The sequence below is a fragment of the Flavobacterium procerum genome (assembly GCF_042431625.1).
GTDB classification, from domain to species: Bacteria; Bacteroidota; Bacteroidia; order Flavobacteriales; family Flavobacteriaceae; genus Flavobacterium; species Flavobacterium procerum.
Genome location: NZ_JBHLYW010000029.1, coordinates 115,343 through 173,013, shown reverse-complemented (window position 1 = coordinate 173,013; position 57,671 = coordinate 115,343). Strand labels below are relative to the sequence as shown.

At 34.9% G+C, this 57,671-nt stretch carries 43 protein-coding genes (1 of these 43 cut by a window edge); 23 read left to right on the top strand and 20 right to left on the bottom strand.

Annotated features, from left to right (window positions below; all coding sequences use genetic code 11):
• Window positions 1–83 precede the first annotated feature (83 nt).
• The 5 genes from ACFFLS_RS23425 to ACFFLS_RS23405 all read left to right on the top strand — a co-directional run bounded on the left by ACFFLS_RS23425 (window position 84) and on the right by ACFFLS_RS23405 (window position 5,767).
• Complete coding sequence (locus tag ACFFLS_RS23425; protein ID WP_379682988.1) at window positions 84–1,160, top strand: hypothetical protein; 1,077 nt, start codon at window positions 84–86, stop codon at window positions 1,158–1,160.
• Between the two features lie 42 nt (window positions 1,161–1,202).
• Window positions 1,203–2,720 (top strand): OmpP1/FadL family transporter, encoded by a 1,518-nt coding sequence (locus tag ACFFLS_RS23420; protein WP_379682989.1) that lies wholly within the window; start codon window positions 1,203–1,205, stop codon window positions 2,718–2,720.
• Window positions 2,721–2,930: 210 nt separating this feature from the next.
• On the top strand, window positions 2,931–4,244 hold the full coding sequence (gene rimO, locus ACFFLS_RS23415) for a 30S ribosomal protein S12 methylthiotransferase RimO (protein WP_379682990.1): 1,314 nt from the start codon (window positions 2,931–2,933) through the stop codon (window positions 4,242–4,244).
• 41 nt (window positions 4,245–4,285) lie between these two features.
• Window positions 4,286–4,831, top strand: coding sequence for a hypothetical protein (locus ACFFLS_RS23410; RefSeq protein WP_379682991.1), 546 nt, complete (start codon window positions 4,286–4,288; stop codon window positions 4,829–4,831).
• A gap of 30 nt (window positions 4,832–4,861) precedes the next feature.
• Window positions 4,862–5,767: an N-acetylmuramoyl-L-alanine amidase gene (locus tag ACFFLS_RS23405; protein WP_379682992.1), complete on the top strand. Its 906-nt coding sequence runs from the start codon at window positions 4,862–4,864 to the stop codon at window positions 5,765–5,767.
• Window positions 5,768–6,186: 419 nt separating this feature from the next.
• Here the strand turns inward: ACFFLS_RS23405 and ACFFLS_RS23400 are convergent, their stop codons facing one another.
• The 8 genes from ACFFLS_RS23400 to ACFFLS_RS23365 form a co-directional block, all read right to left on the bottom strand.
• Complete coding sequence (locus tag ACFFLS_RS23400; RefSeq protein ID WP_379682993.1) at window positions 6,187–7,257, bottom strand: outer membrane beta-barrel protein; 1,071 nt, start codon at window positions 7,255–7,257, stop codon at window positions 6,187–6,189.
• A gap of 590 nt (window positions 7,258–7,847) precedes the next feature.
• The gene (locus ACFFLS_RS23395; protein WP_379682994.1) at window positions 7,848–8,807 is read right to left on the bottom strand and encodes a glycoside hydrolase family 5 protein; all 960 of its coding nucleotides are present in this window, start codon (window positions 8,805–8,807) and stop codon (window positions 7,848–7,850) included.
• An 11-nt stretch (window positions 8,808–8,818) separates the two neighbouring features.
• Complete coding sequence (locus ACFFLS_RS23390; RefSeq protein WP_379682995.1) at window positions 8,819–10,051, bottom strand: glycoside hydrolase family 27 protein; 1,233 nt, start codon at window positions 10,049–10,051, stop codon at window positions 8,819–8,821.
• Between the two features lie 115 nt (window positions 10,052–10,166).
• On the bottom strand, window positions 10,167–11,150 hold the full coding sequence (locus ACFFLS_RS23385) for a T9SS type A sorting domain-containing protein (RefSeq protein ID WP_379682996.1): 984 nt from the start codon (window positions 11,148–11,150) through the stop codon (window positions 10,167–10,169).
• A 179-nt stretch (window positions 11,151–11,329) separates the two neighbouring features.
• Window positions 11,330–12,415, bottom strand: a complete 1,086-nt coding sequence (locus ACFFLS_RS23380) for a hypothetical protein (protein WP_379682997.1) — start codon at window positions 12,413–12,415, stop codon at window positions 11,330–11,332.
• An 18-nt stretch (window positions 12,416–12,433) separates the two neighbouring features.
• Window positions 12,434–14,032, bottom strand: coding sequence for a RagB/SusD family nutrient uptake outer membrane protein (locus ACFFLS_RS23375; RefSeq protein WP_379682998.1), 1,599 nt, complete (start codon window positions 14,030–14,032; stop codon window positions 12,434–12,436).
• 11 nt (window positions 14,033–14,043) lie between these two features.
• Entirely contained in the window at window positions 14,044–17,241 is a 3,198-nt protein-coding gene (locus tag ACFFLS_RS23370) for a SusC/RagA family TonB-linked outer membrane protein (RefSeq protein ID WP_379682999.1), read from the bottom strand.
• Between the two features lie 310 nt (window positions 17,242–17,551).
• Entirely contained in the window at window positions 17,552–18,430 is an 879-nt protein-coding gene (locus ACFFLS_RS23365) for a helix-turn-helix domain-containing protein (RefSeq protein WP_379683000.1), read from the bottom strand.
• A 292-nt stretch (window positions 18,431–18,722) separates the two neighbouring features.
• Between ACFFLS_RS23365 and ACFFLS_RS23360 the strand changes: the two genes are divergently transcribed.
• From ACFFLS_RS23360 to ACFFLS_RS23325, 8 genes are all read left to right on the top strand, one after another.
• On the top strand, window positions 18,723–19,850 hold the full coding sequence (locus tag ACFFLS_RS23360; RefSeq protein ID WP_379683001.1) for a glycoside hydrolase family 26 protein: 1,128 nt from the start codon (window positions 18,723–18,725) through the stop codon (window positions 19,848–19,850).
• A 36-nt stretch (window positions 19,851–19,886) separates the two neighbouring features.
• A complete protein-coding gene (locus ACFFLS_RS23355; RefSeq protein WP_379683002.1) occupies window positions 19,887–21,278 on the top strand; it encodes an MFS transporter in 1,392 nt (463 codons plus the stop codon).
• A gap of 23 nt (window positions 21,279–21,301) precedes the next feature.
• Entirely contained in the window at window positions 21,302–22,492 is a 1,191-nt protein-coding gene (locus ACFFLS_RS23350) for a glycoside hydrolase family 130 protein (protein WP_379683003.1), read from the top strand.
• A gap of 2 nt (window positions 22,493–22,494) precedes the next feature.
• Window positions 22,495–23,685 (top strand): AGE family epimerase/isomerase, encoded by a 1,191-nt coding sequence (locus ACFFLS_RS23345; protein ID WP_379683004.1) that lies wholly within the window; start codon window positions 22,495–22,497, stop codon window positions 23,683–23,685.
• Window positions 23,686–23,713: 28 nt separating this feature from the next.
• The gene (locus ACFFLS_RS23340; RefSeq protein WP_379683005.1) at window positions 23,714–24,262 is read left to right on the top strand and encodes a carbohydrate binding domain-containing protein; all 549 of its coding nucleotides are present in this window, start codon (window positions 23,714–23,716) and stop codon (window positions 24,260–24,262) included.
• Between the two features lie 5 nt (window positions 24,263–24,267).
• Window positions 24,268–25,509: a glycoside hydrolase family 26 protein gene (locus ACFFLS_RS23335; RefSeq protein ID WP_379683006.1), complete on the top strand. Its 1,242-nt coding sequence runs from the start codon at window positions 24,268–24,270 to the stop codon at window positions 25,507–25,509.
• Between the two features lie 177 nt (window positions 25,510–25,686).
• Window positions 25,687–26,973: a glycoside hydrolase 5 family protein gene (locus ACFFLS_RS23330; RefSeq protein WP_379683007.1), complete on the top strand. Its 1,287-nt coding sequence runs from the start codon at window positions 25,687–25,689 to the stop codon at window positions 26,971–26,973.
• A 130-nt stretch (window positions 26,974–27,103) separates the two neighbouring features.
• Entirely contained in the window at window positions 27,104–29,083 is a 1,980-nt protein-coding gene (locus ACFFLS_RS23325) for a retaining alpha-galactosidase (protein WP_379683008.1), read from the top strand.
• Between the two features lie 141 nt (window positions 29,084–29,224).
• Here ACFFLS_RS23325 and ACFFLS_RS23320 read toward each other — a convergent pair whose 3' ends face one another.
• Window positions 29,225–30,181, bottom strand: coding sequence for an aldo/keto reductase (locus tag ACFFLS_RS23320; protein ID WP_379683009.1), 957 nt, complete (start codon window positions 30,179–30,181; stop codon window positions 29,225–29,227).
• Between the two features lie 195 nt (window positions 30,182–30,376).
• Here ACFFLS_RS23320 and ACFFLS_RS23315 point away from each other — a divergent pair, with 195 nt between their 5' ends.
• Both ACFFLS_RS23315 and ACFFLS_RS23310 read left to right on the top strand, forming a co-directional pair.
• Window positions 30,377–30,607 carry a DUF433 domain-containing protein gene (locus tag ACFFLS_RS23315; RefSeq protein ID WP_379683010.1) on the top strand — a complete coding sequence of 77 codons (231 nt, stop codon included), beginning with the start codon at window positions 30,377–30,379 and terminating at the stop codon, window positions 30,605–30,607.
• Window positions 30,607–30,942, top strand: coding sequence for a DUF5615 family PIN-like protein (locus tag ACFFLS_RS23310; RefSeq protein ID WP_379683011.1), 336 nt, complete (start codon window positions 30,607–30,609; stop codon window positions 30,940–30,942). Before ACFFLS_RS23315 ends, ACFFLS_RS23310 begins: the two co-directional genes overlap by 1 nt.
• A gap of 99 nt (window positions 30,943–31,041) precedes the next feature.
• On the opposite strand, the gene bglX is transcribed toward ACFFLS_RS23310, so the two are convergent.
• The 3 genes from bglX to ACFFLS_RS23295 form a co-directional block, all read right to left on the bottom strand.
• Window positions 31,042–33,339, bottom strand: a complete 2,298-nt coding sequence (gene bglX / locus ACFFLS_RS23305; RefSeq protein WP_379683012.1) for a beta-glucosidase BglX — start codon at window positions 33,337–33,339, stop codon at window positions 31,042–31,044.
• A gap of 314 nt (window positions 33,340–33,653) precedes the next feature.
• The gene (locus tag ACFFLS_RS23300; RefSeq protein WP_379683013.1) at window positions 33,654–35,033 is read right to left on the bottom strand and encodes a sialate O-acetylesterase; all 1,380 of its coding nucleotides are present in this window, start codon (window positions 35,031–35,033) and stop codon (window positions 33,654–33,656) included.
• On the bottom strand, window positions 35,023–36,123 hold the full coding sequence (locus ACFFLS_RS23295) for an SGNH/GDSL hydrolase family protein (protein WP_379683014.1): 1,101 nt from the start codon (window positions 36,121–36,123) through the stop codon (window positions 35,023–35,025). The genes ACFFLS_RS23300 and ACFFLS_RS23295 overlap by 11 nt, the downstream gene beginning before the upstream one ends.
• Before the next feature lie 209 nt (window positions 36,124–36,332).
• Between ACFFLS_RS23295 and ACFFLS_RS23290 the strand changes: the two genes are divergently transcribed.
• Entirely contained in the window at window positions 36,333–36,833 is a 501-nt protein-coding gene (locus ACFFLS_RS23290) for a C40 family peptidase (protein WP_379683015.1), read from the top strand.
• Between the two features lie 566 nt (window positions 36,834–37,399).
• Here ACFFLS_RS23290 and ACFFLS_RS23285 read toward each other — a convergent pair.
• On the bottom strand, window positions 37,400–38,980 hold the full coding sequence (locus ACFFLS_RS23285; RefSeq protein WP_379683016.1) for a L,D-transpeptidase family protein: 1,581 nt from the start codon (window positions 38,978–38,980) through the stop codon (window positions 37,400–37,402).
• Between the two features lie 155 nt (window positions 38,981–39,135).
• Complete coding sequence (locus ACFFLS_RS23280; protein ID WP_379683017.1) at window positions 39,136–39,552, bottom strand: DUF1573 domain-containing protein; 417 nt, start codon at window positions 39,550–39,552, stop codon at window positions 39,136–39,138.
• Window positions 39,553–39,715: 163 nt separating this feature from the next.
• On the opposite strand from ACFFLS_RS23280, the gene ACFFLS_RS23275 reads away from it, so the two are divergent.
• Window positions 39,716–40,981 (top strand): sensor histidine kinase, encoded by a 1,266-nt coding sequence (locus ACFFLS_RS23275; protein WP_379683018.1) that lies wholly within the window; start codon window positions 39,716–39,718, stop codon window positions 40,979–40,981.
• The gene (locus ACFFLS_RS23270; protein ID WP_379683019.1) at window positions 40,978–41,664 is read left to right on the top strand and encodes a response regulator transcription factor; all 687 of its coding nucleotides are present in this window, start codon (window positions 40,978–40,980) and stop codon (window positions 41,662–41,664) included. Before ACFFLS_RS23275 ends, ACFFLS_RS23270 begins: the two co-directional genes overlap by 4 nt.
• Before the next feature lie 161 nt (window positions 41,665–41,825).
• Here the strand turns inward: ACFFLS_RS23270 and ACFFLS_RS23265 are convergent, their stop codons facing one another.
• Window positions 41,826–42,131: a GIY-YIG nuclease family protein gene (locus ACFFLS_RS23265; RefSeq protein WP_379683020.1), complete on the bottom strand. Its 306-nt coding sequence runs from the start codon at window positions 42,129–42,131 to the stop codon at window positions 41,826–41,828.
• 94 nt (window positions 42,132–42,225) lie between these two features.
• On the opposite strand from ACFFLS_RS23265, the gene ACFFLS_RS23260 reads away from it, so the two are divergent.
• A complete protein-coding gene (locus ACFFLS_RS23260; protein WP_379683021.1) occupies window positions 42,226–42,990 on the top strand; it encodes an MBL fold metallo-hydrolase in 765 nt (254 codons plus the stop codon).
• Here ACFFLS_RS23260 and ACFFLS_RS23255 read toward each other — a convergent pair whose 3' ends face one another.
• Window positions 42,991–45,195 carry a B12-binding domain-containing radical SAM protein gene (locus ACFFLS_RS23255; RefSeq protein ID WP_379683022.1) on the bottom strand — a complete coding sequence of 735 codons (2,205 nt, stop codon included), beginning with the start codon at window positions 45,193–45,195 and terminating at the stop codon, window positions 42,991–42,993.
• A gap of 135 nt (window positions 45,196–45,330) precedes the next feature.
• On the opposite strand from ACFFLS_RS23255, the gene ACFFLS_RS23250 reads away from it, so the two are divergent.
• The gene (locus ACFFLS_RS23250; protein ID WP_379683023.1) at window positions 45,331–50,922 is read left to right on the top strand and encodes a T9SS type B sorting domain-containing protein; all 5,592 of its coding nucleotides are present in this window, start codon (window positions 45,331–45,333) and stop codon (window positions 50,920–50,922) included.
• 151 nt (window positions 50,923–51,073) lie between these two features.
• Here ACFFLS_RS23250 and ACFFLS_RS23245 read toward each other — a convergent pair whose 3' ends face one another.
• The 3 genes from ACFFLS_RS23245 to ACFFLS_RS23235 all read right to left on the bottom strand — a co-directional run bounded on the left by ACFFLS_RS23245 (window position 51,074) and on the right by ACFFLS_RS23235 (window position 53,381).
• The gene (locus ACFFLS_RS23245) at window positions 51,074–51,727 is read right to left on the bottom strand and encodes an SdpI family protein (protein WP_379683024.1); all 654 of its coding nucleotides are present in this window, start codon (window positions 51,725–51,727) and stop codon (window positions 51,074–51,076) included.
• 4 nt (window positions 51,728–51,731) lie between these two features.
• Entirely contained in the window at window positions 51,732–51,986 is a 255-nt protein-coding gene (locus tag ACFFLS_RS23240) for an autorepressor SdpR family transcription factor (protein WP_379683025.1), read from the bottom strand.
• A 117-nt stretch (window positions 51,987–52,103) separates the two neighbouring features.
• Window positions 52,104–53,381, bottom strand: coding sequence for an MFS transporter (locus ACFFLS_RS23235; protein ID WP_379683026.1), 1,278 nt, complete (start codon window positions 53,379–53,381; stop codon window positions 52,104–52,106).
• A gap of 338 nt (window positions 53,382–53,719) precedes the next feature.
• On the opposite strand from ACFFLS_RS23235, the gene bshC reads away from it, so the two are divergent.
• The 3 genes from bshC to ACFFLS_RS23220 all read left to right on the top strand — a co-directional run bounded on the left by bshC (window position 53,720) and on the right by ACFFLS_RS23220 (window position 57,405).
• Window positions 53,720–55,309 carry a bacillithiol biosynthesis cysteine-adding enzyme BshC gene (gene bshC, locus ACFFLS_RS23230; RefSeq protein WP_379683027.1) on the top strand — a complete coding sequence of 530 codons (1,590 nt, stop codon included), beginning with the start codon at window positions 53,720–53,722 and terminating at the stop codon, window positions 55,307–55,309.
• A 193-nt stretch (window positions 55,310–55,502) separates the two neighbouring features.
• Entirely contained in the window at window positions 55,503–56,774 is a 1,272-nt protein-coding gene (locus tag ACFFLS_RS23225; protein ID WP_379683028.1) for an acyltransferase family protein, read from the top strand.
• A gap of 211 nt (window positions 56,775–56,985) precedes the next feature.
• Window positions 56,986–57,405: a nucleoside-diphosphate kinase gene (locus tag ACFFLS_RS23220; RefSeq protein WP_223704072.1), complete on the top strand. Its 420-nt coding sequence runs from the start codon at window positions 56,986–56,988 to the stop codon at window positions 57,403–57,405.
• Between the two features lie 139 nt (window positions 57,406–57,544).
• Here ACFFLS_RS23220 and ACFFLS_RS23215 read toward each other — a convergent pair whose 3' ends face one another.
• Window positions 57,545–57,671, bottom strand: the 3' end of a protein-coding gene (locus ACFFLS_RS23215) for a DciA family protein (protein ID WP_135220851.1). It continues 170 nt past the right edge of the window; 127 of the gene's 297 nt are visible here — the last part of the coding sequence; its start codon lies beyond the right edge, outside the window; the stop codon is at window positions 57,545–57,547.

The following is a 57,671-nucleotide window of genomic DNA, read 5'->3' as shown; positions in this document are numbered from 1 at the left end:
ATTTTGTTTTAAATATTTTTAACTAAATAGTTTGACAAAACTAACTATTTTTGTAATGTGCAACAATAAAAAACACCACAGATATGAAAACTTCTATTTTTCTTCGCCAAAACTCAAATCATTTTTACTTATTAGGATTACTGAGTTTTCTGTTAGCGTCGTGTGGTTCTTACCAAAATACATCTTATCATGATAATGATGGCGTATATGGTAATTCAACAAACACTTATGTACAGAATAATAACTCTAACAGCAATCAATACAAAGATTACTTTAGATCATTACAAGACGACAATCAACCTACCGAAATTTTTACCGATGTAGACAGTTATGGTAATTATCAGGAAGGAGACAGTACACAAACCGCAGATGTTGCATATCCAGCTTGGGGAAGCAGCAATTCTGAGGTCTCTGTAAACGTTTATTCTAATCCAGGATGGTCAATGGGATTCGGATTTGGATACCCTTACTACGGATGGGGATATGGTTACGGCGGCTACTGGGGAGGTTACGGAGGCTGGGGATACCCATACAACAACTGGGGCTGGGGATATCCAGGCTACTGGGGAGCAGGATGGGGATATCCTGGCTACTACTGGGGAGGTGGTTATGCATACAACTATGGCAACTACAATTACGCTTACGGCAGAAGAGGAGGCTCTTCTTCTTACTATGGAAACAGAAATTACACTTCAAACAGACCATATAACTCAAACAGAGCTTATACTACAAACAGAGGATATTCTAGCGATAGGAACTACGTAACCAACCGAGGAAATTTTTCTTCTAGAGGAAACAATACTACTACAACTAGAAATTACAACACAAATAGATCGACAAACTTCAACGACTATAGAAGAAGCTCTGGCGTAAATAACAGAAGTTATAACACTAGTCCAAATTTCACAAACAGAAGAGGTTCATCACCACAAGGCCAAAACAATACGTATGATTACTCTAACAGAAGATCATCAAATAGTACTGCGCCAACGACAAGAAGCTACAACAATAGCAATAGCAATTCGTCTAGATCATACTCATCTCCTAGCCCTTCACGCTCTATGAACAGCAGCGGTGGCGGTGGCGGAAGCAGATCTTACAACGGCGGTGGCGGCGGTGGCGGAATGAGATCTGGAGGAGGTGGCGGTGGCCGAAGATAATACTCATTCACCAAACTAAATTCTATTTTAAAATTCATTCAAATGAAAAAAATATTTTTCCTACTAATAGCAGGACTGAGCGCCAGCGTTTCATATTCGCAAGAAATCTCAGATGCTGTACGTTTTTCACAGAATAACTTAACTGGAACAGCCAGATTTAGAGCAATGAGTGGCGCTTTTGGCGCAGTCGGCGGTGATTTATCAGCAATCAGCGTGAACCCTGCGGGATCTGCAATATTCAACAACAATCAGGTCGGAATCAGCTTTAGCAACCTTAACACTAAAAACAACTCAGAGTATTTCAACACCCAGACTTCAGACAAAGACAACTCTTTTATTCTGAATCAAGCTGGAGCAGTTTTTGTTTTCAATGATAGAAATCCAAACAGCAAATGGAAAAAGATTTCAATTGGAGCGACTTACGAAAACACAAATAACTTCAATAATGACAGTTTTTCAGCCGGAACCAATTTAGGAAATTCGGTAGCGAGTTATTTTTTAGCTTACGCGAATGGAGATGCTTTTAATAGCCCAGTTGCTTTGGGAGACATAACAGGAATTGATTATGAAAATCAATTTTACAATGAGCAACAAGCCTATTTCGGGTATTATGGATTTGTTATCAATCCTGTAACAAACAACAATAATAATACGCAATATACTTCTAATGTACCTGCAGGACCAAAATATCAAGAGAACGAAGTTCGCGAAAGAGGCTATAACAGTAAAGTAAGTTTTAACATCGCTACGTCTTATATGGATCGTATTTATTTCGGAGCAAACTTAAACGTTCATGTCACTGACTACAGAAGAACAAGTAGCTTCTACGAAAGCAACAATAGCCCACTAGAACCTACTGCGACAATCTCCAATTTAAGATTTAATAACGACCTATACACATATGGAAACGGATTTTCATTTCAATTAGGAACAATTGCTAAAGTGACAAACAATTTCAGACTTGGAGTTTCTTACGAATCTAACACATGGTACGAGCTGTATGACGAGATTTCTCAAAGCTTATACACAACCACCCAAGCAGCAAACGGACCAGAAAACTACGCAGATGTTAACCCTAATTTGGTAAACGTTTACGAGTCTTACACATTACAAACGCCTGCAAAATGGACATTTAGTGCTGCGTATGTATTTGGCAAATCCGGTTTATTAAGCATAGATTACGGAATAAAAGATTACAGCAATACAAAATACAAACCAACTGACGATTCTTATTTCAGAAATTTAAATTCACGCATTAGCAATACGCTAACCAGTGTAGGCGAATTGAGAATCGGGGGTGAATACAAAATAAAACAGCTAAGCCTTAGAGGAGGATACCGTTTTGAAGGAAGTCCGTACAAAGACGGTTCAACCATTGGAGACCTTACTAGTTATTCAGGAGGTCTAGGTTATAATTTTGGAGGAACAAAACTAGATTTAGCCTATTCTTACTTCGAAAGAAAGTCTAATCAAGATTTTTTCAGCAAAGGCCAAACTGGTGCTCCTAACATGCTGACGAAGATGAACAACGTGACCCTAACCCTATTATTTGAATTGTAATTAAAAATTAATAGATGAATGAAAAATTCCGTCAGACTTATATCTGACGGTTTTTTTTATTACAATAAACCACTTTTTCTATTTCTTACGATAAATCTGAAAAAACAATACACTAAGGCAAAAGTTACTTCATAAAAAACATCTAAAAGCAACCGAAACTAGTGTGATTGAATAAAAAAAGTGTAATTTTGCACTCCAATTTATAAAAGTATGAGAACCAAGTCTTTAAAAAAGAATAAAATCAATGTAATCACTCTTGGGTGTTCAAAAAATGTTTATGACAGCGAAGTGCTTATGGGACAGCTTCGCGCAAATGGAAAAGAAGTTGAACACGAAGCTCCTGCAGAAAAAGAAGGAAACATTATCGTTATAAATACCTGTGGATTTATAGACAATGCTAAAGCAGAATCTGTAAACATGATTTTGGAGTATGCTGACAAAAAAGAAAGAGGAGTTGTAGACAAAGTTTTCGTTACTGGATGCTTATCTGAGCGTTACCGTCCAGATTTAGAAAAAGAAATTCCAAACGTTGACCAATATTTCGGGACAACCGAATTGCCGCAGTTGCTAAAAGCGCTTGGAGCCGATTATAAACATGAACTTTTAGGAGAACGTTTAACCACAACTCCAAAAAATTATGCCTATTTAAAAATTGCCGAAGGATGTGACCGTCCATGTAGTTTTTGCGCTATTCCGCTAATGCGAGGATCTCACGTTTCGCAGCCAATTGAAAAATTAGTTAAAGAAGCACAAGGCCTAGCTAAAAACGGAGTAAAAGAATTGATTTTAATTGCACAAGACCTAACTTATTACGGTCTTGATCTTTACAAAAAAAGAAATCTTGCTGAGTTACTAGAAGAACTTGCTAAGGTTGAAGGAATTGAATGGATTCGTCTGCACTACGCTTACCCAACCGGTTTCCCAATGGATGTCTTACAATTAATGAAAAGAGAGCCAAAAATCTGTAATTATATTGACATTCCGTTACAGCATATTTCCGATTCAATCTTAAAATCTATGCGACGCGGAACAACTCAGGCTAAGACTACACAACTTTTAAAAGATTTCCGCGCTGCTGTTCCGGGCATGGCAATTAGAACAACCTTAATTGTTGGATATCCAGGCGAAACACAGGAAGATTTTGAAATTCTGAAAGATTTTGTTCAGGAAATGAAGTTTGACAGAATGGGATGCTTCGCTTACTCGCACGAAGAAAACACACATGCTTATCTTTTGGAAGATAATGTTCCAGACGACGTAAAACAAGCTAGAGCAAACGAAATCATGGAATTGCAGTCTCAAATTTCATGGGATTTGAACCAAGAAAAAGTAGGCAAAACTTTTAGATGCATTATTGACAGAAAAGAAGGTGCGCATTTTGTAGGCAGAACCGAATTTGACAGCCCAGATGTTGACAATGAAGTTCTGATTGACGCTTCTAAACATTACGTAAAAACAGGCGAATTTGTTAATATAAAAATAATTGAAGCGACAGAATTTGATTTATACGGAGAACCTGCTTAAATTTACACGTAACAATTGTTAACTACTGATAAACTACTTTTATGAAACCAATTCAAACCTTATTTCTATTAGCTTTAAGCTTATTCTGTTTCAATTCTGTTTCTGCACAATATGGAAACGGATACTACAATAATGGCTATGGAGGCGGTTATGGAAGAGGTGGCGGAATGGGTATGGACAGAAGCATGATGTCTGGTCCTCAGAGCTCACCAAGCAAGCCCAAAGAAATTCCGGCAGAGGAAACTGCGGCACAAATAGTAGAACAAATGAAACCAGAAGTCAACCTTGATGAACTTCAAGCAATTGCCATCACGAATGTTTTGGCTGACAGCATGAAAGAACAAGGAATTTTATTAAAAAATGAAAGCAGCAGCCAGGATGAAAAAATCGAACAGATTAAAGCTTTAAGAGAAAGCACGAATAAAAAAATCAATTCATTCTTAAATCCTGACCAGATAGCAAAATACACTGCTTTTATGGAGAATTTCAAAGAAATCAAGAAGCCAAAAAACAAAAAGAAAAAAGACAAAGACTCTAAAGCAACTAAAGAAGTAAAAGAAAATCTAGATACGAAAGATCAATTATAGCCGTTTAAAATAGTATAAAATAAAGAATTTATGGCAAAGAAACACTTTTGTTATCTGATTTTAGCAGTTATAATAAGCGCTTGTTCTACAAATCCGTATAAGTCAACTGAAAAGGCTTATGACCAACAGCTTAAAACGCTTGAAAATCAAATCACAAACAAAGAGGCACAGGCAATTCCTGCCGTAAGTCCAGTAGTGATTGACACTTCATATGCACTTCAATTAGGAATTGTAAAAGATACATTGTCTAAAACTGGGTCAACTTCTCTGGTAAACGGAATATCAACAGAATGGATTGGAACTGTAAATTTCAATCTTAGAAAACCAAGCTTTGTAATCATACATCACACTGCACAGGATTCGCTGCAGCAAACTATCAACACTTTTACTAAAACCAGAACACAGGTTAGTTCTCATTATGTAATTTCTGAGAACGGAAAAGTTGTACAGATGCTAAATGATTATTTAAGAGCTTGGCATGCAGGAAATTCAACTTGGGGAAAAAACACAGACCTAAACTCCAGTTCAATCGGAATTGAATTAGACAACAATGGCTTTAAACCTTTCACAGAAGCACAAATCAGCAGTTTGGTTGCTTTGTTGAGTAAGTTGAAAAAAGACTACAATATACCGACCCAAAACTTTTTAGGACATGCAGATATTGCACCTGGAAGGAAACAAGACCCAAGTGCTTTATTTCCTTGGAAAACTTTGGCAGAAAAAGGCTTCGGAATTTGGCCGGATGAAGTTCTGGAACCCGCTCCTTTTGATTTTAAAATTGAGACAGCTTTACGAATTATAGGTTACAACACCAAAAATCTAACTGCAGCAATTCAAGCTTTTAAGTTACATTATATTCAAACTGATGTAACTTCAGTTTTAGACAGAAAAACAATCGATACTATTTATTCGATTTATAAAAAACAGGTTCAATAAAACCTCATCATTTAAAAATCATAAAGCGCTTCTGGAATACAGAAGCGTTTTTTTTTGCTTCTAAAAAAAAACGATTTTAACCTTTCTAACCAAACGAGCTTGCATTTGAAAAATAATACTTATACACATTTCAATCAAACGTTCCTACGGAACATCTAATCGCAATCATCTATAATTTTTTCTACCGACGAAACATTCCTACGGAATGAAGTAGCTTATAAAATAACAGATTCTGACAGCTTTTTTTTAAACTGTACGATTTATAATGTTTTTAACTTGAAATTTGAGCTCAAACTTCAAACCTGAAGCTCGAAACTCGAAAACTGAAACTTCAAAAATCCATAAAAATAAAAAAGCTGCCAAAACATAAATATGTTTCGACAGCTCCAAAAAAAAAAAAAAAATATCAATCTTTATCTCTAGAAAGAGTATGTTGTTGCAAGTAAACCGAAGAACGAACCTCCTGTCGGTGCTGCATCTTTGTCTAAGAAAATATCATTAGATGCTGCATCATATCTCAACTCAGGAATGATTGTCAGCTTTCCAACTTTATAATTTAACGAAACTGTATTTGCGAACACGCTTGACCCTGTTAATGTCCCTAAACTAGGGGCTGCATCTTTGGCATCAAAATATTCAATTCTGTACGCCAGTAACAATGATGGGCTGAATGAATAATTAGCATATCCTACTACAGAAAACCATTCACCGTCTAAAGTACTGTCAAAATCATTCTTAGTTTTAGCATACGTAGCATTTAAACCAAGCCCAAAACTATCTGTGATAGATTTAGAAGCTGTCAAATCAAACTGAGTTTTATTCTCGTCAGAGGCAGGATTGCTGCTTCCTGATGTAAAATTCAAATAAGCGCTTCCTGTATCTCCAATATATCCAACTTGTCCGATATATGTTTTTTGACTTGAACCAGCATCCATAGCCGATTTAAAATCGGTTGGGTTTGTAATCCCCAACATAGCCGTAAATTTTCCTGATGTGTACTGAGCTTTCACTCCCGTATTAAAAAACGGCCCGTAAGAAAAGGCATAAGACATACTGTAGTTTTTATTGTCTACAGCATCTAAAACCTCGTATCCAATATGCGTACCGAAACTACCTGCCACAACTTTAAATTCATCAGTCAAATTGTATGTAAAATATAATTGTTTAATTAAAAATTTTGCGTTAATATCTTTATCTGTTGTTTCATTATATGAAAATTCTCCTGCTCTTTTTCCGAAACCTAAGTCTACAAAAACGGAAGCTTTCCCGAAAGTATGACCTGCTTCTATAGAAGCCATCCCTAATTCGAATGAATCTTGTGAGTTGGTAAAGCTCGTCAATCCATTCATTTGTTTAGAAAAATCATATTTATAGTACATGTCTGCAGATCCCCCCCAAGTTGTTGCTGGTGGTGAGGCAGCTTCTTCATCTTGGGCAATAGCGAAAGAACTTGTTAACATAGCGGCTAAAACGTGAAATACTTTTTTCATGGTTTAAATTGGTTTTTAGTTATTAATTGATTCTGGTTAGTTAATCTTTTATATATCTATTTAATAGCATAGTCATTCTAAAACCTCAAAGTCACCCCTTTATCTCCTTCATTTTCATTAGCGAATTTATTAACTTTTGTATCAGTAGAATAATCCAAAACCACTTTTTTGTCGTTTTAGATGAAGAATTACGGATTACAAAAATTAACATCTCAATAATCGTTATTTGATATTATTCAATAATTATTTTTGAAAATTCAACAACTAAAAAAACACCAATAACACCAAATTTTACATAGCAAATTCAAAATAAGTAGTAAAAAACAGCGTTTTTTAAACACAAAAAGATTTAAAAAACCAAACATACCCTATTTATTTAGGGGGTAGATTAAAAAACAATAAAAACAAATCATTTAAACACTGATTTTAAAACCCACATAAAACAACGATACGGGCTGAATAAAATTCCTACAAAAAAAAACCACACAAGCAAGCTTCTACGCATCGACTTACACCTGTTCCTAAACACTCAAAAACAACAAAGCCTGTTCAATTTTGAACAGGCTTTGAATAGCTAAAAAGAAATATTCTTATTCTTTATTATATTTCCTTAAATACTCCCGAATCTTAATTCCTGATTCTTTTAAATCTTTATCTTTCCATTTACCTTCAGAATTTGCAGATTTATTTAAAATAGAGCAAGTTTCGTCTTTATCAGAAACAGACCATGTAATCCAACTTAATTTATGATTTTCCATCCAATCTATATATTCTTGCCAAGATTGGTAGTTTAAAGGACCGTCTCCAGTAGCCTCCATACCGGCAGATTCAGAAATAAAAATCGGAAGACCACTTTTTATTGCTTCGTCAGTACGGTCTCTTAATTCTTTGCCGTGTGTAGCCGCATAAAAATGCATTGTGTACATTATATTGTTATACCCAAGTATTGGATCTGAGGCAGGAAGATTTATATCTTGATCCCAATGCGGACATCCAACCAAAATAATATTATCTGGATCGTTTTGTCTGATTATACGAATTATCTCTTCAGCATAGCTTTTTACTTCATTCCAAGTTTCATAATCAGGCTCGTTAAACACTTCATATATTATATTGGGATATGTCGCATATTTCTTTGAAATTTCAGCAAAGAACTCTTTTGCTTCTTTTAAATTAACATTATGACTATGCCAATCGATAATAACATAAATATCAGATTGAATAGCGCCATTTACCACAGCTTCAATCTTTTCTTTAGAAAATTGTGGATTTTTTAGGTATGAAAACTCTCCAAGTTCAATTCCCATTGCAGCTCTGACTACATTACAATTAAAATCTTTTTTGAGCCAGTGTACTGTTTTTTCACTGTAAAATCTCGGCCACATACTGTGCCATCCAAAACTCATTCCGCGTAAAACAACCGGATTTTTATTCTGATCTATTAATTGCGTTCCTTGCACACTCAATTTTCCGTGTCTTTGTACAAACTGAGCATTTGAGACGAACGACATCCAAAAAAGCAATATAAAGATTGTGCTATTATACTTCATTATTCTTGTATTTACGGAATTAGCTTTAAAGTCACAACATCATGCGAATCGATTGCAGCAGTAAAAACTTTTTTTGTGTTTCCCGTTTCTTTATTCTTCCATAAATCTTTAATTTTAAAAACGGTTGTGTTAAAAACTGCTTCATAACCAAAATCAGCATCTTTAAAAACATTCTTTTTCCAATCAAAAGTAATTTTCTTAAGACTGTCTGTTCTGTTTAAAAACGAAACTGCCCAGGCGCCTTCTGAAAGAGGTTTTACCCAGACCTCCACCCCATCGACAACAGCATATTTAAATCCCTGAACACCTAGCTTATCCTGATTTACTGCCAACATTTCTTTGTTGGTCAGAATCGCTAAAGTTTCCTTAGACATTTTACGATAATCATTTCCGGTAAATAACGGAGAAGCCATCATGCACCACATGGCAAAATGCGATTTGTCTTCGGTGTCATTCATTTCGTTTCCAACCTCCATCATATCAAAATCATTCCAATGATCTGGACCGGAATATTTACGAATATCTTTTCTCATATCAACAATTTTCATAAATCCCCACGAAGACCAGTTTTCGGGATGTTTGAATTCGCAGTCAAAACAAGGATAAATATCGCCAGAAATTCTCCAAAGATTCCCAACCGGTTTTCCCCATTCCCAAGGCTGATTATCACCCCATTCACAGAGGCTGAAAACAATTGGTTTTCCGGCAGTTTTAAGAGCATTACTCATTGTTGTATAGGCTTCCTTCGCAGTAATTCCTTCCGTATTACACCAATCGTATTTTAAGAAATCAATTCCTAATTTGGCATAAAAACGAGCATCCTGATATTCGTAGCCACGAGTTCCTGGATATCCAGCACAGGTTTTTGTCCCTGCACAGTTATACAATCCAAACTTTAAACCTTTACTGTGCACATAGTCAATCAAAGATTTCATTCCGTTAGGAAATTTCACAGGGTCTGGAACCAAGTCACCATTTGCGTCACGATTGTGTGTCATCCATCCATCATCCAAAACTATATAATTGTAACCCGCAGTAGCTAAACCAGACGAAACCATAATATGGGCGGTTTCTTTGACCAATTTCTCATCGATATTGGTTGCGAAAGTATTCCACGAGTTCCATCCCATTGGAGGAGTCATTGCCAGACCTTCAAATTTTCCTGCCTGCTGTGTATGCATATTTCCTTGTCCAAAAGAAATTATCGAAAAACATACCGCTAACAACAAAGTGATTTTCTTCATTTTTTATTTTTTTTAAATAATGTATAAATAATAAGCAGCATACTTAAAATGTATGCTGCTATGGCATATAAAGGATTTCAATAGAAATACAGATTAAACTCTCTGTAAAAGCTTATTAATTCACAATTAGATTTTTAGACCGCGTATTTCCGTCTGCATACATCACTTGGACAACGTAGACTCCAGAAACTAAAGACGCACCAACCGCACTTCTTAACGCATACGAAGTTGAAGTGCTCGACGTAGAAAGAGGAAATGTCGTGCTTAATGTACCGCTTGTATTGTAAATACGGCATACAGATGGATTTCCGAAAGAAGTTATCACAGGCGCAACAATAGTCAAGTATCCATTAGAATAAGGATTTGGTGCAACTGAAAAATCATAATTTGTCGATACCGAATTATTAGCGCAGTTTGTCAAATTTAACGAAACTGCATTTCCGTAAGAAGTTGTAGTTACCGAATTAGACGCACAACCCGACGATCCTGTTGTGCTCGTTATATTGTATATAAAATAATTTTGTCCGTTTAATGGTAGTTTTAACTCAAACACTCTATTCGTAATTGGCGTAACAATCACGCTCGGATCTGCTACTGTAGGCGAAATCGAAAAACTAGTGTTAGGACTCGGATTAGGATTTGTAGTTACGGTAAGATTTATAATATGATATTGTGTCGTACAATAATCTGTAGTTTTTGTAACCGAATAACTTGGTGTTACTGGTGGTGTTACTGTTTGAAAATTGAAATTCGGCGTCACGGCAACCAGAACACCATCTAAAAAAAAGCTCGCATAAATATAATGGGGAGATGATATAATATTTCCTGACTTCATTACTACTTTCGTTAATGCTGTTGGAGAAGGATTTCCTGCAAAAGTTATCCCAGAATTAGGAGATGCTGTCCAAACTATATTATTATAAGTGCCTGCTGCCGGAGGATTGACAATGGTATACGTAGGATTGCTTGCAATGCAATAAGGATTATTACCAGTAATATATTGTGCATGTCCGATTGAGATTAACAATAGAAAAAAAGCGATAGTTGAATAAAATTTTCTTCTAAAATTAGCAACGTTTAAAAAGTAATTGTTCTTCATAATTATAATTTTTTAGGGTTAAATAGTATCCGTAAATTTAAGCATCGGCATTACACAGTTTTGATACTATTTTATTAAAAATCAATACTATATCTTCAGTTTTAGAAAGAATTTTCTTTAATAAAAAACTCCATTCCGAATCAAATCGAAATGGAGTCTTAATTACAACTTAAACTATATTATTCCGCTTTAAGCACAAATCCTATATTGTCAATAGAGAATGTATTTTCTACACCATCTCCTTTATCATTTGTGGTTCTGTTTTGAAATGAGATATTTTGAACACGATCCGTATTGGTCAGAACCGACCATGGAAGATAAAACACTTTCCACTCTGTAGTTACATCCAAAATCGGCGGGTTATTTTCCCAATTACCATTAAATATAAAACCTATTTTACCTGGAACTTTTGCTTTAATCGCCAAACGCAATCCTGAAAAAGGAGTAAGCTGATCATACCAAGACCAATCACTTTGCAGATTGCCCCATGCATCCATCTTTTTCTCAATATGCGTTAATCCTTGTTCTGCTGTGCCGTTAGTCACAAAATTAAAATTGTTCCAAGAAGGGAAAGTTAATCCATAATAAGAAACATCATCAAATATTGCCGTTCCGATTGCGTAACCCGAATTGGTTTCTCCAGATAAATTCGCTACGCTTAAATATCTCAAATCTGCATTTTCTGGAACTTTGATTACAATTTTCTCTAAAGTTGAAGAAACTACAGTAACTGGAACAGCAGGCAGCGTTTTAGTTTTAGCCAATGTCACTACAGGATTCAAAAAGTATTTACCTGTAATAGTTATTTCCTGTCCAGCTGTTGCATTAACTGGATAAAATTGCGAAACTGTAGGCACAGGCGGCGCGATGACAAAATCAAATTCAGCTGTACCATTTTCTGTTACTACTTTAAGTTTATTTGACGCATTTGCATAAGGCGTATTCTCGTCAATCAATATTACGATATCAGTGTCAGTTACAAATGAAGGCTGAAAATAACTTTCGTAATCATTAAAATAGACCTTTGTTGTTGTCAGTAATCCTTTTCCATGAATAATATAATAGTTTTTAGGATACCCGATAGTCACAGGTTCAAACGGTTTAAGGCTTCCATCGGTTTCGTAACCTGATGGCTTTACAGACTCAATAGCAGGTGCACCCGAACTCGACGAAGTACTATCATCACTCGAACACGAACTGATGAGTATCAAAGACAATACCCACATTATGCAAACTGCTAACGAAACAATTCTTATCTTTTTCATATTATAATTTTTTAAAAATTATTTAAAAGTATATGGTACTACTTCCTTCAATTTTGGGTTCTTAATTAAATCATCTGCAGGATAAGGCAGCAAAAGGTTGGTTGCAGAAATTGTGATATGTTTTTCAACTTCTCTGTTTCCTCTGTTTTGCGCTTCCAATATTGCTTTCGCTTTCGCGAAAGGAAGGCGACCTAAATCAAAATAATAATCTCCCTCGCAAGCCAATTCTGCACGTCTTTCTTTAAAAATATCATCAAAAGAGATAGAAGCTTTTTCAGGAACACCCGCTCTTCTTCTTACAGCATTAAAAGATGCCAAGGCTGCAGGATTTGTAGTGCTTCCTGACTGAGAACCTAAAACTGCTTCTGCATGAATCAGCAGCAATTCTGCATAACGCATCATATAGCTGTTCATACTGCTTTCTCCGTTAAACTGAGGATTAAAAGGTCCTGTAATTGGCAGATTTTCTTTTCCGATTACATATTTTTTCAATCCTGCGCCTGATTTTTGCGCTTCGTATTTGATATCAAAAGTATAACCCAAAATAAGTTTAGCATTGACCTCAAGTGTTTCAGCGTAAGTTAGATTAGGATAATAATCTCCCGGCAACATAAAGGTTTCTATTCTACGCTTATCATTTTGTTCATAGACATTATGAATCAAATCCTGAGAAGGTGCAATCTGACCAGAATAAGTTGTTTCTACCAATCTGTTTTCTGGAGCAAATAAGGTATTCGAAAAATTACCATCAAAATAAGTCCCCGCACCATTCCATTGCCATGAAAAGATAGATTCTTCGTTATTATTATTTTTTTGCAACCATAAATCAGCGAAAGATTTAGTTGGCAACGCATCTCCTCCCAACAACTTAAACTCACCGCTATTAATAACTTCCTGAGCCAATGCTCTCGCTAAATCATATTTCTTCTGATACAAATAAACTTTAGCCAGAAGCGCTTTTGCAGACCCGCTCGAAACGTGTGCGTTTGCTGCATAATCTGAACCTCTATTTTTAGTTCTCAAATTTTCGATGGCAAATTTCAAATCGTTTTCAATAAACTTATAGACATCTTCAGTCGGGTTGCTTGGTATTACAAAGTTTAAAGAATAATCGCTGTTATCTTCTATGATTGGCACATTTCCCCAAAGTCTTACCAAAAAGAAATAAGAAAAAGCTCTGATAAAATGGGCCTCTCCTAAAGCATTATTCAATGCTACTTTACTCACATTTGGCCCAACACTGTTTGGAAGACTGTTGATATAAGCATTTGAATTTGCGACAGCTCCGAAGCATGACCTCCAGGCATCAGAAACAAATGCCTGTGAATTTGTAAAACTCAAATCTGTAAATTTTCCAAAATCATTATAAACATCCGCATACATATTTCCAGAAATCACATCTGTAATTCCGTAAAATGCAGATTTATTCATATTAAACCAAACAAGACCGTATAATCCGTTGGCAGCATTATCGAGTTTAACATCAGAATCGTAATAGTTTCCTATTGTCGGCGCAGCTTCTGCAGGCACATCAAGAAAATCCTGAGAACAAGAAGATGAGACCAACATTAGTACTGCTAAACTAAAAACACCACTTCTTTTTATTATATTTTTCATATTAATTCGTATTAAAATTCAACATTAAAACCAAAAGTGATTTGTCTTGGAACAGGATAACGGCCGTTATCGACACCTGTTAATAATGCATCCTGATTGTAAGCACCTACTTCAGGATCATATCCTTTGTATTTGGTAAACGTAAATAAGTTTTGCCCTGAAGCGTACAATCTTAATCTTGATAATTTTATTTTTGAAATGATATCAGACGGAAGAGAATATCCTAAAGTAACATTCTGGATTCTTAAATATGATCCATCTTCAATAATACGAGTTGAAACTGCATTATTAATATCATCATAAGTTGAAGGTCTTGGCAGAGAACCATTAGTATTAGACGCTGAATAAAAATCTGATGCTTCAGTCAAATAGTTCGTTCCTAAATTACTGTTCAAGGTACCTGATAAGCGGGTTAAGTTCATCAATTTGTTACCAGCACTTCCTTGCAAGAAAATAGACAAGTCTACATTTTTGTATTTAAAGTTATTGGTAAATCCGTAAGTAAATTTCGGGTTCGGATTACCAATAGCCTTAATATCATTCTGATCAATAACACCATCGTTATTCTGGTCTTTATAAATTACATCTCCTTTTTGGAAATTCGGCATCAAAGAGTTTGTTCCGTTTTTCAAAATCACTCTATTTCCAGATCCGTCTGTGTGACCGTATGTAAGCAAGTCTGCATCAGTTCTGTAAATTCCCAATGCCTCATATCCAGCAAAAGAACCAATTGGCAAACCTTCTACCGTTCTAGAAACCGTTACTGTATTATAAGCAAGAGTTCCCATTGTTTTAACAATATTTAGTCCAGCCATATTGGTAACCTCATTTACATATCTGGTAAAATTCAAATTAGCATTCCATGAAAAATTCTCTGTGAATTTCTCCGTATAACCAAGCGTCACCTCGATACCCTTGTTTTTCATGCTTCCAAGGTTATAATAAGGAGGATTTACACCACCTTCATAATCGCCGCCTCCTGAAAGAAAGTTTGGAAGTGGCACCTGATACAAGAAATCCTTAGAAACTTTTTGGTACAAATCTACCGAAGCAGTCAGTTTAGAACTAAACATAGTAAAATCTAAACCTAAATTAGTTTGAGTCTGAGTTTCCCATTTCAAATTTTGATTTGCCGTATTAGAAGGCAAATAAGAAGTTCCCATCGAACTGTTTACAACATGCAGATTTGACTCATATAAATTATTACCAATCTGATTGTTACCTGTCTGCCCCCAACCTGCTCTTATTTTGATATTATCAACATACTTGCGAGTACTTTCCATAAAAGTCTCGTTAGAAAGCTTCCACGAACCGCTTACAGAACTGAAAACCCCCCATTTGTTGCCAACATAAAATTTAGAAGACCCATCTGTTCTTATAGAAGCTGCAATTCCATATTTATCAGCATAATCATAAACCGCACGTCCAAGATAAGAAGCCAAAGTCTGCGTACCAGAATACACTCCGCTAGTTACTGCTTTTGTCAAATCAGATGCTGCGAGAGTCTTGTTGTTGTTATCTGTATAGCCTTCTGCAGTTATAGAATAACCTTCCCAATGTGCTCTGTTTGATTCCTGCACTGCTAAAATGGTAAAATTGTGTTTCCCAATTGTATTTCTATAAGTAAGCATGTTTTTTAAGTTCCATGAATTACCTGAAGATGGGTTGTAATACAGGTTTGCGAAACTTTTTACTGCATTACCCAACGAATACATCGGGTCGAATCTCTGTCCTAAATTGTCATAAATATAACCACCTGCTTCAAAACGATATTCCAGACCTTTTAAAATATCTACTTGCGTATAAAAATTTCCAGAATAGTTTTTTCTAACTAAAGCATTTGAACCTAATAAAGAAGTCGCAACCGGATTTACAAATGATGTATTCCCTCCAGAAGGCGGTCCCGCAAAAGCACCCGACAATTCTCTAACAGCAACATCTGGCGTAGCTAGTAACGAAGTCGCTACAACTCCATTAAATTGTCCGTTCAAAGTCAGTTTTTCGTCAGTAATGGCGCCACTTACGTTAACTCCTACTTTTATAAATTTATTGACTTTCGCATCAATATTAGATCTGAAGTTATATCTTTTAAAACCAGATTCGATAACGATACCCTCCTGATTTAAAACACCTCCCGAAATATAATAGGTAATTCCTTCTTTACCGCCAGAAAACGACAACTGGTTTGACGACATAATTCCGGTTTCATAAATCGCATCTTGCCAGTCTGTCCCTTTTCCTAAAACTTCAGGATGGGCAAACTCTGGTCTTTTTGAAGTTGGGTCGTAAACGTCTGCCAATGCATTTTGATGAATTGCATACTGCTGCAAATTCATAGAATGCAGTTTTTTAGGAAGATTACTAATTGAGTAAGAGTTTTCAAAAGACAATTTTCCTGTACCTTTTTTCCCCGATTTAGTCGTTACAATGACTACACCATTTGCACCTCGTGATCCGTAAATAGCTGTTGCAGAAGCATCTTTCAAAATATCAATAGATTCAATATCACTCGGATTGATTAACGCCATTGGACTCTGTGTAATATTACCATTGTTGGAAAAATTAGAATTTCCCTGAGCATTTCTTCCTGAAGTAGACGAATTACGGGCATCTCCCGAAATTGGCACACCATCAATAACATATAATGGTTCATTGGTTCCTGTCAAAGAAGAAACCCCTCTAATTCTCACCGAAACGTTACTTCCCGGCTCCCCAGAGTTACTGTTGACAACAACACCGGCAGCTTTTCCCTGCATCATCTGATCGAAAGATACCACTTTCAAATTCTCAATATCTTTGGAAGCGATACTTGAAATGGCACTATTTACATCTTTTCTTCTCTGAGTTCCGTATCCAATTACCACTACATCTTTCAAATCTTCTGCATTAGATTTCAAGATTACATTAATACTTGTTCTTCCGTCTACTGCAATTCTCTGTGTGGTAAATCCGATAAAAGAAAATGATAAGGTTGCATTTGCAGGAACATCAATAGAATATTTTCCATCAAAATCTGTAGAAGCAGACACTTTAGAACCCGCAACTGAAATATTTGCCCCTGGAATCGATAATCCCTTTTCATCAGATACAGTCCCTGACACTTTTACCTGTGCTGTAATGAAATTACCGGTCAGTAACAAAAATAAAATCAAAGGAACCAGTCTGTGGTTAGCGTTCCAATGAATAAAGTTAGTCATTAGTTTTTTCATAATAAATGTTTGGTTAGTTTAAAAAGTAAGTTTGTAATCTTAAATCATAAAAGGGACATTTTATCTTTAAAATTATTTAACAAATCTATAACAGAAGGAAATATCAAATCGATAATATTATATCATTTAATGATAATATTTTTACTATACCGCCTCAAAAAAACATATATCAAAATAAAACATAGTAAAAATTATATTTTTCACAATAAACACCCCGTAAGAAGCAAAAACTATACACAAATGCTAACAAAATCATAAATATCAAACGATTTCGTTAAAAATAATACATTCAAATGCTAAAAAAGTATCACTACAAAATACGCTTTAGACCAGAAAAATCTTCGCGGTACTGACTAGGAGTACAGTTTTTTGTAGCTTTAAAACTGCGGTTAAAGTTGGCGATATTATTAAACCCTGACTTAAAAGCAACCTCAGAAACACTCATATCTTTTTCTACCAGCCAACGCGCGGCATAACCGATTCTGATATCGTTTATATAATTGACAAAGGTTTTCCCAGTTCTTTTTTTGATAAATCTGTTGAAAGAAATAATAGACATGCTCGCGACACCCGCAACATCTTCAAGTGTTATTTTTTCAGCGAAATGTTTTTGCACATATTCATAAACCAGCTTCATTTTATCGTAATCATCAAAAGTATCATAATCGACTGTATAAGTAGAAAGCAGTCGCTGATTTCGAGAATTTGCCAAATCATATAATAAGGAAGTTATTTCGAGAAAATAATCCATACCATCTAGTTTAGAAAGACTTACAAGTCTTGGCGTAAGCTCTTCTGCAGTTTTTTTAGAAAAAAGAATGCCATGAATAGAACGATTAAACATATCGCGTATCGGATTCATAATCCTTCTCGACAACAACGATTCGTGAAACAAGTCATTATGAAACTGAATCGTAATCTCATGTATTTTCTTGCTCGAACATTTATGAAGTTCCCAACCATGATATAAATTTGGACCAATCAGAACCAATTCTACATTATCGATTTCTTCAATATTATCTCCCACAACACGCTTTACTCCTTTTCCATTCAGAATAAAATTAATTTCAAATTCGGGATGGTAATGCACGGGAAAATCAAAACTGTCTTTTACTCGGTCAAAAACCAAAAAGCTGTCACCCGCTGCTAATGGGGCAATTTCTCTGTAAAAATTCTTAGCATTACTCATCTTGTGTATAATTTTAAGGAAAGGGTTATCTGTTTTTTGTTTGCAATAATATGATATATAATTGATAAAATAATATTAATTACTACATAAACATACATTTATCTTTGAAAAACAGAATTATCGATTACACAAAAAGTAAGTCAATAATAAATATTTATCATTTTTAAACGATTATCTTTTTATAGTTTTAATAATTTTAATCGGAAATTATTAAAAAACCATACAAGCCAAAAAAAGAAGAACTATAACGATTAAAACCCTTTAACAAAAGGCCATGGCCAATTATTAAAAAATGACGAAACAACTTTTAAATTTTATAATTGCAATAACTGCTGTAGGCAATCTTTCGTGTGCCGCAAGCAAGACCAATACAAATTTGTCACTTGCAGATAAAAATGCGACCACAGAAACAAAAGCATTATACAAAAAACTGAATGTGTTAAGCCAAAAAGGTTTTCTTTTTGGGCATCAGGATGATTTGGCTTATGGTGTTAACTGGAAATACGAAAACGGCCGAAGCGATATTAAAGACGTAACCGGAGATTATCCTGCTGTTTACGGTTGGGATATTGCTGGTTTAGAAAAAGACGACCTTAATAATATCGACGGCGTTCCTTTCGAAAAAATGAAACAATATATTATTGAAGCTAATCAGAGAGGCGGCATTTCTACCATCAGCTGGCATTTTGACAATCCAGCAACTGGAAAAAATGCTTGGGACAATACTCCAAATGCTGTAAAGACCATTCTTTCGGGCGGAGAAAATCATAAAAAATATATTTTGTGGCTCGACAAAGCGGCAAATTTCTTTTTGTCTCTAAAAGATAAAAAAGGAAAAAACATTCCAATTCTCTTCAGACCTTTCCATGAACTTACTGGAGGTTGGTTCTGGTGGGGAAAAGGAAACTGCTCGCCTGAAGAATTCAAATCGATATGGAAATTTACGTTTGATTATTTGCAACAAAAAGGAGTTCACAACCTTATATATGTCTATAATACCGGAAGTTTCAACAATCAAGAAGATTTCCTTGTCAATTATCCTGGCGACAACTATGCCGATATTTTAAGTTTTGACATTTACCAGAACAGTAATGATGCAAACGGAAGCAAATTCGTTTCCGAATTTCAGAATCAATTAAAAATTTTGAACGATATTGCTTACCAGAAAAACAAACCTTTTGCAGTTGCAGAAGCTGGTTTCGAAGCTGTTCCCGATTCAAAATGGTGGACCGGAACATTACTCAAAGCAATTGGAGATTATAAAATTTCTTATGTTTTATTATGGAGGAACCACGGCTGGCAGGAAAAAGAACAAAAAATGCATTATTACGCTCCATTTCCAGGACAGGTAAGCGAAAAAGACTTTGTTGATTTTTACCATTTAAAACAGACTTTGTTTGAAAAAGACATTAAAAAATAAAATCCCAATTATATTCAAATTTTAATAAAAAATCGAATGCACGACAAAATTAGCTTAGAAGAAAAAATAGGTTACGGTCTCGGAGATGCAGCCTCTTGTATGTTTTGGAAAATTTTCAGTATGTATCTGCTGTTTTTTTACACCGATGTTTTCGGACTAGCGCCCGCTGTAGTTGGAACCATGTTTTTGATAACTAGAATTTGGGATTCCTGCTTTGATCCAATTGTCGGAATTATGGCTGATCGCACCAAAAGTAAATGGGGAAAATTTAGGCCTTATCTCCTTTGGGTTGCCATACCATTTGCATTAATCGGCGTTTTGACTTTTTACACACCTGATTTTGATGAAAAAGGAAAAATCATTTATGCTTATATAACCTACTCTGCCATGATGATGATTTATTCTCTAATAAATGTACCATATGCTTCACTTCTGGGCGTAATGTCTTCTGACCGAAAAGACCGAAATACGCTTTCTTCTTACCGAATGGTTTTTGCTTTTGGGGGAAGTCTTCTGGCCTTATGGCTAATTGAACCTCTAGTAATTTATTTTGGTGGAGATTTAAGCTCGAAATCCGGCTGGCTTAAAGCAATCGCGATTTTCGGAGTAATAACTACTATCTTTTTCTGGCTTTGCTTTTTTTTCACTAAAGAAAGAGTAAAACCTATCGAGAATGAAAAAAACAATTTAAAAGAAGACCTAAATGATCTTTTAAAAAACAAACCTTGGTGGATATTGCTTGGAGCCGGAATAGGTGCCTTAATTTTTAACTCTATACGAGATGGCGCAGCAGTTTATTATTTTAAATATTATGTTACAAGTGCCATAAATTTTGATGTTTCAATTTACGGAATCCATTTTCAGATGACACCTACATCGCTTTATCTGGTTTTAGGGCAGGCTGCAAATATAATAGGAGTTATCATTGCAACTCCGATTGCCAATAAAATTGGTAAAAAAAACACCTTTTTGGGTGCCATGTTTCTCGCCGCAATCCTAAGTCTGGTTTTTTATTTCTTCGGAAAAGAAGACGTATTACTGATTATGGTTTTTCAGGTTTTAATCAGCATCTGTGCGGGTTGCATATTTCCGTTAATCTGGTCAATGTATGCTGATAGCGCAGATTATTCTGAATGGAAACAAGGCCGAAGAGCTACTGGTTTAGTATTTTCAGCCTCATCTATGTCGCAGAAATTTGGGTGGACGATCGGCGGTGCTGGCGCTGGCTGGCTTTTGGGATATTATGGTTTTCAAGCCAATGTCGAACAGACTGCAGTAACCCTCAATGGAATCCAGTTAATGTTAAGCATACTTCCTGCAATAGCTGCAGTACTATCAGTAATATTCATATTTTTCTACCCTTTGACAGAAGAAAAACTGCAAACCATTGAGCACGACTTAAACATACAAAGAAATCAGATCAATTAATTCATAGACAGAAAATACTATATATGACAACAATAACATCTTCAGCCACTTTTTTAAAACGAAAAACGGCATTAGAAAAAGAACATAAAACACTTATTGAACTTAAAAATGAACCTCAGGAAAATGCTGGGAATGGTATTTTTGAACGTTATAAAAATCCTGTCGTTACTGCGGCTCATGTTCCTTTAAACTGGCGTTTTGACCTTAATGAAGCAACAAATCCGTTTTTGCAGGAAAGAATCGGAGTAAATGCCGCTTTTAATGCTGGTGCGATGAAATGGAATGGAAAATACGTGCTTGCTGTTCGTGTCGAAGGAATCGACCGCAAATCGTTTTTCGCTATAGCGGAAAGTCCAAACGGAATTGACAATTTTAAGTTTTGGGATAAACCTTGCGTGATTCCGCAAACCGAAGATCCGGATACAAATGTTTACGATATGCGTTTAATACATCACGAAGACGGCTGGGTTTATGGAATTTTCTGCACCGAAAGAAAAGATCCAAAGGCACCAAAAGGCGATACGAGTTCGGCTGTCGCCAATGCCGGAATCGTCCGTACAAAAGATTTAGTCAACTGGGAAAGACTTCCTGATTTAATTTCGAACACAGGCCAGCAAAGAAATGTAGTATTACACCCAGAATTCATAAACGGGAAATATGCCTTATACACCCGTCCACAGGATGGTTTTATTGATGTTGGTTCTGGCGGTGGCGTTGGCTTAGGATATGTAGACGATATGACAAATCCTGTTGTTAAAGATGAAAAAATCATTTTTGGAAAGCAATATCATACTATTTACGAATTAAAAAACGGTCTTGGCCCCGCTCCGATAAAAACAACAAAAGGCTGGCTCCATCTTGCACACGGCGTACGTAATACTGCTGCAGGATTGCGTTATACGCTGTATGTATTTATGACCGATTTAAACGATATTTCGAAAGTTATTCATGTTCCTGCCGGACATTTTATGGGACCTGAAGGCATCGAGAGAATTGGTGATGTGTCAAATGTGTTATTCTCAAACGGATGGATTGAAGATGAAGACGGAACTGTTTACATCTATTACGCTTCTTCAGATACCAGAATGCATGTTGCTGTTTCGTCTGTCGAAAAACTGATTGACTATGCATCAAATACGCCTGTCGATACTTTTGTCTCTGCAGGTTCTGTAAATACAATTATTAAACAAATCGAAAAAAATAACGCAATCTAATCGTGTCATTAAAACTAAAGCTTTTAAAATCTGAATTGACCGCAGAACTAGACGAAATCTTAAAATATTGGTCTAAGCATACTGTCGACGAACAAAATGGCGGTTTTATCGGTCAGATAGATTTTGAAGATCATATTATTGCAAATTCAGAAAAAGGTTCGGTCTTAAATGCCCGAATTCTCTGGACGTTCTCTGCCAGTTATCAAACAACTAAAAACGAAAACCACAAAAAACTGGCAAAAAGAGCGTTTGATTTTTTGGCTGACTATTTTTATGACAGTACTTTTGGAGGACTTTTTTGGAGTATCAACACTGATAAAACGCCAAAAGACACCAAAAATCAGATTTATGCACTGGCTTTTGCAATTTATGGACTGTCTGAATATTATGTTATTTCTGAAGATAAAAAAGCACTTGAAATAGCTTTAAACCTGTATTCTAAAATACAAGATTATAGTTATGACCCTGTAAACAAAGGTTATCTAGAAGCTTTTACGAGAGATTGGAAGCCTATCGAAGATCTTCGTCTGAGCGAAAAAGATGCCAACGAGAAGAAAACCATGAATACGCATCTTCATATTATTGAAGCGTATGCTAATTTATTTAAAGTATGGAAAGACAAGACGCTTCAAAACATTATGATTGAGCTTCTTGAAACCATTGAAAAACATTTTATAAATACAGAAACAGGACATTTGAAATTGTTTTTTGATGAAAACTGGAACGAAAAACCAGACATCATTTCATACGGACATGATATCGAAGCTGCTTGGTTATTACAACAGTGTGCTGAGATTTCTGGAGACGAGATATTAATTTCAAATTATAAAAAATATGCGCTTCAGATTACAGAAGCTACAAAAGAAGGTTTTGATTCAGATGGTGGTTTATGGTACGAATTTGACCCTCAAAAAAAAGAGCTGACCGCTGAAAAACATTGGTGGCCACAAGCAGAAGCTCTAATTGGTTTTTATAATGCGTACCAGTTAACTGGAAATGAAGAATATCTGGAAATTGTTTACAAGAACTGGAAATTCATAAAAAAATACATGCTCGACAAACAAAACGGTGAATGGCATTGGGGTATTTATCACGATTATTCTTTGATAAAAAAAGACAAAGCCGGATTTTGGAAATGTCCTTATCATAACAGCCGCGCCTGTTTAGAATTAATGCATCGAATACAAGATTAGTTAGTATTACCTTAAATATAAAATGATTATGAAACAGCTTTTTTTTCTCGGCTTATTATTACTGATTATCCCTACAAATGCGCAAACCAACCTCATCAAAAATGGAGGGTTTGAAAACGAATTTATTGATTGGCGCGGTGAAGAAAGTGCCATGATTTCTCCTTACGAAAAAAAATCAGGAAAAAACGGTGCCAATATTACGCAGTTTGTAGATGCCGAATGGAAAGCTCTTGATCAAATCATTTCGATTCCGAAGAATACTTTTGCCGTTGAATGCTCCGTTTGGATGAAAACAGATGAAGTCAAAACACAAAAAGAAGCTTATAAAGCAGGTGTAGTGATTCTGGAATTTACCGACGCTAGTGAAAAACAAATAAGCACCGAAAATGTTGGCCAAGCAACGAGCAGTACAGATTGGACTCATTATAAAAAGATTATAAAAATTCCTGCCGATGCCAAAAAAATCAGGATTATGCTTGCTTTGGCTCAGACCAGCGGCACTGTATTTTTTGATGATGTAAAACTGGTCGCTCTCACCGAGCAAGAATATTCAAAACTGAATTTGGATTCTAAATAAAAAGCATGAAAAACTATCTAACCAAAACCATAATATTAAGTTTCTTTATTTTAGCAGGCTGTTCTTCTAATGATGACGCATCTCCTGAAGTAATTATCGACCCAACAGTGCCACCAGACGATGCAATGACCACAGCAAATGCTGCATCATTTATGGTCGATGTCAACGCTACAAAAGAAACTACAGCCTTATTCTATAACTTAAAAAGGCTTTCAAAATACAAAACCGCTATTGGCCAACAAGACGCCTTTAATAGTTTTTATCAAGATGCAGGTGGTGAATCTGATATTAAAAAAAATACTGGTTCTGACCCTGCTGTCCTAGGTTCTGATTTTATGTTTATCACCGACAAAAACAATAACGGACAAAGCAATAACTGGTTCTATCAGCAGGAACTCAAAATTATTTCTGATGTTAAAAACGCTTACGCGAAAGGCATAATCAATACCTTCAGCTGGCATTTGAGAGAACCTAATAAAGAAGAATCTTTTTATGTTGCTGATATGACTTCTGATCAAAAAGCAACTGCTTTTAAAAGTATTTTACCTGGCGGCGCCAACAACGAATGGTACAAGAAAAAATTGGATAAAGTTGCGAGCGTTATTTCGAACCTAAAAGGAGCAAACGGCGAATTAATTCCGATAATCTTCAGGCCTTTTCATGAATTTGATGGAAGCTGGTTTTGGTGGGGAGCCGATTTCTGCACTGCTGATGAATATAAAAAAGCCTATCAGTTTACGGTTGATTACCTCAAAAACACAAAAGGAGTTCACAATATTTTATATGCTTATTCTCCCGATAATTCGTACTTAACAGTTGAAGATTATCTAACTCGATATCCAGGTGATAAATATGTTGATGTTTTAGGAATGGACAATTATGGCGATTTGAAAAATGGAAATGATGGATATAATAAAGCTAACGCGAAACTAAAAATGCTTTCTATTGCTGCCAAAACCAGAGTAAAAATCGCTGCTTTGACTGAGACAGGATATCAGGTTACGGCAACAACACCACCAATAAACAATTGGTTTTCTACCAATTTATACAATGTTTTACATGACAATAGAGTATTTGACCTTCAATTTAACACTATAAGTTATGTATTGTTTTGGAATAATACTAAAGACGGCTATTATGTTCCAAATGGTACGGTGTCAAACGCAAGTGATTTTAAAACATTTGCCGAAAAACCACGATCGGCATTATTAAATTCATTGCCAAAAATGTATGAAATGCCGAAATAACTTTTTTGTTTGCTTCGGCTTTCAGCCTCGATTCAGGTTTCAGGTTTGAAGTTGAAATCAGAACGTCTTAAATAACGTAAAGCCCTAGCCCAGATAGAAGTGAAAATCCTTTTGTGCCGGGGTTCGGCACAAAAGATTGTAACGGATAGCAGGATTAGCTCCTTAAAAATATAAATTATGAAAAACAGATTTTTCAAAACACTTTCATTGGTGTTGATTTTCTGCGCGATAGCCTGTCAGGCGCAGGAAAAAATTACCGTAAAAGGAAACCAGTTTTACAAAGGCGACAAACCTTATGCTTATATCGGAACCAATTATTGGTACGGAAGCATGCTGGCTTCTAAAAAAATTGGCGATCGCAAAAGACTGCTTCTCGAATTGGATTTAATGAAGAAAAACGGAATCGATAATTTAAGAATTTTGGTCGGTGCCGATGGCGGAAAATATGATTTTACCGTTCGCCCAGCTTTACAATACGAGCAGGGAAAATACGACGAAGATTTATTGGACGGATTGGATTTCTTGATTAGCGAAATGAGCAAACGTAAAATGTATGCTGTTTTATACTTGACCAATAACTGGGAATGGTCTGGCGGGATGTCGCAATATTTAGAATGGAACGGAAAAGGCTCAATTCCGGTTCCGAATATCCCACCCAATACTTGGCCTCAGTTTATGTCGTATACAGAGCAATTTCATAGCTGTGAACCTTGTATGGAAGCTTTGAATAATCATGTTAAATTTATTATTGGAAGAACAAATGCTTATTCTAAAAAGAAATACAACGAAGATAATACGATTATGTCATGGCAGGTTGGAAATGAGCCTAGGCTTTTTACGGTAGAAAATGAAGCAAAATTCACTAAATGGCTGAATACCATTGTGAATTTGATTAACAGTTTAGACAAAAATCATTTGGTTTCTACTGGTTCTGAAGGAAAAAACAGTTCCAATGACAGCATGGAAATCTTCGAAAGAACACATCAAAATCCGAATATTGATTATTTAACGATGCACATTTGGCCTAAAAACTGGAATTGGTTTAAAGCTGACAATGCCGAAGCTACAATGCCAAAAACAATCGAAAATGCCGGAAAATATATTGACGACCATATCAAAGTAGCTAATAATCTGAAAAGACCTATTATAATTGAGGAATTTGGACTTCCGAGAGAAAGTGAAAATCTGAACGCTGGAGCTTCTTCGATTTACCGAGATAAATTTTATAGCTATATTTTCGGGAGAGTTGCAGAAAGCGTTAAAAATGGCGGACCGTTGCAAGCTGCTAATTTTTGGGGTTATGGCGGTGAAGGAAAAGCCGTTAACGAAACCGGAAAATGGAATCCAGGAGATCCTTTAACAACAGATCCACCGCAAGAGCCACAAGGTTTAAATTCGGTTTTTAACGGAGATAAATCGACATTGAAAATTGTAAAAGATTATAATTTGAAATTGAAAAAATAGAACAGAATTCATTCCTGTTTTCCTTAGAGACGCACCGCAGTGCGTCTCATGCGTAACGAATATATGCGACGTGAACTGGGCGTAGACGCACTGCGGTGCGTCTCTACAGAATAAACAAAATCAAAACTTCATGAAAAATATATTTATTCTTTTTTGTTTTATACTCGTAAACTTTTCTTTTTCACAGAAGAAACAGGATTTTAATGTAATTTCTCCAAATGGAAAAATCGAGGTTAAAATTACTGTGAATGACAAAGTTTTGTGGTCGATTTCACATGAAAAAGACTTGATTTTAGCACCTTCCGAAATGACTATAACTTTGGATGGAAATGTTGTTTTAGGAAAAAATCCAGTTGTCCTAAATTCAAAAAAAGAAAGCGTCGATACTTCTTTTGAAACACCTTTATACAAAAAGAAAACTGTAAAAGATCAGTACAATAAACTGAAGATTAATTTCAAAAATGATTTCGCAATTGAATTCCGTGTTTTTGACGATGGAGCAGCATATCGTTTTATCACAAAAAAGAAAAAAGAGATTACAGTAAAATCAGAAGAAGTAGTTTTAAATTTTGATCAGGATTACAGTACTTTGATGCCATATGTTCGTGATTTGAGAAACCCAAAAGATCAGTTTATCTCTTCGTTTGAATCACATTATGAAAACAAAAAAGTAAGCGAATTTGCGAAAGATACTTTAGCTTTTTTACCTTTTTTAATTGATTATAAAAACCATAAAAAAGCAGTTTTCCTGGAAGCAGATTTAGAAGATTATCCAGGATTGTTCGTTACAAACAATAAAAACAAGACAGGTTTTGAATCTCGTTTTTCTAAATATCCAATTAAAGAAACCAATGGCGGATTTAATTACCTTAACAAACTAATTACCGAAAGAGCCGATTATTTGGTAAAAACCAAAGGAACCAGAACTTTTCCGTGGAGAGCGATTGTGATTTCTGAAAATGATGCCACTTTAGCGAATAATGATATGGTTCAGAAATTGGCAGAACCGTCCAAAATAAAAGATATTTCGTGGATAAAACATGGAAAAGTGGCTTGGGATTGGTGGAACGACTGGAATATTTACGATGTCGATTTCAAAGCAGGAATCAATACTCAGACTTATAAATACTATATTGATTTTGCTTCTAAAAATAAGGTTGAATATGTAGTTTTAGATGAAGGCTGGAGCGTTGAAACGGATATTATGAAACACAATCCAAACGTAGATTTGGAAGCTTTGATTGCTTACGCTAAAGAACGAAACGTCGGCATTATTTTGTGGGCTTCGTGGATGGCAATACATGATAAAACAGAAGTCGTTTTTGAGAATTATGCTAAATTGGGTGTAAAAGGTTTCAAAGTTGATTTTATAGATCGCGATGATGCCAAAATGGTGAATTCCGTTTATGACATTGCTCAAAAAGCTGCCAATCATAAGTTGATTATCGATTTTCATGGAATGTATAAACCAACCGGAATTCAGCGAACTTTTCCAAATATTTTAAATTTTGAAGGTGTAAAAGGCTTAGAAAACAATAAATGGACTCCAAATGATGATGTTCCACTATACGACACAACAATTCCGTTTATCAGAATGATGGCCGGCCCAATGGATTATACGCCGGGCGCAATGCGTAACGCGACAAAAAGCGAATTCAAGCCAAGTCATTCTACACCAATGAGTCAGGGAACAAGATGTCATCAATTAGCGCTTTACACGATTTTTGAAGCGCCTTTACAAATGATGGCAGACAGCCCAACGGCTTTTATGAAAGAGCAGGAAAGCACCGATTTTATTGCTAAAATCCCAACTACTTTTGATGAAACTGCTGCTCTTGATGGCAAAGTTGGAAAATATGTTTCAATTGCCAGAAAAAAAGAAAACACTTGGTATTTAGGCGCAATCACAAACTGGGATTCCAGAGATATTACAATTGATTTTTCGTTCCTTGAAAAAGGCAAAAAATTCCAAGCTGAAATTTTCTCTGATGGCCTAAATGCTGATAAAGCAGCAGTAGATTATAAAAGAGAAATCATTACCGTTGATTCTACAACGAAATTAAAATATCATTTAGCAAGTGGTGGCGGATTAGCGATGATTATCAAATAAAAAAAATGGAGAACAAATTGTTCTCCATTTTTTTCGTTTTCATTTCTGTAGAGATGCAATGCAGTGCATCTACGTCATGTATTTCGTTACGCATAAGACGCACTACTGTGCGTCTATACGATTATGCATGTGTATAAAACTTTATGCTAATATTTTCTCAATCTCATTTAATTCATCATGCGTAAATTCAGTATTCTGCAAACAATCAATATTATTACATAATTGTTTTACAGAACTCGCGCCAATTAAAACCGATGTAATTCGTTTGTCTTTTTGCAACCAAGCCAAAGCCATTTGTGCCAAAGATTGATTTCTATTTTGAGCAATTTCATTCAGCTGAATTAATTTCTGAATTCTCTCCTGTGTAACCTCATCTTCTCTCAAATGTCCGTTTGGATTATGCGCTCTAGAATTTTCTGGAATTCCGTTTAGATATTTATCTGTCAAAAGTCCTTGTGCCAAAGGCGAAAATGCAACACAGCCTACTCCCTTTTCTTCTAAAACATCTAATAAACCATCTTCAACCCAACGTTGCAACATAGAATATTTTGCTTGGTGAATCAAACATGGCGTTCCTAATTGCTTTAAAACATCAACCGCAACACGAGTCTGTTCTGCCGAATAATTACTAATTCCAACGTATAAAGCCTTTCCGCTTCTAACTGCATAATCCAAAGCCATCATGGTTTCTTCAATTGGCGTTTCCGGATCTGGACGATGTGAATAAAAAATATCGACATAATCGACTTTCATTCTCTTTAAACTCTGATCCAAACTTGACAATAAATATTTTCTCGAACCCCAGTCGCCATAAGGTCCGTCCCACATGGTGTAACCCGCTTTTGTAGAAATTATGATTTCATCACGCAGGTTTCCTTGAAAGTTATGCCACAAAATTTTACCAAAATTAGTTTCAGCAGAACCTGGAACAGGTCCGTAATTGTTAGCTAAATCATAGTGCGTAATTCCTTTATCAAAAGCCTCTACAGCAATATTTTCTGCATTATCAAAATTATCTACTGATCCGAAGTTATGCCATAATCCTAAAGAAATTTCTGGAAGCAGCAGTCCGCTTTTCCCGCATCTGTTATATTTCATTGTTTTAATTTATTAAGTTGGAGGTTTAATAGATTTTAAAGATAGAAAAAAATACTAAGTTTTGTATCCTTTGCCACAAAGGCACTAAGACGCAAAGATTTTTATCCAAAAATGAATTCGTAGCGAAAAAACGAGCACAAATAATTACAATTTAATTCAGTATTAATTTTGTAAATTTGTTTAAACTCAAAAATTATGAATCCTAATTGGCAAAATTTAATTTCAATAAATCCTGATATCAGATTTGGCAAACCCGTGATAAAAGGAACTAGAATTTGTGTTTCAGATATTCTTTCATGGCTTTCAACAGGAATGTCTTTTGAAGAAATTATTGAAGATTTCCCAGAATTAAATAAAGAGCAGATTCTTGCTGCTTTAGCCTTTGCTGCTAATAGAGAAAATATCACAAAAATAATTGCAGCATAATGAAACTGCTTTTAGATGCTAATATTTCCTGGAGAATAACTAAACTTATTGAAAATGATTTTCCTGCTTGTCTTCATTCTAAAGATATTTCCGTAAATCAACCCGCAAAAGATTTAGAAATTTGGCAATATGCTAGAAAAAATGGCTTTACCATTCTTACCCATGATGATGATTTTGAGAAATTATTACTTCTAAAAGGAGTTCCTCCAAAAGTTATCATTCTAAAAACTTTTAATAAAAACACTAAACAAATAGCGGAGCTTCTAACTTCTAAAAAAGAAACTATTGAATCATTTATTTTAAATAATGAATTAATGATTCTAGAAATTTATTAAATAGAAATCGCCACGAATTCACGATTTTTAAATAAATAATTCGTGAATTCGTGGCGAAAAAAAAACTTAGATCCTTAGTGCCTTCGTGGCAAAACCCTTCTATTCTTTTATCTCAAAACCACTTTGCAAACCTTTATCAGAGCTTCCTCCAACCATGATTTTAAAAGTTCCCGGTTCAACTAAATAATTTCCTTCGTTGTCATAAAAACCAAGTTCCTTTTCTGTTAAAGTAAAGTTTACGGTTTTAGTTTCTCCTTTTTTCAGATTCACCAATTCAAAACCCTTCAATTCTTTTATCGGGCGCACAATACTTGCATATTCATCATGAATATATAACTGCACTACTTCTTTTCCGTCATAATTTCCAGAGTTGGTAACCTCAACGCTTACTTGTACACTTTCTCCTTTTGCAAAAGATGTTTTATTCACTTTCAGATTTTTATAATCGAATTTAGTATAACTCAAACCAAAACCAAACGGAAACTGAGGCGTTTTCTCTACATCCATATAATGCGACCAGAAAACATTTTTATCACTGTCAATTGGTCTCCCTGTGCTGTATTTATTATAATAAATTGGAACCTGCCCCACATTTCTTGGAAACGACATTGGCAATTTCCCACTCGGATTGTAATCTCCGTATAAAACTTTTGCAACCGCATTTCCAGCCTGAGTTCCCAAATGCCAAGCTTCTACAATTGCCGGCACATTTTCTGCTGCCCACGGAATACTCAACGGACGTCCGTTATTCAAAACCAAAACGACATTCGGGTTTACTTTGTAAATTTCTTCTAATAATTCCTGCTGTAAACCAGGTAAATTTAAATCGGTTCTACTTCTTCCTTCTCCGCTTTGGAAACCATATTCGCCTAAAACCATTATTACAACATCGGCTTCTTTTGCTGCTTTTTTTGCTGCTTCAAATCCGCTTTTGTCTGTAGTATTGAAAACTGTTTCTGTTAAAAAAGTGGCTTTTTGTTTCAACAAATCGGCACCTTTTTCAAAAGTCAGCTGATTTTCTTTGTATTGCTGCATTCCTTCTAAAACCGAAACTGCGGTATCATCAGAAGCTGCAATTCTCCAGCTTCCCAGCGGACTATTTTTATCATTTGCCAAAGCGCCAATCAAAGCGATCTTTTGTCCCGATTTCTTTAGCGGAAGCAAATTCTTTTCATTCTTCAATAAAACAATAGATTTCTTCGCCATGTCCAGAACGCCATCGTTATTAGCTTTACTTCCCACAACTTCTTTTTCGCGTTTTTCATCACAATATCTGTAAGGATCATCAAATAATCCCAATTCAAATTTTACACGAAGAATTCTTCGGACAGCATCATCAACCAAAGCTTCTTTTACTTTTCCTGATTTTACTAGATCAACCAATTTTGCCACATACAAATACGATTCCATATCCATATCAGAACCTGCAATCACCGCTTTTGCCGTTGCATCGGCTTCGTCTTTCGCATAACCGTGTGCAATCATTTCACGAATCGAAGCGTAATCTGAAATCACAAATCCGTCAAACTTCCATTTTCCTTTCAAAATATCTCTTTGCAAAAAGGCATTTCCTGTTGCCGGAACACCATTCAAAGTATTAAACGAATTCATAAACGTACAAACTCCAGCTTCGACAGTCGCTTCAAACGGAGGCAAAACCGAGTTGTACAATTTCGAATTGCTGATATCTACAATATTATATTCCAAACCAGCTTCAACATAACCATAAGCGGCAAAATGTTTCGCACAAGCCGCAATCGTATTTACTTTAGCCAAATCGGCAACCGTTTCTCCCTGAAAACCTTTTACTCTAGCATAACCCACTTTGCTTCCCAAATACGGATCTTCTCCTGCACCTTCCATCACACGTCCCCAACGAGCATCATTTGCCACATCGACATTTGGGCCAAAAGTCCAATTAATTCCAGATGCCGATGCTTCATCTGCCGCAATCGCCGCCGATTTTTTAATCGCTTCTAAATCCCAACTCGCCGCTTCAGCCAACGGAATCGGGCTTAACGTTTTATAACCATGAATTACATCAAAACCAATAATTAACGGAATTCCCAAACGAGTTTCTTCAACTGCAATTTTCTGTACCGCACGAACTTCTTTTACACCGCGAACTGTCAACATTGAGCCAACTAATCCTTTTCTTAAATGTTCATATTTTAATTCCGCAGTTCCACCTTTTGGAGCTGGTCCCGTCACATCCCAAAAACCGTTATATTGATTCATCTGTCCTACTTTTTCCTCAAGCGTCATTAACGGCAAAAGCAAATCGATACGCTGCTCAACAGTTTTATTCTTATCCAGATACGGCTTTTTTTGTGCATTCATATTTCCAATCGTAAAAAGGGAAAAAATCCCAATAAATAGTATTTTTTTATTTTTCATAGTGTGGTTTAGTTAGTTTTTTTAAAGTTGCTAAGATGCTAAGGTTCTGAGCTGCTAAGTTTTTTTTGGCGTGTCCCACCAAAAAAGGCGGGTCGGGCTTTCGGCTATATCTTTTGTTCCGTTTCACTTCACAAAAGGCTCAATCCCTCACGCAAATCGGTTTCAAAAGAGCTTTTTTAGTTTTTTGTCATCCAGAGGAACGAAGGATCACACTAGAAACTCCACGCAGAACTTCGACAATCTTTGTCGAATCCCGAGTGTGATTTCTCCTTTCAGTCGAAATGACAAAAAAAACTAAAATCTAAAATCTAAAATCACTCCGTAATAAAACAAGAAGCCGGCAAATTCACCTTATTAAACAAATCGGACTGAATTGTATTTCCCCAAGCAAATCTCACTTTTGCAGGGTTTGGTACTTTTTTAGAAACCAAAATGACTTGATTATTTTTTATAGAAGCTTCAACAGGAAAGAAATTTCCATCGATTCCGGCTACTTCAAACTGATTCGAAACTTTGTTTTTGAAATACAATCCATCAGCATAATCAAAAGAAACAGTGATTTTATTTTTCTCAATTTTAATTTCTTTAAAAAGTGGCCCGTTTACCAAATTTGAATTGACTTTATAAGTTTCGGCAAGAGCCAAATTAGCCAAACGAATTCCGACTGCCTTTTTATTCTTTGGATGAATATCAATTGTATCTGAAATATCAGAAGTCAAAACCATTCCGGTTTTAGGAATTTCTTTCAGAATTTTTCTTTGAGAATTTCGAACCGTAACATTGGAAAAATTGTTGCTTCCGGTTTTATAAGGCGCAATCTGAACGAAATAAAAAGGAAATTCGTCATTCCAGGCTTTTCTCCAGGAAGAAATTAAAGCCGATAAAGTTTTATCATAAACCAAAGAACCCACATTCGATTCACCTTGATACCAAAGTGTTCCCGCAATTTTAAATCCAACAATTGGATAAATCATCGCATTATACGCACGCCCGGGCTGACGTGGTCCATATTCCTGTTCGTTTAATTTTTTGGCGTTTTCTAACAAAACAGCATCGTTATTAATAACTTCAGATGACATCCAAATTTCAGCAGGAGTTCCGCCCCAATTGGAAGAAATTAATCCGATGGGAACATTTTTTAAATCTTCGCGAAGACGTTTTGCAAAAAAGTAACCAACTGCACTAAAATATTTCATGGTTTCAGGAGTTGATTCGGTCCAATTTCCTAATAAATTATTCTGTGGATTTTCGGCTGTCAATTTCGGAACCGTAAAAAATCGGATATTAGGATTTGTGGCATTTTTAGCTTCTTCTTCTCCATCGTCAATTCCCCAGCTTGCAGACATTTCCATATTTGATTGTCCCGAACAAAGCCAGACTTCCCCAATTAGAATATTTTTAAGTACTACTTCGTTATAACCTTTTATAGAAATCGTAAAAGATCCGCCTGCTTCAGGCGTTTTAATGGTCAATTCCCATTTTGCCTGATTATTTGCAATGGTTTTATATTCCTGATTATTCCAGCTCGAAACCAGTTTAATTTCTTCTTTCGGATTGGCCCAACCCCAAATTTTCACTTCAGAATTGCGTTGTAAAACCATATTGTCACCAAAAATATTCGGTAGAGAAACGTTTGCTATCATAGTATTGGAAATCAACAGAAAGAGAACAAACTTAAATATATTATTTTTCATTGAGCAGCTTTTTTAAATAAGGGCCATATTGATCTGCCATTACTTTATGATCGGCAAGGTCTGGATGCCACATACATCCTTTTGGAGTCATCGGTTTAAACTTAAAAATCTGAATTGTTTTATGCGTTTTATCATTCGCAAAAGCGGTTTTGACTTTATTGAGACAATCTTCAAAAACAATTCCTTTTTCGCCTCCAACCATCGGACTATTTGTTATCACAATCTGCACATTCGGATTATGGCTATAAAGCATTTTTATAAAATTGATATAATTCGCAACATATTTTTCTGAATTAAAAGGAAATCTTTCCTTTGTGCCGTCTCCATCTGAAAAATCATTTGTTCCCAAAGCAATACTGATAATATCAGGCTGAAAAGCAAAATCATATTTAGGCTTTGAACTGTCTTTTGTCAAATACAAATTTGGATAAGCATCTGGCATTATTACTTCCTCTTTATTCTCATCATTCCAATTGCGATACATTCCGATTCCAGAAACACAGCTCATTAAATAATCAACTCCAATTGCTCTTGAAAGTGTTGGTCCGTAAGCGTAATAACTATTATGATGATCGTAATATTCTCCTTTATCGCAAGGAATATCAGAACCGTCGCTGGCAGCGCCACAAGTAATGGAATCACCGATAAATTCGATTTTCTTTTTCTTTTTAAATGAAATTGAAGTCAGTTTTGCGGTTGTGCCTGCAAACAAAACTCCGCCACTATGTGCTTCTGTATTTTTATAAATTTCTAATCGATGTTCTTTTTGATTTGAAGTTACTTTTATTGGAAAAGACTGCTCTGCTCCTTTTTCAATTCTAATCTTTCCGATATATTTTCCGTCCAAAACTAGCTGAACATAATTATGATGTTCGTAAGAATCGATACTTTTTAGGAAAATTGCACATTCTTTTCCCATAAAATTAAAAGATACCGAAGAAGCTGTACCAATTAAAATAACCCGATCATTTTGCAATTGATCTACTCGGCCTTGGTATAAAAAAGTTTTTTTCGAATTTTGAGTTTGTGCATTCGAAGCAACTGAAATCAGCAAAAACGAAATTAAAACAGCTATTTTTTTGAGAAACATAATTTATTTGTTAAAATATAAATACGATTCACAAATATATTTGAAATGAATTACACAGAAAGATACTAAAATGTCAAAAAGTAATAAAAAAACACCAAAAAACGTTATTACTGTTTTTGGTGCTGATGTCGATTTTTAAAAATGCATCGCCTAAATCCTTTGATAATCGAAAGCAAGACGCTATTTTTATTTTTTTTAAACCCATTACAATGAAATCAATAACCTATATTTTATTTGCATGCTTGATATTATTTTCTTCTTTCGCCAAAAAGGAAAACCAAAAAGTGATTATTAAAACAACCCAGTCACAAATTGACCGCGATTCTATTATTGCTTTTGCAAAAAAACATTTAGGGATTCGTTATGCATATGCCAGTAGCAATCCGCAAAAAGGTTTTGACTGCTCCGGATTTGTGAGTTATGTTTTCAGCAATTTCGGAAAGACATTACCTCGAAGTTCAAGCGGATATAAAAATATAGGTAAAACATTAAAACCAGAAGATTTTAAAGTTGGAGATATTTTGGTTTTCTACGGATATAAAGATAAAAGTGTTATAGGTCACGTAGGCATTATCTGTGAAGCCAACGGAATGCAGTCTAAATTTATTCATGCTTCATCAGGAAAAGCACAACAAGTTACCATAACAGCGCTTGATACAGAACATTACACCAAACGCTTTTATAAATGCGTCGATGTTTTATCGGAATAATTTTTTTTGCCACGCGAATTCACGAATTTTTCTTTCACGCAGATTTAAAAAGATTTAAGCTGATGTGCACAGATTTTTATAATCATTGTAATCCCTTAATCTGTGGCTTTAATTTTTTTCTGCCACTACTCGAGCAATAGCGAACTGGCGAAGCAATTGCACAAATTTTCGCAAATTTATTTTTTTTCCACAGATTAAAGGGATTAACACAGATTTTATAATCATTGTAATCCTTCAATCTGTGGCTTTAATTTTTTTCTGCCACTACTCGAGCGATAGCGAACTGGCGAAGCAATTGCACAAATTTTCGTGAATTTATTTTTTTTTGCCACAGATTAAAGGGATTAACACAGATTTTATAATTATTGTAATCCTTCAATCTGTGGCTTCATTTTTTTTTGCTACGAATTGCACCAATTTTCGCGAATTTATTCTTTAGCCACAGATTAAAGAGATTGGCACAGATTTTATAATCATTGTAACCCTATAATCTATGGCTTTTTTCGCCATAAATTTCACAAATTTAAATTGGTGAAAATTCGTGAAATTTGTGGCAAACTAAAATTTTATTCCTCAGTCAATAATTTGATAAGGCTTTCGTCTCTTCCATAAATATCTTTATAGAAATTTAGATTTCCTTCTCGATCGACCCAAGCGGTAAAATAACCAATGTAAACAGGCACTTTTTTCTTCAAAGTATACCAGCTTTCTTTTCCGGCGTGCATGGCTTTATCAATTCTTTCGGGATTCCATGCTGGATCTGGTTTTAGTAATTCAATTGCTAATTCACGAGGTTTTGCAACACGCACGCAGCCATGGCTAAACGCTCGGCTTTCTCTTTCGAACAAACTTTTTGAAGGTGTATCATGCAAATAAATATTGCTTGAATTCGGAAACAAAAACTTTACTAAACCTAAAGAATTATTTTTACCCGGAAGCTGACGCACCGCACCATTATTCCACTCCAGATTTTTCTGTGCCAAATAGTTTTTATTTTTGGCCATTCCGGGTTTAATCTCGCTTTTAATAATACTCGGCGGAACATTCCAATACGGGCTAAAAACAATATAGCTCATCATACCGCTGAAAATAACGGTTTTATTCATCGTTTTACCAACTACAACTGCTGATGTGAAAGCAATTTTCCCGTCTTCTATCAAATATAATTTAAACTCTGGAATGTTAACTTCAATGTATTTTTGCCCTTTTTCCAATTCAGGGTCAATCCATCGACAACGCTCCATATTAGCGATTATGGTTTTGATTCTTTCAGATACAGGAATATTCAAATCGTTGATATGTTCTTTTAAAATAGTGTTTTTTGGAGTGTATCCGTGACGTATTTCGTAGTTTTTGATTGCTTTAATCAAAGTTGTGTCACAAATACCATTTTTATCATTTTCTTTTAAATCTTTGGTTATAAAAAGCCTGTCTTTAATTTGAGATACAACGCTTGACGAATCTCCAACTTTTATGCTTTTAAAATCTTCATCTATTTCAATAGTTTTCCAACCACCGTCTTTCTCAATTTGTCTGTATTCTTTAAGTGCATCACGCAATTTGTAATACTGACTGAACATCTTTCTCTTTTTATCATCTAGAATCGTCGATTTTTTAAAGATAGAATCAGAAAGCACTTGGTAGTTCAGTTTTTTTCGCGGTAAAAGCCATTCTAAAGAAATACTTGTTTTTTCGTCAAAACCTGTATATACTTTCTCCGCATAATAGTAATACAAATTTGAAATCATCACATCAGTATCTTCTTTTGAAAGCTTATTTTTTGAAGCATTTTCGAGAATAGAATGTAATTGTTCGTTGTACGGAAAATTGGCTTTTAATCCTTCTTGACCTAAATTTTTATATTGATTGAATAAAGTATGACCAAATTCGACAATTCCTTTATTATCCTGCCACAATTGGGTCGATTTATTTTTTTGATATAAAGAAGAAACATCGCCTTTAAATTTAGCGAGTTTTGGATAATTTTCGTAAAATTTATTAATTCTTGTGCTGTCCATTGTTAACTTAAGTTCCGGAATTTCTTCAACTGTTTTTGTCGAATTTTCGTCTTTCTTATCGGCCTTTGAATTACAAGAAAAAAGCACTAAAAATAACACTGCAATAATAGGCGAATACCAAATTTTCATAGCTCATAATTTTGGATAAAAGTAAAAAATATTTTGTTAAATCAAAATCTTCAAAAATAATCTTAACCATTATTTATAAGAACGAATTAATAAAAAAAGCTTCAAACAATTTCTTGTCTGAAGCCTTTGCCATATAACTAACCTAATAAAAATTTTTAGATAACAGTACCTTTTAAAGTAAGGATTTTTGGTGCAGTTTCAGCGCTTGTTGTCACTGTAACTGTTTTGGTAAATGCACCTTTGTTTGCTGCATTGTACGTTGCAATGACCCTTGCTGATTTACCAGGAAGAATAGGCTCTTTTGTATAATCTGTAGCAGTACATCCGCAAGATCCTTGAACGTTTGTAATCACGACAGCCGTTTTTCCAGTATTTTTAAACTCATAAATAATTGCTTTTGGAGTTCCTTGCGGAATTTCTCCAACATCTACAGTTTCTGCTTTCCAAACAATTGCAGAAGCAGTTGTTTCTTTAATTTCATTTTTTGAAATCAAAGATTTTACCGGCGCAACTGCCGAAAAAGACATAAGGCCTAACGCCAAAGCTAACATTGAAATTCTGATTACTTTCATAATGGTATATTTAAAATGGTTTAAAGTTCAAATTTTATATTTCAAAAGTAATTCTGAAAAAATCAAACTGCTGTTAACCACTCTCAAATGTTTGTTAACGACTTGTTAATCGCTTATTTTCAGTATAAAATTGATTAATATTACACTTTCAAAACCCTTTTCCTTGAAGATTAACAAACTCAACAGCATCATAGTTTTAGGACTAATTGCCATTATCAGCATATTGGTTGCTCAATTGCTCTGGACTAAAGAAGCTTTTACGCTTGAACAGAAAAAGCTGAGCCAGAAAGCTCATATCGCCTTATTGGAGGTTGCCAAAAAACTTTATGAAGGAACCAATCACGAGCTTCCAGCTCAGAATCCGGTACAGAAAATATCTAATGACTATTATATCGTAAATGTCGATAACGAATTTGAACCCGATATTTTAGAATTTTATCTTCAGGCAGAGTTCAAAAAAATGAACATCACTACTGATTTCGAATACGCAATGTACAACTGCCAGAGCGACGAAATGATTTATGGTGATTATATTTCGCTTTCGAAGAAAAAAGCAGAATGCAAAAAGACCGTTTATTTTCCAAAACATAAAAATCTGGTTTACTATTTTGCGGTCCGTTTTCCAAATGAAACTACGTATTTGTTTACTTCAATGCGATTCTGGTTTATTCTTTCGACAGCTTTAATTTTTATTTTACTGATTTATGTTTATTCGATATTTAAGCTTTTACAGCAAAAAAAGTATTCCGAATTGCAGCGCGATTTCATCAACAATATGACGCATGAGTTTAAGACTCCACTGGCTTCAATTCTGATCGCATCAAAATATCTGGCAGAACAAAATCCGATTAAGGAGGATAAAAAACTGCATACTTATGCGAATATCATTATCAACCAAAGCAATAAACTGAATGGTCATATCGAAAAAATACTGAGTATTGCCAAAGCCGATCATGCTCCATTAGAATTGAAAAAAGAAAAAATCAATATTATTCTGCTGATTGAAGAAGTTATTGAAAACATTAAATTAAAATACCCTGATGCCGAAATTAAAATTGAAACGTCACTAACTGATTTTTCATTAGAAACGGATATTTTCCATTGCAGCAATCTAGTTTACAATCTTTTGGACAATGCAGTGAAATATTGCAGCGAAAAACCTGAAATTACGATAAAAATTACAGACGAAAATTCAATCCTAAAAATAGAATTCACAGACAATGGTATCGGAATTGCATCAAAAAACATTTCTTTTATCTTTGATAAATTTTATCGTGTACAAAATGAGAAGAGCAATGAAGTCAACGGATTTGGCTTAGGTTTGTATTACGTAAAAGAAATCTGCAGCTTGCAACACTGGAAAATAAAAGCTGAAAACAATCAAGAAAAAGGCATCACGATAACCTTGTCAATTCCATACAAAAAATGAGAAATTTCAAAATACTTTATACCGAAGACGATGAAACTTTAGCGTTTTTGACCAAAGACAATCTGGAACAAAACAATTACGAAGTTGTACACTGCACTGATGGAAAATCGGGCTTAGAAACTTTTCAGAGCGATATTTTTGATATCTGCATTTTTGACATTATGATGCCAAAAATGGATGGATTTGAATTGGCTGCCGCTGTTAGAAAAATAGACGCAGAAGTGCCAATTATTTTTCTTTCGGCCAAAACACTAAAAGAAGATCGTATAAAAGGACTTCGATTAGGAGCCGATGATTATCTTGTAAAACCTTTCAGTATTGAAGAATTATTGCTTAAAATCGAAATTTTCCTAAAACGTTCCAATAAAAACACCATTACGTCAAAAGCGGTTTACGAAGTGGGGAAATATCAGTTTGACACCAAAAATTTTATTCTTTTTAATGGAAATGAAAAAATCGGACTGACACAACGCGAAGCTGAATTATTAAAATTATTTCTAGATCATAAAAATTCGGTTCTAAAACGCGAAGAAATTCTTACCTCACTTTGGGGAACCGATGATTATTTTATGGGAAGAAGCCTAGACGTTTTTATTTCCCGTCTTCGCAAAATCCTAGCCGATGAAAAAGAAATTTCTATAGAAAACCTACATGGAATTGGATTTAGGTTTACTGTTGGGTAAAATATTCAAGAGTTCTATAAACGGACAGTTTGTCATTCCGACGAAGGAGGAATCTCCACGACAATATTCCTCAAAGTTATTCTAATCTTTGGCGAGCTTCTTACGGAGATTCCTCCTTCGTCGGAATGACAAAATAAACTTGAAATACTTTGTTCTTACTATTAGTAATCCAAAAATTCCAAATCGGGATTAATTGTTTTTATAAGTGCTATTTTCTTTTCTCTCCTCCAGCCTTTGATTTCTTTTTCTCTTGCAATTGCTTCCTGAATCCAAGTAAATTTTTCATAGTATAATAAAAACTCTACATTATATTTCGAAGCAAAAGTCTTGTTTTCTAGCAAAATATTGTCTTTATGCTCCATTAATCTCTTCCTTAAATCATTAGTAACTCCAACATAAAAAACAGATTTCGCTTTATTTGTCAAAATATAAATAAAATAGGTATGAAAACCTTCTTGTAAATACATAGCCTTAAATAATAACAACAATGTTAAAAATAAAGAAAAATCTGTAAATTAATTTTGAAAAACTTTGTATTTTTAATATCTAATTTTCCCCGATATGAAATTACATCACTTGCGAAATGCCACTTTGGTTATTGAAACAGAAAAGCATATCATTTTAGTTGACCCAATGTTAGGCAAAAGAAAAACAATTCCGCCTTTTACGATTTTCAGATACAAACCTAAACGAAATCCGCTTGTGGCACTGCCAAAAAACAGCAGGGAAATTTTAAGCAAAGTCACGCACTGTCTGATTACGCATCTTCATCCTGATCATATCGACAAAGCAGGCGAAGTTTTTTTAAGACGCAACAACGTTTCTGTAATTTGCAGTTCGAAAGATGAAAAAGCGTTGATTCAAAGAGGCCTTACTGTGGTTCAGACTTTGGATTATTGGGAACCACAAAAATTTTTAGACGGAAAAATAACTGGAATTCCAGCTGTTCACGGTTATGGATTTATTGCCAAACTAATGGGAAATGTAATGGGATTTTACATCGAACTGGATGACGAAAAATCGATTTACGTAAGTTCTGACACTATTTTTACAGAACATGTCGAGAAAGTTCTAACAGAATTTAAACCTGATATTTCAATCGTAGCCTGCGGTACCGCCCGATTAGATTTTGGACAACCTTTATTGATGCGAATGGACGAAATTTTGAAATTTACCGCACTTGCTCCCGGAAAAGTTTTTGCAAATCATTTAGAAGCCTTAAATCATTGCCCAACTACAAGATTACAGTTAAAAACAGCATTGTCAGATAATGGTCTTTTAGGAAAAACGGCTGTTCCAAATGATGGCGAATGTGTTGAATATTAATTATAAAACCAATAATCCAAATTCTCGCAAGGTATTGATTGGTTTTGAATACCAGAATAATTCAAAATCTTCTAATTCAGTTTCAAAATCATTTTTCACTTCCTGAAAAGTAAAGCTCTTGCTATTTGAAACCGTTATTTTTGATAAAATTGAAAGCAACCATTGGCCTTCTTCTTTATTGGTCTGAATAACAAAACGTTCCTTTTTGTCGTGGAAAGTAAGCGACATTGTTTCCCAGCTTCTTCCTTTTTTTGATTTAGTGAAAATTTCTGTCGCTGGTTTTCCCCCAAGCCATACTACTTTTGCGTTTGGCTTTGTATTGAAATCATTTTGTTCTTGAAGAGCATTAAAAATAAAATCCGGATGAATTTTGGTTTTCGGAATTTTAAAGTCGAACCAATCCTGTAATTCATAATCAAAACAGATTCCGTGCATAAAATTAAAAAGTGATTTCTTCAATCCGAAACTAAATTTGTCATGATTAATTCCTGTTGAATCGCTGTATTCAATATCATTGTTGGCAAAAGTTCCGATTTTTTCTGTTTTTTTGGTTACCCCAAATTGTTCTGGATACAATCCAACCGGACTATGAGCCGTCAAAGCAAACTGGTGCCAGAATCCAGATTGTAAAACTCCAGCTTCAAACAACTGACGAACCATTTCTAAACTATCTACCGTTTCCTGAATAGTCTGTGTCGGATATCCGTACATCAAATACGCATGAACCATTATTCCGGCTTCGGTAAAATTTCGTGTCACTTTTGCAACTTGTTCTACAGTTACCCCTTTATCAATTAATTTCAGTAATCGATCTGAAGCCACTTCTAAACCGCCTGAAACTGCAATACATCCTGAAGCCTTTAAAAGCAGGCATAAATCTTTAGAAAAACTTTTCTCAAAGCGAATGTTTGTCCACCAGGTTACAGCCAATTTGCGTTTTAAAATTTCAAGAGCCAAAGCGCGCATTAAAGCGGGAGGCGCAGCTTCATCAACAAAATGGAATCCGTTTTGTCCGGTCTGATCCATCAATTCTTCCATACGATCGCACAGAAGACTTGCCGCAACAGGTTCGTAAACTTTTATATAATCAAGAGAAATATCACAAAAAGTACATTTTCCCCAATAACAGCCGTGCGCCATTGTGAGTTTATTCCAACGTCCGTCACTCCACATTCGATGCATCGGATTGACGATTTCGATAACCGAAATATATTTATCCAAAGGCAAATCGGAATAATCCGGAGTTCCAACCTGCGATTGTTTGTAATCGTGTTTCAGGGAATTATTTTTATAAATCACTTCTCCGTTTTCTAAAAGAAAAGTTCTTTTGAATGAATTATACTCTGGATTTTCTAAATTGGATATTAATTCTTCAATTGGAACTTCGCCATCATCCAAAGTAATAAAATCAAAAAATTCAAAAACACGTTTATCCGAAAGCGAACGCAACTCGGTATTTGGGAAACCGCCCCCCATTGAAATTTTAATTTCGGGATGATTTTGTTTTACCCATTGCGCCGAACGAAAAGCACTGTACAAATTTCCTGGAAACGGAACCGAAATTAAAAATAAAGTTGGTTTTACCGCTTCAATTTTTGCTTTTAAAAGCGTAATCAAAATCGAATCAATATACGTTGGCTGTTTTTGAAGTTCTGCGTATAATTCATCAAAAGAATTAGCACTTCTTCCTAAGCGCTCGGCATATCGGCTGAAGCCAAAATTTTCATCGATACATTCTACAATAAAATCTGAAATATCTTCGAGATATAACGTTGCCAAATGTTTGGCTTTGTCCTGAGTTCCCATTGTTCCAAAAGCCCAATCGAGTTCTTCTAATTGTGCAAAACGTGAAGCTTCTGGCAGAAAATCTTCCTGACAAATTTGTAAAGCCAACGTTGGATTTTTTCCTTGCAAAAACTGAATTACAGGATTGATCGTTTTGATGTACTCTTCCTGTAACGCAAAAATACGTTTTGAGTTATCCGAAACATCAGAACCAGAATCTTGAAACCTGAAACTTGAAACTTCAAACAAATCAATCAATCCTTTCTTCGAAAACAATTCTAAGATCACATCAATACCCAAATCAGCCTGAACCGATTCGACATTCTTAGTGTTTAAAAAACCTTTTATATAGGCCGTTGCCGGATACGGAGTATTCAGTTGGGTAAATGGCGGTGTGATTACAAAAAGTTTCGTTTTCAAAGGGAATTATTTTTTTGCAAAAGTACGGGTTATTTGCAGACTTTTAAGTAAAAGATTGGGCTCTACATCGTTTTGTATGTTTTACTATTTTTTAGTAATTATTTAATTACATTTGTTATAACCGACCAAACCCTTATGAAACAAAAATTACTCTTTTTATTTTTATTATTTTCCGTTATTTGTTATTCGCAGGAAAACTGTAACAATGGTATAGATGATGATGGTGACGGACTAATCGATTTAAATGATAGCGATTGTGCCTGTAATCAGTCTGCTATAAATTCTATTATTCCGAATCCCTCTTTTGAGACAAAAACAGGATGTCCGAAATCTTTTTCTGAGCTGTATCATGCAACTCCATGGATTCAAGCAACCTCTGCTACAACCGATTATCATAATAAGTGCGGATTTGTTGCAAAAGGAATTACAGAATTAGGTTTAGACACATTTCCTGATGGAGACGGAATTGCATCTGCATTATTTATACAAGACTGGAAAGAGTATTTAGGAGCTACTTTATTGTCTCCTTTGAAAGCCGAAACCAGTTATCAGCTAACTTTTAATGTCGCCGCTTATTTTGAAAACGGAAGTGGTGAATTTACAGGAAAAGATATTTCTCTTTTAGAGCCAGTTGACATCACTATATACGGATGCGCAAATGGTCAAAACCTTCCTCTAAACACTTACAACAGCCCTGATACCGCTGATCCAACATGGGTCGAAATTGGCAAAGCAACTTATACACCACTGTCAAAATGGGGAGAATTGACCATTACATTTAAAACTAATTTTGACGTAAATGCAATTATGCTGGGCGCTCCCAAAGTCCTGCCGGCATCTTACCTCGTAAGAACAAACGGAAATCCTTATTTTTTGTTTGATAACTTGCTGCTTAACACATCTGCCGCCTTCGGTGTAAATATTAGCCAGCAAGGTTTCTTTTGCGAAGAAAATTTAGTTCTAAAAGCAGAAATTACCAAACCTTTAAGCAGCGAAAAAACTTTTCAATGGTACCAAAACGGAATTGCAATTGTTGGAGCCACAGATGAAACGTATAAAGTCCCTTCTTTCGTAACCAGTTTGGGTCAGTATTCTGTAAAAGTAACAGATAAAGGCAGTTGTTTTGTAAGCACAAAAGTTACGATAAACAATACGATTCCAGGTCCTGCTGTAACAAGTGTTCAGCCAAATTGTGTTGTTACAACGGGTTCTATAAAAATTACAACTCCGGCTGCAGAATATAGTTTTGATAATGGGAAAACTTGGCAGTCGAGTCCTAATAAAGAATTGTTAGCTGTAGGAAGTTATTATGTTAAAATAAAAACTTTAAGCGGTTGCATTTCATCTGCCACTGGAGTTAACATTGTTGCTCCCCAATTATTAGCCAATTCAAACCTAACCATAGTACAGCCTACAACTTGCGACGGAAAAGGCTCTATAACAGTAAATGCTCCAAATGCAGTATCTTACAGTTTTGATAATGGAGTGACATGGACCACAAATGCAACTGCAAGTGATTTAGAGCCTGGAAACTATCAAGTAAAAATTAAAGATGCGGTAAGCTGTCAGTCTAGCGCTCAGTATGCAGTTATAAACAGAGTATACTTAAATAATCCTGTGTTTAAAATTGTACAGCCAAGTTGCGGAAAAGGAGGCCAGATAACCGTAACCACAACTGCCGATCAATACAGTTTTGACAATGGAACAACTTGGACAACTGATCCTGTTGCAACAGATTTAAAAGCGGGTTCTTATTTAATCAAAATTAAAAATAATAATGGTTGCCAATCGAATGCTGCATATGCAAATCTTGAGCAGTACTATCTAAAATTTTATCCAGCATATACCAAAGTACAGCCAATCTGTGGAACTGGAGGAACTATTACAATCACTTCAGAAGCCTATGAATATAGTTTTGATGGAGGTAAAACATGGTCAACCGACCCAGTTGCTTCAGATCTTCTTCCAGGAAATTATCAAATTGTATGCAGAAACGAATTGGGCTGTATATCCTATCCCCAATATGTATATCTTGATTATTTCTATCTTCCCAATCCAGCTTTTACATTTACAAAACCAACCTGCGAAATTGGAGGCAGCATCACCATCACAACACCTGCAACTGCTTATAGTTTCGATAATGGAAATAATTGGACAACAAATCCGACAGCAACAAATTTAAAAGCCGGAACTTATTACATAATGATTAAAAATGAAATTGGTTGTACTTCTTCTACTTATCATTATGTAAATCTAGATCATTTTTATCTGCCGAAACCTTCCTATGTAGCGGTAAATCCGTATTGCGGTAATATCGGAAGCATCGAAATAACAACTAAATCAGACCTTTATAGTTTTGACGGTGGTTATACTTGGACGACAAATCCGATAAAAACAAACTTGAAAAGCGGTTATTATTATATTAAAATCAAAAACAATTTAGGCTGTGAATCTAATATAGCAGATATTTATTTGGATTCTAACTATCTAGCCAATCCTAATTATGAATTAACACTGGCAACCTGCGAAAAAAATGCCAGTATAACGATTACAACCAAATCAGATTTTTACAGTTTTGATAGCGGAAATACTTGGACCACGAATCCAACTATTTCCGATTTGCCTCCAAACAGTTATTACAATATCAGAATAAAAAACAGTGCTGGCTGTATTTCTAACTATATGCCCGTTTCCATAAGACCATTTTATTTGGATAATCCGGCGTTTACTGTAGTCCAGCCATCTTGCGGTATTAAGGGAAGTATAACTATAGAAACTGTAGCAGATTTTTACAGTATTGATAACGGAAGTACGTGGACAACAAATCCTGTATTTTCTAATCTAACTCCGAATTCTTATTACTACATCAAAATTAAAAATAAACTAGGATGTACTTCTGAGTACCAATACATTTTTATAAAACCTTTTTTCCTAGACAATCCAAGCTACACCTTCTTACAACCATCTTGTGGCGTTGCAGGAAACATAACCATTACAACTCCCTCAGATTATTATAGCTTTGATAATGGAAGTACATGGACAACCAATCCTATTCTTTCTAGTCCAAAACCAGGAAGCTATTATTATATTTTAATAAAAAATAATTTAGGCTGTACTTCAAGTCCTTTGTATATTTACGTCCCACCTTTCTATATAGACAATCCTGAATTTACAGTAGAACAGCCTTCATGTGGCAAAGGCGGTGTTATTGCTATAACCACACCTGCAGATCAGTATAGTTTTGATGGTGGAAATACTTGGACGACAAATTCGGTGGCATCCAACTTAAAGGCTGGTTATTATTACATAATGATTAAAAATAAATTAGGATGCGTTTCAAATAATCAGTACGCTTACATGCAGGCTTTCTATCTTGATTATCCTAATTATGATGTTGTACAGCCAACTTGCGAGAGCAAAGGAAAAATAACCATAACAACAACTGCAGATTTTTACAGTTTTGATAACGGAAATACCTGGACCACAAATCCTGTACTTTTAAATCCGAGTTCTAATTATACTTATATCAAAATTAAGAACAATAAAGGTTGCGAATCAAACAGCCAGTACGTTTATGTCAGCAGTCCGTTTTACATTTCGCCAAAACCAAATGTTACTACAGTAATGCCTAGCAATTGTGGTGTCAAAGACGGAAGTATCACTGTTACTACCAGCGCAGCTTCTTATAGTTTTGATAATGGACTTACATGGAAAACAAATCCAAATTCAGGGCCTCTAGAAGCTGGAACATATGCCGTAAAAGTTAAAGAATACTCTTCAAGCTGTCCTTCCGAAGCAAACATTGTAGTGCTAAATTCAAAGAATATTACGGAAGCTCCAACCTTTGGGACTATTCAGCCTACCTGCATTACTCCAACTGGAAGCATTACTGTTACTACGCTCGCTTCGGCTTATAGTTTTGATAACGGTTTGACCTGGCAGTCTGAAAAGTCTAAAAACAATTTACAGCCTGGAGATTATTTGGTTAAAATCAAAAATGACAAAGGCTGTATTTCGGAAAGTGCATTGGTAAAAATTATTCCGTTTACAACTTATAAAATTACGAATTATGCTGTAAGCGAACCTTTATGTGCAAGCGGATCTGCAACAGGTATTGTACTTAAAATTGAAACTGTTGCTGAAGCTTATAGCTTTGACAATGGCGTAACATGGTCTACAAACCCAGTTGCTACTAATTTAAACGCAAATACAGAATACTGCCTTAGAATCAAAAACAGTGAAGGATGTATTTCTGAGCCACTTTGCATTAAAACAAGTTCACAAATTCCAGTTCCGCCAGCTCCTCAAATTACTGTTAAACAGCCTTCAGGTTGCGAATCAAGTGGCTCAATATCTGTAAATGCTTCAAAAGCTGCATACAGTTTTGATAATGGTTTAACCTGGGTCAAAAACCAGACTTCGACAGCACTAACTCCTGGTACCTATTATATTCGCACAAAAGAAATTGGAAGCGAATGTATTTCTGAAGCTGCAAAAGCTATTATAGACCTTCCTCCAAGCGCTCCAAAAACACCAGAAACTATTGTGGTACAGCCAACTACTTGCTCGAATCCTTTTGGAACAATCGAAATCACTTCTTTAGAATCGGGTTATAGTTTTGATGCAGGAAAAACTTGGACCACAAACCCAAAATCTGAAAAACTGGCAGCTGGTACCTATTTCATAAAAACCAAAAACAGCGCTGGCTGCGAATCAGTTTCAGTAACAATAAAAATAGAAGCTCCGACGGATTATCCTAATGCACCAACAACGGTTGTTATCCAACCTGACTGTTCGAATCCACAAGGAAAAATTAACATAACGAGTATAGCTTCAGCCTATAGTTTTGATAATGGAGTAACATGGAAAACTGTACAAGTCTCGGAATTTTTAAATCCTGGAGATTACTACATAAAAGTTAAAAATGCTGACGGATGCATTTCTGAGGCTTCTAAAACAGTAATTATTCCGTTTACAAATTTTCCAGCAATGCCGACAGGTTCAACAGTTCAGACTTTTTGTATTGATGACAATGCCCTTATTAAAAATCTTGCTGTTTCAGGGGCCAGTCTAAAATGGTACGACGCTGCAGTAAATGGAAATCTTCTAACTGATACAACTTTATTAGAAGATGGAATTTATTACGGAACTCAAACCATAAACGGATGTGAAAGTAAAAGATTTGCGATAACTGTAAAGATTCAAGACACACCATTTCCAATTGCTGAATCTCCTCAAAAATTTTGTATTCAGCAAAATGCAACTATAGCAAAAATTAAAATTAATGGTCAAGATATCAAGTGGTATACTGAACCTTCTGGAGGAATTAACCTAGCCGCTTCGACTCTATTAGAAAATGGAATGATTTATTATGCTTCTCAAACCATTAATGGTTGCGAAAGTTTAAGATTTCCTGTAGACATTCAGATATTTGAAGCTACAACTGTAGAATGCATCAACTTTGTAGAAGAACTTCCCTATCCAAAATTCTTTACGCCAAATGGTGACAGCTATAATGATTACTGGACTATTGATTTTGCTTATTTAGCACCAAATACACCAATCAGAATATATGACCGATACGGAAAACTAATAAAAGAACTAGTCCCTAATACCTCTTGGGACGGAACTTATCTCAGCCACCTCGCGCCTTCATCAGATTATTGGTTTGTGGTCACCCGATTAAACGGAGCTGAATTTAGAGCTCATTTTAGTCTGAAACGATAATAAAACCAAACAATTAGCATTAACAGAAAAGGTTCGTAAATATCATTTTACGAACCTTTTTTATTTAAAATTAACAGCAATTATTTTTAGCGTGAACTAAAATGCTGTTTTAATAATAGCATTAGAACAAGAATCACTTTTATCATCGGTTTTATATATTTTCGTTTTTTAATCTTTTATATTTCAAATACGAATAAATTACCGGAACGATTGAAATCGTAAAAACAATCCCTAGAAATACCACAATAAAAATAGAACTATCAATAATAAAGCTTCCTGCAATGATTAAAAACCCGGCAATAAACCAAAGCTTACCAGCAAAAACATGGGTTAATTTCCAAACTTCTTGATTTTCTAAAGTCCAAGGTGTCCTGATTCCTATGAAGTAATTAGGCTGAATTACTTTAAAATAATTACCAAAAAACGTAAACAAAAAACCTATCAACACAAAAACAAAACTTGGACTGGAAGATTGGGTTTTAGTCATGTAGACTATCACTAAAGCGAGAAGTGACATAAAAAGAACTAAGAAAAATTTAAGCTGAAATAATTTTCCTCCCATTAATGGCATTTTCTTTTTTGGATCAATTTTTGAAACAACAGACATAATCACATATGTTAAAACGGGAAGCATAAACAACATAGCGATTAAAGTAAATTTACTTCCCCAATTGTCTATTTCTCCATCTGAATTCCAGTGAATAGGAACTCTTTCTGGCAGGCTATTCCAAATAAGAGCCAGGTAAACAAAAGGAATCAAAACAATTCCAATAATAGGAAGTTCTTTTTTTAATTCTACATTCATAATATTATTGTTTAAAGGTTAGTATCCATTGCAAAACATCTTCCATTATAGTGGTATTGATGGAATATATGATGAATTGTCCGTTTTTTTCAGACGTAATTAAATCGGCTCTTTTAAGAATATCCAAATGATGCGAAATACTAGGCTTTGAAATAGAAAAAGCATCAGCAATTTCGCCTGCTGATCTATCTTTTTCCTTCAAAAGGTCCAGAATTTCTCTTCTTGTGGCATCATTCAAAGCCTTAAAAATTTCATTCATAATATTTAAATATTTAGACAAATATCTAAATACTTATTTAGGAAACAAAAAAAAAGCAGTAATTTTTTACATTACTGCTTTTAAAATTTTCAAAATAAAATTTTCAAAATAAAATATTTAAAACTTATGTTCGTCTTTGCTAATAACCAAAAATGAAATTAAGGATATCAATGCGGCTGTAACTAAATACAGACCTACATAGCTAACACTATATGTTGAAGCTAACCAAATCGCAATTAAGGGCGCAAAAGCCGCTCCTAGAATTCCTGCCAAATTAAAAGTTAACGAAGCTCCAGAATAACGAACATTCGTAGGAAACAATTCAGACAAAAAAGTTCCTAATGGCCCGTAAGTGAATCCCATTAAGCTCATTCCGATACAGGCAAAAATGGTAACCAAAGTAATATTTCCTTCAGTTAAAAAATAAGAAAAGAAAAATCCAAAAATACCAATGGTTGCTGTTGCTGCAATGAGCATTTTACGGCGACCTATTTTATCTGCTACGACAGCTGAAACTGGAATAAAAAGGGCAAAAAACAATACCGAAAATAATTGTATCAACAATCCGTCTCTTTTTACGATTCCTAAATCTGATGTTGCCCAGCTTAAGGTAAATACCGTCATTAGATAAAAAACCAAAAATGTTGTAATTGCCGCTAGTGTTCCAAAAATCAACTGGTTTTTATATGATTTTACTATGGTTAAAAACGGAACTTCTACTTCTTCTTTTTCTTTTTTAGAATTTTCGAATGAAGGCGTTTCCGTAATTTTAGTTCTGATATAAAAACCAACTACAACCAATAACGAACTGGCAATAAACGGAATTCTCCAGCCGTAATCCATAAAATCTTGATTTGACATCGAATCTGTCAATAAAAGAAAAGTTCCTCCCGAAAGTAGTAATCCGATTGGAGCGCCTAATTGCGGAAACATTCCGTACCAAGCACGTTTATTTGGTGGTGCATTTTCTATTGCCAGCAATACTGCTCCGCCCCATTCGCCTCCTAAGCCTACACCTTGTCCAAATCTGCAAAGCATCAAAAGTAAAGGAGCCGCGAAACCAATGCTTTCATAACTCGGCAAAAATCCGATTGTTACTGTCGAAATTCCCATGGTCAATAAAGCCGCAACTAAAGTAAATTTTCGACCAATTTTATCTCCATAATGTCCAAAAAAAGCAGAGCCTAACGGACGTGATAAAAATGCTATTGAGAAAGTTGCCAAAGATTCTAAAGTTGCCATTGTCGGATTAGAACTCGGAAAAAACAACTGCGGAAAAACTAACACCGCTGCATTGGCATAAATATAAAAGTCAAAAAATTCAATTGTGGTTCCAATTAAGCTGCCAAAAAGAACATGCTTTAGTGAGTTCTTTTGATTAGAAGTTGTTTTCATTTATTTCTGATATTTTTTCTTTAATGTCTTGCAAAAAATGAGCGAAGTCATTTCTCATAAAAAACATTTCGTTGCAAAAATAGAGTTTCATTATTAAAAACACACATTTACAAATAAGAGTTTTGACATACTCTCAAAATTTTAACAAAAAACACAAATCAGTTATTTAAAAAACATAATTTTAGACAATCAATTTCAGCTCCAAACATCAAAAATCAAATTACTGATATTTAAGCCTTTAATCACTCAACAAAAAACAAATCTTAAGCATTCGTTAAAACCGTTTTTAAGAGTATATTTTCATTAAATTTACAGCTGTCAAAAATAAACCTAAAATTATGCCTACCGACTGTATCAGCTATCAAACTTCAGGATATTTCTCTAAATTAATGCAAGATTATTTAGATCAGAAATCAGAATTAAAACCGCTGTACAATCATTTTCCAACTCTGGAAAACTTTGAAAAACAAATTGCAGAAAAACAATCCAATTTTGATTCAGCCAATCGGATTACTTTGGTTGATACCTTAAAAAAACAATATGCAAATATTGAAATTTCAGATTCAACAAAACAGCATATTGAGCTCTTAGCACTCGAAAACACCTTTACGATCACAACCGGACATCAGTTGAATTTATTCAGCGGACCGTTGTATTTCTTATATAAAATCATTTCGACGATTAATTTAACCAAAGAATTAAAGTCTAAATATCCTTCTTATAATTTCGTTCCAATTTATTGGATGGCTACAGAGGATCATGATTTTGAAGAAATAAATTACTTTAATTTTAGAGGGAAAAAATTCCGTTGGAATACAGAAAGTACAGGTCCCGTAGGAAGGCTTTCTACTAAAGGACTTGAAGAATTTTTCGAAATTTATTCAAAAGAACTGGGGTCAAGCACCAATGCCAATACGTTAAAAAAGCTTTTTGAAGACTCTTATTTAAAACATGATAATCTTGCAGATGCCACACGTTTTTTAGCCAACAGCTTATTTGCTTCTTATGGATTAGTCATTATTGATGCCGATGATGCCGATTTAAAACGTGCATTTGTTCCGTTTGCAAAAGAAGAATTAGAAAACCAAACTTCTTATAAAGCAGTTCAGGAAACAATTAAAAAATTAGACGAATATAGCGTACAGGTAAATCCGCGTGAGATTAATTTATTTTATATTGAAGATAAATTACGCGAAAGAATCATCTTTGAAAATGACAAATACTATGTAAATCATACGAAAATCTCATTTTCTAAAGAACAGATTTTTAATGAACTAGAAAATCATCCTGAGAAATTCAGCCCGAATGTAATCATGCGACCGCTATATCAGGAAATCATTTTACCGAATCTATGTTATATCGGAGGAGGTGGCGAAATTGCTTATTGGTTAGAATTGAAAGCGTTTTTTGACGCTGTAAACATCACTTTTCCAATGCTTTTAGTTCGCAATTCTGTTCTTTTAGCAACCGAAAAACAAACAAAAAAAGCAGATAATTTAGATTTAAGCTGGAAAGATTTATTTTCGAAACCCGAAAATTTAGTCAATTCTGTGACACATAAACTTTCACCATTTCCGATTGATTTAACAACACAAAAAGAAGCCCTTGAAAATCAGTTCAAATATCTTTTTGAATTGGCAGAACAAACCGACAAATCATTTTCTGGAGCTGTAAAAGCTCAGGAAGTAAAACAAAAAAAGGGATTAGAAAATCTTGAAAAACGTTTATTAAAAGCACAAAAAAGAAAGTTACAAGACCAATTGCAACGCATCACAGACCTTCAATGTGAACTTTTTCCGAACCAAAGTTTACAGGAACGTCAGGCCAATTTTTCCGAATTTTATTTAGAAAAAGGCGAACAGCTGGTACCGCTTTTACTACAAAAACTAAAACCTTTAGAAATGAATTTTAACATTATAACAATTTAAATAATTTGCCACGAATTGCAAAATTTTCACGAATTACATTTGGCACCTTGCAATTAAAAATTCGTGCAATTCGTGGCAAAAAAAACAAAACATAATTGACGAGAACCAAATAACCGCCTCTTCTCTAAATTATTGTTACATAAACCAAATAGCGATTTTTAAAATTATTAACTAACCTTTTTAACCAAAACCAATGGTAAAAGAACGCTTAATTTCGCTAGATGTCTTTCGTGGACTCACTATTTTATTAATGACGATCGTCAACAATCCCGGAGACTGGGGCAATGTCTACCCGCCTTTACTTCACGCCGATTGGAACGGTTGCACTCCAACAGACTTGGTTTTTCCTTTTTTTGTTTTTATAATGGGAGTTGCTATTCCGCTCGCCATGCCCGAAAAACATTATGACAACAGCACCTTCAATAAGATTCTGGTTCGTTCCCTTCGAATGCTTTGTCTTGGGATTTTCTTCAACTTTTTCGAAAAAACTCAATTATTTGGATTAGACGGAATTCCGTTGTTGACCGGAAGATTAATCCTAACTTTTGCCGTAGGTTATGCCTTAATGGGCGATTTTAATTTAAAGCTAAAAAATATCCTTGCCTGGTCCATACTGCTAATCTATCTCTTTTTGGCTTACAGCGGTATTGAAGCCTATCAAGATGTGCGTCTTCCTGGAGTCTTACAAAGAATTGCGATTGTATATTTTGTGGTTTCGCTACTTTATTTAAAAACTTCACAAAAAACGCAAATCATAACTGGAGTTGTTTTATTGTTGGGCTACTGGGCAATCATGACCTTAATTCCAGTTCCTGGCATCGGAGAAGCGAATCTCGAAAAAGGAACCAATCTATCAGCTTGGATTGACAGCGTTTTACTAAAAGGACATATGTATCAAGGAACTGTAACTTGGGATCCTGAAGGAATTTTAAGCACCATCCCTTCTATTGTTAACGGAATCATTGGTCTTTTAATCGGGCAGATTTTACAACGCGATAGCTCAAAAATTCTAAAAGCACAGAAAATGGGTATAGCCGGAACTTTGCTTATTTTTTTTGGATTAATGTGGGACTTGGTTTTCCCAATTAATAAATCACTTTGGACTAGCAGTTATGTTTTGTACACGACAGGATTGGCTACTGTATTTTTCACAATCCTATATTATTTAATTGACATTGCCGAGTACAAAAAAGCTTTCAAGTTATTTGTTATTTGGGGCGTAAACCCAATGATTGTATTCTTTGCTTCACAGATTATTCCGCAGGCTCTGGTGATGATTGAATTTCAAAATCCGCATAATTCTTCAGAAAAAATCAACTTACTAAGTTATTTGTACAGCTTCTGGATTGCGCCATTTTTCAGCAATCCGATGACTGCATCGCTGGCCGGAGCATTGGTTTACGTAGCCATATGGACCTTTATTTTATGGGTTTTCTACAGAAACAAATTAATATTCAAAGTTTAAGATTTCATTCTTTATGTAGAGACGCACCGCACTGCATCTTTATTATTTTATCCACATTGTGTTAGACACATAGCAATGCATTCTCTATATATTATGATTTAAAAAAGCTTTTATTGTACAAAAACATCATTCTACAGTGTTTTAATTATGAATTTATTAAAATCAATTCACAAAAAAAGTCTACTTTTGCACAAAATTTAATAAATAAAAAATGGCAACAAATAGAACTTTTACAATGATTAAACCAGATGCTGTTGCAAACGGACACATCGGGAATATCTTAGCAATGATTACTAATGGAGGTTTCAAAATCGTTTCATTAAAATTAACTCAATTAACTGTAGCAGATGCAAAAGCATTTTACGCAGTTCACGCAGAAAGACCTTTCTACGGAGAATTAGTAGAATTCATGTCTCGCGGACCAATTGTTGCCGCAATTTTAGAAAAAGAAAACGCGGTAGAAGATTTCAGAACTTTGATTGGAGCTACAAATCCAGCTGAAGCTGCTGAAGGAACTATTCGTAAAGCATATGCTACTTCTATCGGAGAAAATGCAGTACACGGATCTGATAGTGACGAAAATGCAGCTATCGAAGGTGCATTCCACTTCGCAGGAAGAGAGCAATTCTAACATTTTAGATTGTAGATTTTAGATTTCAGATTACTGAACTTAAAGATGATAAATAAAAAACCATTCGCATAACGAATGGTTTTTTTATATAGAAAAATCTAAAATCTAAAATCTAAAATCTAAAATCTAAAATCTAAAATTAGCGAAGCACAACATCCTTTACAACCTCGCGCCCCAGCTCTTCATTAATCATTTTTACAATTTTATATTTTCCGTGGCTTAATTCCTCACGAAGAACAGAAGAACCCAGTTCAACATAAAGCGTG

What these genes read in the sequence shown, in the direction of transcription:
- ACFFLS_RS23425 (WP_379682988.1), top strand. Translation starts at nt 84, where the DNA reads ATGAAAACTTCTATTTTTCTTCGCCAAAACTCAAATCATTTTTACTTA.
- ACFFLS_RS23420 (WP_379682989.1), top strand. Translation starts at nt 1,203, where the DNA reads ATGAAAAAAATATTTTTCCTACTAATAGCAGGACTGAGCGCCAGCGTT.
- rimO (WP_379682990.1), top strand. Translation starts at nt 2,931, where the DNA reads ATGAGAACCAAGTCTTTAAAAAAGAATAAAATCAATGTAATCACTCTT.
- ACFFLS_RS23410 (WP_379682991.1), top strand. Translation starts at nt 4,286, where the DNA reads ATGAAACCAATTCAAACCTTATTTCTATTAGCTTTAAGCTTATTCTGT.
- ACFFLS_RS23405 (WP_379682992.1), top strand. Translation starts at nt 4,862, where the DNA reads ATGGCAAAGAAACACTTTTGTTATCTGATTTTAGCAGTTATAATAAGC.
- ACFFLS_RS23400 (WP_379682993.1), bottom strand. Translation starts at nt 7,257, where the DNA reads ATGAAAAAAGTATTTCACGTTTTAGCCGCTATGTTAACAAGTTCTTTC.
- ACFFLS_RS23395 (WP_379682994.1), bottom strand. Translation starts at nt 8,807, where the DNA reads ATGAAGTATAATAGCACAATCTTTATATTGCTTTTTTGGATGTCGTTC.
- ACFFLS_RS23390 (WP_379682995.1), bottom strand. Translation starts at nt 10,051, where the DNA reads ATGAAGAAAATCACTTTGTTGTTAGCGGTATGTTTTTCGATAATTTCT.
- ACFFLS_RS23385 (WP_379682996.1), bottom strand. Translation starts at nt 11,150, where the DNA reads ATGAAGAACAATTACTTTTTAAACGTTGCTAATTTTAGAAGAAAATTT.
- ACFFLS_RS23380 (WP_379682997.1), bottom strand. Translation starts at nt 12,415, where the DNA reads ATGAAAAAGATAAGAATTGTTTCGTTAGCAGTTTGCATAATGTGGGTA.
- ACFFLS_RS23375 (WP_379682998.1), bottom strand. Translation starts at nt 14,032, where the DNA reads ATGAAAAATATAATAAAAAGAAGTGGTGTTTTTAGTTTAGCAGTACTA.
- ACFFLS_RS23370 (WP_379682999.1), bottom strand. Translation starts at nt 17,241, where the DNA reads ATGAAAAAACTAATGACTAACTTTATTCATTGGAACGCTAACCACAGA.
- ACFFLS_RS23365 (WP_379683000.1), bottom strand. Translation starts at nt 18,430, where the DNA reads ATGAGTAATGCTAAGAATTTTTACAGAGAAATTGCCCCATTAGCAGCG.
- ACFFLS_RS23360 (WP_379683001.1), top strand. Translation starts at nt 18,723, where the DNA reads ATGACGAAACAACTTTTAAATTTTATAATTGCAATAACTGCTGTAGGC.
- ACFFLS_RS23355 (WP_379683002.1), top strand. Translation starts at nt 19,887, where the DNA reads ATGCACGACAAAATTAGCTTAGAAGAAAAAATAGGTTACGGTCTCGGA.
- ACFFLS_RS23350 (WP_379683003.1), top strand. Translation starts at nt 21,302, where the DNA reads ATGACAACAATAACATCTTCAGCCACTTTTTTAAAACGAAAAACGGCA.
- ACFFLS_RS23340 (WP_379683005.1), top strand. Translation starts at nt 23,714, where the DNA reads ATGAAACAGCTTTTTTTTCTCGGCTTATTATTACTGATTATCCCTACA.
- ACFFLS_RS23335 (WP_379683006.1), top strand. Translation starts at nt 24,268, where the DNA reads ATGAAAAACTATCTAACCAAAACCATAATATTAAGTTTCTTTATTTTA.
- ACFFLS_RS23330 (WP_379683007.1), top strand. Translation starts at nt 25,687, where the DNA reads ATGAAAAACAGATTTTTCAAAACACTTTCATTGGTGTTGATTTTCTGC.
- ACFFLS_RS23325 (WP_379683008.1), top strand. Translation starts at nt 27,104, where the DNA reads ATGAAAAATATATTTATTCTTTTTTGTTTTATACTCGTAAACTTTTCT.
- ACFFLS_RS23320 (WP_379683009.1), bottom strand. Translation starts at nt 30,181, where the DNA reads ATGAAATATAACAGATGCGGGAAAAGCGGACTGCTGCTTCCAGAAATT.
- ACFFLS_RS23315 (WP_379683010.1), top strand. Translation starts at nt 30,377, where the DNA reads ATGAATCCTAATTGGCAAAATTTAATTTCAATAAATCCTGATATCAGA.
- ACFFLS_RS23310 (WP_379683011.1), top strand. Translation starts at nt 30,607, where the DNA reads ATGAAACTGCTTTTAGATGCTAATATTTCCTGGAGAATAACTAAACTT.
- bglX (WP_379683012.1), bottom strand. Translation starts at nt 33,339, where the DNA reads ATGAAAAATAAAAAAATACTATTTATTGGGATTTTTTCCCTTTTTACG.
- ACFFLS_RS23300 (WP_379683013.1), bottom strand. Translation starts at nt 35,033, where the DNA reads ATGAAAAATAATATATTTAAGTTTGTTCTCTTTCTGTTGATTTCCAAT.
- ACFFLS_RS23295 (WP_379683014.1), bottom strand. Translation starts at nt 36,123, where the DNA reads ATGTTTCTCAAAAAAATAGCTGTTTTAATTTCGTTTTTGCTGATTTCA.
- ACFFLS_RS23290 (WP_379683015.1), top strand. Translation starts at nt 36,333, where the DNA reads ATGAAATCAATAACCTATATTTTATTTGCATGCTTGATATTATTTTCT.
- ACFFLS_RS23285 (WP_379683016.1), bottom strand. Translation starts at nt 38,980, where the DNA reads ATGAAAATTTGGTATTCGCCTATTATTGCAGTGTTATTTTTAGTGCTT.
- ACFFLS_RS23280 (WP_379683017.1), bottom strand. Translation starts at nt 39,552, where the DNA reads ATGAAAGTAATCAGAATTTCAATGTTAGCTTTGGCGTTAGGCCTTATG.
- ACFFLS_RS23270 (WP_379683019.1), top strand. Translation starts at nt 40,978, where the DNA reads ATGAGAAATTTCAAAATACTTTATACCGAAGACGATGAAACTTTAGCG.
- ACFFLS_RS23265 (WP_379683020.1), bottom strand. Translation starts at nt 42,131, where the DNA reads ATGTATTTACAAGAAGGTTTTCATACCTATTTTATTTATATTTTGACA.
- ACFFLS_RS23260 (WP_379683021.1), top strand. Translation starts at nt 42,226, where the DNA reads ATGAAATTACATCACTTGCGAAATGCCACTTTGGTTATTGAAACAGAA.
- ACFFLS_RS23250 (WP_379683023.1), top strand. Translation starts at nt 45,331, where the DNA reads ATGAAACAAAAATTACTCTTTTTATTTTTATTATTTTCCGTTATTTGT.
- ACFFLS_RS23245 (WP_379683024.1), bottom strand. Translation starts at nt 51,727, where the DNA reads ATGAATGTAGAATTAAAAAAAGAACTTCCTATTATTGGAATTGTTTTG.
- ACFFLS_RS23240 (WP_379683025.1), bottom strand. Translation starts at nt 51,986, where the DNA reads ATGAATGAAATTTTTAAGGCTTTGAATGATGCCACAAGAAGAGAAATT.
- ACFFLS_RS23235 (WP_379683026.1), bottom strand. Translation starts at nt 53,381, where the DNA reads ATGAAAACAACTTCTAATCAAAAGAACTCACTAAAGCATGTTCTTTTT.
- bshC (WP_379683027.1), top strand. Translation starts at nt 53,720, where the DNA reads ATGCCTACCGACTGTATCAGCTATCAAACTTCAGGATATTTCTCTAAA.
- ACFFLS_RS23225 (WP_379683028.1), top strand. Translation starts at nt 55,503, where the DNA reads ATGGTAAAAGAACGCTTAATTTCGCTAGATGTCTTTCGTGGACTCACT.
- ACFFLS_RS23220 (WP_223704072.1), top strand. Translation starts at nt 56,986, where the DNA reads ATGGCAACAAATAGAACTTTTACAATGATTAAACCAGATGCTGTTGCA.